The 56,332-nt window shown below is 73.2% G+C and carries 56 protein-coding genes and 2 tRNA genes (1 of these 58 only partly in view); 46 read left to right on the top strand and 12 right to left on the bottom strand.

Going from position 1 to position 56,332, the window contains the following annotated elements:
* A protein-coding gene (locus tag ACZ462_RS12950) for an aminotransferase class IV (protein WP_467803750.1) crosses the window boundary here: on the top strand, positions 1–500 show its 3' portion. The gene continues 322 nt to the left of window position 1, outside the view; only the last 500 of its 822 coding nucleotides appear in the window; its start codon lies beyond the left edge, outside the window; its stop codon occupies positions 498–500.
* A gap of 72 nt (positions 501–572) precedes the next feature.
* The gene (locus tag ACZ462_RS12945; protein ID WP_467803752.1) at positions 573–1,397 is read left to right on the top strand and encodes a GNAT family N-acetyltransferase; all 825 of its coding nucleotides are present in this window, start codon (positions 573–575) and stop codon (positions 1,395–1,397) included.
* A 16-nt stretch (positions 1,398–1,413) separates the two neighbouring features.
* Here ACZ462_RS12945 and ACZ462_RS12940 read toward each other — a convergent pair whose 3' ends face one another.
* A complete protein-coding gene (locus ACZ462_RS12940; protein WP_467803753.1) occupies positions 1,414–1,914 on the bottom strand; it encodes a DsbA family protein in 501 nt (166 codons plus the stop codon).
* Between the two features lie 248 nt (positions 1,915–2,162).
* On the opposite strand from ACZ462_RS12940, the gene ACZ462_RS12935 reads away from it, so the two are divergent.
* Positions 2,163–2,591, top strand: coding sequence for a hypothetical protein (locus ACZ462_RS12935; protein ID WP_467803754.1), 429 nt, complete (start codon positions 2,163–2,165; stop codon positions 2,589–2,591).
* 118 nt (positions 2,592–2,709) lie between these two features.
* Positions 2,710–2,889 carry a hypothetical protein gene (locus ACZ462_RS12930; RefSeq protein ID WP_467803755.1) on the top strand — a complete coding sequence of 60 codons (180 nt, stop codon included), beginning with the start codon at positions 2,710–2,712 and terminating at the stop codon, positions 2,887–2,889.
* Here ACZ462_RS12930 and ACZ462_RS12925 read toward each other — a convergent pair.
* Complete coding sequence (locus ACZ462_RS12925) at positions 2,830–3,459, bottom strand: CGNR zinc finger domain-containing protein (protein WP_467803757.1); 630 nt, start codon at positions 3,457–3,459, stop codon at positions 2,830–2,832. The genes ACZ462_RS12930 and ACZ462_RS12925 overlap by 60 nt on opposite strands.
* Before the next feature lie 261 nt (positions 3,460–3,720).
* A complete protein-coding gene (locus ACZ462_RS12920; protein ID WP_030011909.1) occupies positions 3,721–4,134 on the bottom strand; it encodes an SsgA family sporulation/cell division regulator in 414 nt (137 codons plus the stop codon).
* A gap of 176 nt (positions 4,135–4,310) precedes the next feature.
* Between ACZ462_RS12920 and ACZ462_RS12915 the strand changes: the two genes are divergently transcribed.
* Positions 4,311–4,793 (top strand): TIGR02611 family protein, encoded by a 483-nt coding sequence (locus ACZ462_RS12915; protein WP_467803759.1) that lies wholly within the window; start codon positions 4,311–4,313, stop codon positions 4,791–4,793.
* Between the two features lie 45 nt (positions 4,794–4,838).
* A tRNA-Val gene (locus ACZ462_RS12910) sits at positions 4,839–4,910 on the top strand.
* Between the two features lie 66 nt (positions 4,911–4,976).
* Here the strand turns inward: ACZ462_RS12910 and ACZ462_RS12905 are convergent.
* Entirely contained in the window at positions 4,977–7,460 is a 2,484-nt protein-coding gene (locus ACZ462_RS12905) for an SCO7613 C-terminal domain-containing membrane protein (RefSeq protein ID WP_467803760.1), read from the bottom strand.
* An 81-nt stretch (positions 7,461–7,541) separates the two neighbouring features.
* On the opposite strand from ACZ462_RS12905, the gene ACZ462_RS12900 reads away from it, so the two are divergent.
* Together ACZ462_RS12900 and ACZ462_RS12895 are read left to right on the top strand one after the other, a co-directional pair.
* On the top strand, positions 7,542–8,069 hold the full coding sequence (locus ACZ462_RS12900; protein WP_467803761.1) for an SRPBCC family protein: 528 nt from the start codon (positions 7,542–7,544) through the stop codon (positions 8,067–8,069).
* A 39-nt stretch (positions 8,070–8,108) separates the two neighbouring features.
* Positions 8,109–8,180 (top strand) — tRNA-Val (locus ACZ462_RS12895).
* A 78-nt stretch (positions 8,181–8,258) separates the two neighbouring features.
* Here ACZ462_RS12895 and ACZ462_RS12890 read toward each other — a convergent pair.
* Positions 8,259–8,984: an exonuclease domain-containing protein gene (locus ACZ462_RS12890; RefSeq protein ID WP_467803762.1), complete on the bottom strand. Its 726-nt coding sequence runs from the start codon at positions 8,982–8,984 to the stop codon at positions 8,259–8,261.
* Between the two features lie 208 nt (positions 8,985–9,192).
* Here ACZ462_RS12890 and ACZ462_RS12885 point away from each other — a divergent pair, with 208 nt between their 5' ends.
* Positions 9,193–9,783, top strand: coding sequence for a DUF4365 domain-containing protein (locus ACZ462_RS12885; RefSeq protein ID WP_467803764.1), 591 nt, complete (start codon positions 9,193–9,195; stop codon positions 9,781–9,783).
* Positions 9,783–11,054 carry a hypothetical protein gene (locus ACZ462_RS12880; RefSeq protein WP_467803765.1) on the top strand — a complete coding sequence of 424 codons (1,272 nt, stop codon included), beginning with the start codon at positions 9,783–9,785 and terminating at the stop codon, positions 11,052–11,054. The genes ACZ462_RS12885 and ACZ462_RS12880 overlap by 1 nt, the downstream gene beginning before the upstream one ends.
* A 30-nt stretch (positions 11,055–11,084) precedes the next feature.
* Here the strand turns inward: ACZ462_RS12880 and ACZ462_RS12875 are convergent, their stop codons facing one another.
* On the bottom strand, positions 11,085–11,567 hold the full coding sequence (locus ACZ462_RS12875; protein WP_467803767.1) for a GNAT family N-acetyltransferase: 483 nt from the start codon (positions 11,565–11,567) through the stop codon (positions 11,085–11,087).
* A 160-nt stretch (positions 11,568–11,727) separates the two neighbouring features.
* Here ACZ462_RS12875 and thrS point away from each other — a divergent pair, with 160 nt between their 5' ends.
* The gene (gene thrS, locus ACZ462_RS12870) at positions 11,728–13,704 is read left to right on the top strand and encodes a threonine--tRNA ligase (RefSeq protein ID WP_467803768.1); all 1,977 of its coding nucleotides are present in this window, start codon (positions 11,728–11,730) and stop codon (positions 13,702–13,704) included.
* Between the two features lie 103 nt (positions 13,705–13,807).
* Here the strand turns inward: thrS and ACZ462_RS12865 are convergent, their stop codons facing one another.
* On the bottom strand, positions 13,808–14,488 hold the full coding sequence (locus tag ACZ462_RS12865; RefSeq protein ID WP_467803770.1) for a potassium channel family protein: 681 nt from the start codon (positions 14,486–14,488) through the stop codon (positions 13,808–13,810).
* Between the two features lie 67 nt (positions 14,489–14,555).
* On the opposite strand from ACZ462_RS12865, the gene ACZ462_RS12860 reads away from it, so the two are divergent.
* On the top strand, positions 14,556–15,116 hold the full coding sequence (locus ACZ462_RS12860; RefSeq protein WP_467803772.1) for an HIT family protein: 561 nt from the start codon (positions 14,556–14,558) through the stop codon (positions 15,114–15,116).
* Positions 15,117–15,170: 54 nt separating this feature from the next.
* On the opposite strand, the gene ACZ462_RS12855 is transcribed toward ACZ462_RS12860, so the two are convergent.
* Both ACZ462_RS12855 and ACZ462_RS12850 read right to left on the bottom strand, forming a co-directional pair.
* Entirely contained in the window at positions 15,171–16,835 is a 1,665-nt protein-coding gene (locus tag ACZ462_RS12855; protein WP_467803773.1) for a hypothetical protein, read from the bottom strand.
* Positions 16,836–16,971: 136 nt separating this feature from the next.
* Positions 16,972–19,176 carry an elongation factor G-like protein EF-G2 gene (locus ACZ462_RS12850; RefSeq protein WP_467803774.1) on the bottom strand — a complete coding sequence of 735 codons (2,205 nt, stop codon included), beginning with the start codon at positions 19,174–19,176 and terminating at the stop codon, positions 16,972–16,974.
* 253 nt (positions 19,177–19,429) lie between these two features.
* Between ACZ462_RS12850 and pgsA the strand changes: the two genes are divergently transcribed.
* The 15 genes from pgsA (at position 19,430) to ACZ462_RS12775 (ending at position 34,491) form a co-directional block, all read left to right on the top strand.
* Positions 19,430–20,092 (top strand): phosphatidylinositol phosphate synthase, encoded by a 663-nt coding sequence (pgsA, locus tag ACZ462_RS12845; protein WP_467803775.1) that lies wholly within the window; start codon positions 19,430–19,432, stop codon positions 20,090–20,092.
* Positions 20,092–20,997 (top strand): phosphatidylinositol mannoside acyltransferase, encoded by a 906-nt coding sequence (locus tag ACZ462_RS12840; RefSeq protein ID WP_467803777.1) that lies wholly within the window; start codon positions 20,092–20,094, stop codon positions 20,995–20,997. The genes pgsA and ACZ462_RS12840 overlap by 1 nt, the downstream gene beginning before the upstream one ends.
* Complete coding sequence (locus ACZ462_RS12835; protein ID WP_467803779.1) at positions 20,994–22,163, top strand: glycosyltransferase family 4 protein; 1,170 nt, start codon at positions 20,994–20,996, stop codon at positions 22,161–22,163. Before ACZ462_RS12840 ends, ACZ462_RS12835 begins: the two co-directional genes overlap by 4 nt.
* A 79-nt stretch (positions 22,164–22,242) precedes the next feature.
* Positions 22,243–22,782, top strand: a complete 540-nt coding sequence (locus tag ACZ462_RS12830) for a LemA family protein (RefSeq protein ID WP_125540579.1) — start codon at positions 22,243–22,245, stop codon at positions 22,780–22,782.
* A gap of 149 nt (positions 22,783–22,931) precedes the next feature.
* A complete protein-coding gene (pdxS, locus tag ACZ462_RS12825) occupies positions 22,932–23,843 on the top strand; it encodes a pyridoxal 5'-phosphate synthase lyase subunit PdxS (RefSeq protein ID WP_467803780.1) in 912 nt (303 codons plus the stop codon).
* Between the two features lie 12 nt (positions 23,844–23,855).
* The gene (gene pdxT / locus ACZ462_RS12820; protein ID WP_467803782.1) at positions 23,856–24,449 is read left to right on the top strand and encodes a pyridoxal 5'-phosphate synthase glutaminase subunit PdxT; all 594 of its coding nucleotides are present in this window, start codon (positions 23,856–23,858) and stop codon (positions 24,447–24,449) included.
* A 57-nt stretch (positions 24,450–24,506) separates the two neighbouring features.
* Positions 24,507–25,259, top strand: a complete 753-nt coding sequence (locus tag ACZ462_RS12815; RefSeq protein WP_467803783.1) for a YebC/PmpR family DNA-binding transcriptional regulator — start codon at positions 24,507–24,509, stop codon at positions 25,257–25,259.
* Positions 25,260–25,379: 120 nt separating this feature from the next.
* Complete coding sequence (gene ruvC / locus ACZ462_RS12810) at positions 25,380–25,910, top strand: crossover junction endodeoxyribonuclease RuvC (protein WP_467803784.1); 531 nt, start codon at positions 25,380–25,382, stop codon at positions 25,908–25,910.
* Positions 25,907–26,539, top strand: coding sequence for a Holliday junction branch migration protein RuvA (gene ruvA, locus ACZ462_RS12805; protein WP_467803786.1), 633 nt, complete (start codon positions 25,907–25,909; stop codon positions 26,537–26,539). Before ruvC ends, ruvA begins: the two co-directional genes overlap by 4 nt.
* A gap of 43 nt (positions 26,540–26,582) precedes the next feature.
* On the top strand, positions 26,583–27,641 hold the full coding sequence (ruvB, locus tag ACZ462_RS12800; protein ID WP_467803787.1) for a Holliday junction branch migration DNA helicase RuvB: 1,059 nt from the start codon (positions 26,583–26,585) through the stop codon (positions 27,639–27,641).
* A 164-nt stretch (positions 27,642–27,805) separates the two neighbouring features.
* Complete coding sequence (yajC, locus tag ACZ462_RS12795; RefSeq protein ID WP_467803788.1) at positions 27,806–28,267, top strand: preprotein translocase subunit YajC; 462 nt, start codon at positions 27,806–27,808, stop codon at positions 28,265–28,267.
* 150 nt (positions 28,268–28,417) lie between these two features.
* On the top strand, positions 28,418–30,199 hold the full coding sequence (gene secD, locus ACZ462_RS12790) for a protein translocase subunit SecD (protein WP_467803789.1): 1,782 nt from the start codon (positions 28,418–28,420) through the stop codon (positions 30,197–30,199).
* A gap of 3 nt (positions 30,200–30,202) precedes the next feature.
* Positions 30,203–31,264, top strand: coding sequence for a protein translocase subunit SecF (secF, locus tag ACZ462_RS12785; RefSeq protein WP_467803791.1), 1,062 nt, complete (start codon positions 30,203–30,205; stop codon positions 31,262–31,264).
* A complete protein-coding gene (locus ACZ462_RS12780) occupies positions 31,261–31,812 on the top strand; it encodes an adenine phosphoribosyltransferase (protein ID WP_467803792.1) in 552 nt (183 codons plus the stop codon). Before secF ends, ACZ462_RS12780 begins: the two co-directional genes overlap by 4 nt.
* A gap of 222 nt (positions 31,813–32,034) precedes the next feature.
* Positions 32,035–34,491, top strand: coding sequence for a RelA/SpoT family protein (locus ACZ462_RS12775; RefSeq protein ID WP_467803793.1), 2,457 nt, complete (start codon positions 32,035–32,037; stop codon positions 34,489–34,491).
* A gap of 72 nt (positions 34,492–34,563) precedes the next feature.
* Here the strand turns inward: ACZ462_RS12775 and ACZ462_RS12770 are convergent, their stop codons facing one another.
* Positions 34,564–35,793 (bottom strand): DUF349 domain-containing protein, encoded by a 1,230-nt coding sequence (locus ACZ462_RS12770; protein WP_467803795.1) that lies wholly within the window; start codon positions 35,791–35,793, stop codon positions 34,564–34,566.
* Between the two features lie 189 nt (positions 35,794–35,982).
* The gene (locus ACZ462_RS12765) at positions 35,983–36,765 is read right to left on the bottom strand and encodes a peptidylprolyl isomerase (RefSeq protein ID WP_467803796.1); all 783 of its coding nucleotides are present in this window, start codon (positions 36,763–36,765) and stop codon (positions 35,983–35,985) included.
* Positions 36,766–36,930: 165 nt separating this feature from the next.
* Here ACZ462_RS12765 and ACZ462_RS12760 point away from each other — a divergent pair, with 165 nt between their 5' ends.
* The 4 genes from ACZ462_RS12760 to ACZ462_RS12745 all read left to right on the top strand — a co-directional run bounded on the left by ACZ462_RS12760 (position 36,931) and on the right by ACZ462_RS12745 (position 41,121).
* Positions 36,931–37,644, top strand: coding sequence for an MBL fold metallo-hydrolase (locus ACZ462_RS12760; RefSeq protein ID WP_189811575.1), 714 nt, complete (start codon positions 36,931–36,933; stop codon positions 37,642–37,644).
* Positions 37,645–37,654: 10 nt separating this feature from the next.
* Complete coding sequence (hisS, locus tag ACZ462_RS12755; protein WP_467803797.1) at positions 37,655–38,914, top strand: histidine--tRNA ligase; 1,260 nt, start codon at positions 37,655–37,657, stop codon at positions 38,912–38,914.
* A gap of 190 nt (positions 38,915–39,104) precedes the next feature.
* Positions 39,105–39,722: a vitamin K epoxide reductase family protein gene (locus ACZ462_RS12750; RefSeq protein ID WP_467803798.1), complete on the top strand. Its 618-nt coding sequence runs from the start codon at positions 39,105–39,107 to the stop codon at positions 39,720–39,722.
* A gap of 40 nt (positions 39,723–39,762) precedes the next feature.
* Entirely contained in the window at positions 39,763–41,121 is a 1,359-nt protein-coding gene (locus tag ACZ462_RS12745) for a replication-associated recombination protein A (RefSeq protein WP_467803800.1), read from the top strand.
* 15 nt (positions 41,122–41,136) lie between these two features.
* Here the strand turns inward: ACZ462_RS12745 and ACZ462_RS12740 are convergent, their stop codons facing one another.
* A complete protein-coding gene (locus ACZ462_RS12740; protein WP_467803801.1) occupies positions 41,137–42,021 on the bottom strand; it encodes a DUF2470 domain-containing protein in 885 nt (294 codons plus the stop codon).
* A gap of 55 nt (positions 42,022–42,076) precedes the next feature.
* Between ACZ462_RS12740 and rpsD the strand changes: the two genes are divergently transcribed.
* The 15 genes from rpsD to nusB all read left to right on the top strand — a co-directional run bounded on the left by rpsD (position 42,077) and on the right by nusB (position 56,123).
* Positions 42,077–42,688 (top strand): 30S ribosomal protein S4, encoded by a 612-nt coding sequence (gene rpsD, locus ACZ462_RS12735; protein WP_114056761.1) that lies wholly within the window; start codon positions 42,077–42,079, stop codon positions 42,686–42,688.
* Between the two features lie 205 nt (positions 42,689–42,893).
* The gene (locus ACZ462_RS12730) at positions 42,894–43,325 is read left to right on the top strand and encodes a DUF948 domain-containing protein (protein WP_467803802.1); all 432 of its coding nucleotides are present in this window, start codon (positions 42,894–42,896) and stop codon (positions 43,323–43,325) included.
* 8 nt (positions 43,326–43,333) lie between these two features.
* Positions 43,334–43,684 carry a DUF6167 family protein gene (locus tag ACZ462_RS12725; protein ID WP_467803804.1) on the top strand — a complete coding sequence of 117 codons (351 nt, stop codon included), beginning with the start codon at positions 43,334–43,336 and terminating at the stop codon, positions 43,682–43,684.
* Entirely contained in the window at positions 43,684–46,353 is a 2,670-nt protein-coding gene (alaS, locus tag ACZ462_RS12720) for an alanine--tRNA ligase (RefSeq protein ID WP_467803805.1), read from the top strand. Before ACZ462_RS12725 ends, alaS begins: the two co-directional genes overlap by 1 nt.
* Positions 46,354–46,355: 2 nt before the next feature.
* Complete coding sequence (gene ruvX, locus ACZ462_RS12715; RefSeq protein ID WP_189811583.1) at positions 46,356–46,826, top strand: Holliday junction resolvase RuvX; 471 nt, start codon at positions 46,356–46,358, stop codon at positions 46,824–46,826.
* A 126-nt stretch (positions 46,827–46,952) separates the two neighbouring features.
* The gene (gene mltG, locus ACZ462_RS12710; RefSeq protein ID WP_467803806.1) at positions 46,953–48,719 is read left to right on the top strand and encodes an endolytic transglycosylase MltG; all 1,767 of its coding nucleotides are present in this window, start codon (positions 46,953–46,955) and stop codon (positions 48,717–48,719) included.
* Between the two features lie 11 nt (positions 48,720–48,730).
* Positions 48,731–49,558 carry a shikimate dehydrogenase gene (locus ACZ462_RS12705; RefSeq protein ID WP_467803808.1) on the top strand — a complete coding sequence of 276 codons (828 nt, stop codon included), beginning with the start codon at positions 48,731–48,733 and terminating at the stop codon, positions 49,556–49,558.
* A gap of 210 nt (positions 49,559–49,768) precedes the next feature.
* On the top strand, positions 49,769–50,953 hold the full coding sequence (gene aroC, locus ACZ462_RS12700) for a chorismate synthase (RefSeq protein ID WP_114056754.1): 1,185 nt from the start codon (positions 49,769–49,771) through the stop codon (positions 50,951–50,953).
* A complete protein-coding gene (locus tag ACZ462_RS12695) occupies positions 50,950–51,468 on the top strand; it encodes a shikimate kinase (protein ID WP_467803810.1) in 519 nt (172 codons plus the stop codon). The genes aroC and ACZ462_RS12695 overlap by 4 nt, the downstream gene beginning before the upstream one ends.
* Positions 51,465–52,556: a 3-dehydroquinate synthase gene (aroB, locus tag ACZ462_RS12690; RefSeq protein WP_467803811.1), complete on the top strand. Its 1,092-nt coding sequence runs from the start codon at positions 51,465–51,467 to the stop codon at positions 52,554–52,556. The genes ACZ462_RS12695 and aroB overlap by 4 nt, the downstream gene beginning before the upstream one ends.
* On the top strand, positions 52,553–52,993 hold the full coding sequence (aroQ, locus tag ACZ462_RS12685; RefSeq protein WP_467803812.1) for a type II 3-dehydroquinate dehydratase: 441 nt from the start codon (positions 52,553–52,555) through the stop codon (positions 52,991–52,993). Before aroB ends, aroQ begins: the two co-directional genes overlap by 4 nt.
* Positions 52,994–53,077: 84 nt before the next feature.
* A complete protein-coding gene (locus tag ACZ462_RS12680) occupies positions 53,078–53,875 on the top strand; it encodes an AAA family ATPase (RefSeq protein ID WP_467803814.1) in 798 nt (265 codons plus the stop codon).
* 78 nt (positions 53,876–53,953) lie between these two features.
* Complete coding sequence (locus ACZ462_RS12675) at positions 53,954–55,063, top strand: aminopeptidase P family protein (protein ID WP_467803816.1); 1,110 nt, start codon at positions 53,954–53,956, stop codon at positions 55,061–55,063.
* 59 nt (positions 55,064–55,122) lie between these two features.
* Positions 55,123–55,689 carry an elongation factor P gene (gene efp, locus ACZ462_RS12670; protein WP_125540608.1) on the top strand — a complete coding sequence of 189 codons (567 nt, stop codon included), beginning with the start codon at positions 55,123–55,125 and terminating at the stop codon, positions 55,687–55,689.
* Between the two features lie 2 nt (positions 55,690–55,691).
* A complete protein-coding gene (gene nusB, locus ACZ462_RS12665; RefSeq protein ID WP_467803818.1) occupies positions 55,692–56,123 on the top strand; it encodes a transcription antitermination factor NusB in 432 nt (143 codons plus the stop codon).
* Positions 56,124–56,332: the final 209 nt, after the last annotated feature.

Below are 56,332 nucleotides of genomic sequence, written 5' to 3'. Positions count from 1 at the left end.
TCCTCGTCGCCCTCGGCGCCACCACCCGGCGGCCCGACACCACCGCCGTGATCACCGTCCCGTGGGTGCGCAACGAGCGCTCCGCCGTGGCCGGCCTCAAGACCACCTCGTACGCGGAGAACGTCGTCGCGCTCGCCGCCGCCGGGAAGGCCGGAGCCTCCGAGGCCCTCTTCGCCAACACCGTCGGACAGCTGTGCGAGGGTACCGGCTCCAACGTCTTCGTCGTCCTCGACGGCGAGCTGTACACCCCGCCCGTCTCCTCCGGCTGCCTCGCCGGCATCACCCGCGCACTCGTCGTCGAGTGGGTGGGCGCCAAGGAGGCCGACCTGCCCTTCGCCGCCCTGGAGCGGGCCGAGGAGGTCTTCCTCACCTCCACCCTCCGCGACGTCCAGGCCGTCCACCGCGTCGACGGCCGCCCCGCCCCCGCCGCCCCCGGACCCGTCACGGCCCGCGCCGCGCGGATCTTCGAGGAGCGCGCCGCGGACGACCTCGACCCGTAGACCGCCGCCCCGCCCGGGGCCGGCCCCGGAAATCGCTGTCGTACGGGGCCCCGCGGCGGGTACACATCCCTGATGACCACCACGCTGCGGCCGAGCGGGCCGCTCCAGGAGGGCGCCGCCGGCGCCCGCTCGCGCCCGTACGAGATCCGGGTCAACAGCCGGCGCGTCGGCGCCCTGCTCCTCGCCTGCGACAGCGCCTTCGGGCCGGCCGTCGGCGAGATCCGCGACCTCGCCGTCGACGAGCCCGACCGGCGGCGCGGCCGCGCCACCGTCGGCGCGCTCGCCGCCGAGGAGGTCCTGCGCGGCTGGGGCTGCCGGCGCGTCCAGGCGTCCGTCCCCGCCGACTCCCCGGGCGGCCTGCGCATGGCCGCCTCACTCGGCTACACCGAGTACAGCCGCGCCATGGCCAAGGAACTCCCCGCCGCCCCGCCCGCCCTGCCAGGCGGGACCGCGGGGCGGCCCATGGACGCGCAGGAGTACGCGCGGTGGCTGCCCGCCGCCGTCGACGGCTACGCCGAGGACATGGCGGGCCGCGGCATGCCCGCCGCGGCGGCACGGCGGAAGGCCGAGGACGACCACCACCGGCAGCTGCCGCAGGGCCCCGACACGCCCGGCAACGACCTCCTCGTCCTGGAAGCCGCCGGAGGAACCGTCGGGCACATCTGGATCGGGCCCTCCGCAGCCGGCGCGTACGTCTACGACGTCGCGGTCGCCGAGGCGCACCGCGGGCGCGGGCACGGCCGCTCCCTGATGCTCCTCGCCGAACGGGCCGCGCTCGCCCGCGGCCACCGCGCGCTCGGCCTCCAGGTCTTCGCCGGGAACACGCCCGCGCTGCGGCTCTACGAGTCGCTGGGCTACCGAACGGTCCGGTTCACCTACGGCAAGACCCTGCTCTGAGTCCCCGGCCCGACGGCTATGCGCCCTCGGCGAGCAGCCGGTCCGCGATCTCCTCGATGCGGGCGCGCAGCCCCTCCTGGCTCTTGCCGCCGTCGAGGCGCTCGCCGCCGATCACGTACGTCGGGGTGCCGGACACCCCGATCGCCTTGCCCTCGGCCTGGTCGGCGTCCACGATCAGGATGTGCCGGCCGTCGATCAGGGCGGTGTCGAACTCCTCGGCGTCGAGGCCGAGTTCCCGCGCCACGTCCAGCAGGACCGCCTCGCCGCGCTCGCCCAGCTCGGCGGCGCGGGCCAGCACGGCCTCGGCATACGGCCAGTCCTGCCCCTGCACGGCCGCCTCCTCGGCGGCCTGCGCGGCGGCGAAGGCGTGCTTGTGCTTCTCCAGGGGGAAGTGGCGCAGCCGGATGTCCAGCCGGCCGCCGTAGCGGGCGCGCAGGGCCCGTACGTCGTCCAGGGCGCTGTGGCAGTCCGGGCACTGGAGTTCGCACCAGACGTCGAGGATCACGGAATCGGTCATGCCGACAGTCTCCCAGCCGCCCGGCCGCTCCCGGGCCCGGGTCGCCTCTATCGGATCTTGCCGGACGACGCGGGTCAGGCAAGATCCGAAAGAGACGGCCTGACACCCCCTGCGGAGGAGGCCGACCCGGAGATGTCCCGGAGATCGGCGCCGGAGCCCCGGGGGGCGTGGCCGGGCCGGCGGCCGGCGGTGCAGGATGGAGGGAGCGGGGCACGAAGAGGGCCCCGACGGCCGCCCTGGAGGACCGCATGCTCGCCGAGACCGTATGTTCCGCGCTGGCCGCGGCGGGCCTGGGCATCGCCGCGGTGACCGCGTTCCGCAGGCGCTACCTCGCGGCCACCCGGATCGCCGCGTACGCCCTGGTGCCGGCGGGCCTGGTGCTGACGGGCGTCGTCGAATGGGCGGCCGGGATCGTCTTCCAGCCCGCCGTCTGGGTCGGCTTCGGCCTGCTGGGCCTGTCCTGGGTGCTGCTGGCGGCGACCAGGGCCGTGGAGCGGCGGGGCGCGGGCAGGGCCCGCAAGGCCGCCGAGGCCTCCGCCCCGCAGGCCGTCGCCCCCGCCGCGCCCGCACCCCCGCTCGGCCGCGGCACCCGCCCGCAGGCCGCACCAGGCCGCGCGGCCGCTCCCGAGGACGACTTCTCCGACATCGAGGCGATCCTGAAGAAGCACGGCATCTGAGCCGGCGCCGCGGGCCCGCGCCCGCCGTCGGCGCCTGTGACGAGAAGGAGTGAACGCGGCCGCGGTACGGGCGTGTTGAGGGCGGCCCCGCCCCGCGGTGGGCCATCATCGCCCCGACATGCCGGACACATCGCAGAGGGCGCCCGCGGCACCGGCCCGGACGCCCGCCCCCGCTCCCGCCGCCGAGGAGCAGCGCGGCTGCCTCTTCGCGCTCTCCCAGCCCCCGCTGATGATCTTCCTAGGGGTGGTCGGCACCCTGCTGATGCTGGCCGGCGTGCACGACCTGTTCCTGCTCTGAGTGGTCCGCGGGCCCCGCGTCGGCCTCCTTGCGCCGCGCCCGGTACGCCGCCACGTGCAGCCGGTTCCCGCAGGTCCGGCTGTCGCAGTAGCGCCGGGAGCGGTTGCGCGAGAGGTCCACGAAGGCCCGCCGGCAGTCCGGGGCCTCGCAGCGGCGCAGCCGCTCCTGCTCGCCGGCGACCACGATGAACGCGAGCGCCATGCCGCCGTCGGCGGCCAGGTGGTCGCCCAGGGAGGCGCCGGGGGCGAAGTAGTGCACGTGCCAGTCGTAGCCGTCGTGGTCGGTGAGCTGGGGCGTGGTCCCCGCCGTCGCCACCAGCTCGTTGATCAGGGAGACCGCGGCGCGGGCCGTCGTCGCCGCGAAGACCTGCGCGAACTTGCCGCGGACCGTCCGCACCCCCGCCAGGTCCCGCGCGCCGAGCTCGCCGACATCGCTGATGTCGTACTCCCGGACGAAGGCGCGCAGCGAGCCCAGGTCCGCGAGGCCGTCGGGCTGGTCCGCCTCGGCGGCCGTGTTCACCAGAGCGACGACGACGTCGAGCGCTCGACGGGTGTCGTGGGGGATCTGCACGGAACTCGCTCCCTGTGGCCGGGCCTGCGGCGACGGGCCGGTGCCGCCGCCGGGGGCCGACTCTAGCCGCCCGGCGCCCCCGCCGGGAGGTGTCTCTTGTGCGAACACGCACACCGGCGCCGCCCCCGCGGACGGCTTCCGCGGGAACAGCGCCGGCACTGCCGTATGTGGTTCTCCAGCCGGCCCGCACCGTCGCCCCGAGTCGGACGGTGCCGGGCGGCCTCCGGCGTCAGCCGGGAGGTTCTTCCCCGGGGGGCCGGCTCAGCTCTCGGCCAGGATGTGCGAGAGCTCCTTGTCGAGGTCGAAGTGCCGGTGCTCGGTCCCGGGCGGGACCGCGGCGTCAGTCCGCTTGAGGAATGACTCGAGTGCCCGGGCGGGCGCCTCGAGCAAAGCTTCTCCCTCCGGTGAGCTCAGGGCGATGCAGACGACGCCCTGACCGTGGCTGCGGGACGGCCACACACGGACGTCCCCGGTTCCGGTGGGCCGGTGCAGGCCCTCCGCGAGCAGGTCGCGGGCGAACACCCACTCGACCGTCTCCTCGGCGCCGGTGTGGAAGGTGGCGTGCACGGCGTAGGGGTCGGCCGTGTCATACCGCAGGCCCGCGGGAACAGGCAGTGAGGACTCGCTCGACACAACGAGGCGCAGGTGCAGCTCGCAGCTGACCGTGGTGTTCATAAGCGCCAGGGCCTTTCGCTCAGTGTGCGCTCGGGGATTCGCACGTCGGCGAAATCGACATGCCACCTACGGTGCCGTTGTAAACCCCTCTGACCGTTTTGCGGCTCTCTGGGTCCCTCGAACGGCGGATCCAAACCTCCATTCACGTGTGCTTCCGGCTCCGGTAGATTCGACCCATGAACACGGGGAGTGACCGCGAGGCCGGGGCGTCCAACGCCGAGGAGACCGCCGGGCACGCCGTCGGCGGTACCGACGGCGGCAGCACCGGAGAGACCGAACAGGAAGCGCTGCACGTTTCGAAGGCGCCGGAATTCATCAAGAGGCGCCGCACCCTGCACCTGAGCTGGCAGGTCGGCGTCTTCATCGTCGGCCTCGCCGTGATCGGCGCCGGCGCGGCGATGCTCGTCCTGCCCGGCCCGGGGTGGGTCGCGATCTTCGCCGGCCTGGCGATCTGGGCGACCGAGTTCGCCTGGGCGCACCTGGTCCTGCGCTGGACCAAGCGCAAGGTCACCGAGGCCGCCCAGAAGGCCCTCGACCCGAAGGTCCGCCGCCGCAACCTGATCCTCACCGGCACCGGCCTTGTGATCGCGGGCGCCCTGATCGGCTTCTACCTGTGGAAGTACGGGCTCACCCTGCCCTGGGACCTGAAGGACCAGTGATGGTCCGGAGCACCGCTGACATGCGGTAATGTTTGCGGTGTGCCCGGGCGATTAGCTCAGCGGGAGAGCACTTCGTTCACACCGAAGGGGTCACTGGTTCGAACCCAGTATCGCCCACCCGGACCGAGGGCCCGGAGACGGAAACCGTCTCCGGGCCCTCGGCGTTTCCGCCGGGGCCCGGCCTCAGCGCAGCCGGCCCAGCGCCTCCCGCAGGCGCCGCGCGTCGCGCAGCCGCTTCTCGTACGTCGCCCCGACCGCCAGGAGCAGCAGCCCCGCCAGCGCCGGGAGCACCCAGCGCGGCAGCAGCCCGGCCACCTGCACCGCGTACGGGGCCAGCTCGTGCACCGCGACGGCCGCCAGGCAGGCCCCGCCCAGCAGCAGCGGCGCCTGGAGCCGCCACCGCGCGCCCGCCAGGGTGACCGCCAGCGCCCCCGCGCCGAGCAGCAGCGGCCGCAGCCAGTGCGCGTCGCCCCACGCCGCGGCCAGGCTCGGCAGCAGCGTCGCGGCCAGGCCCGTGCCGTACGCCGTCCAGGAGGAGGCCAGCGGGTCCCGGCGGCGGCGCACGAAGCCCACCGCGAGCGCGGCCGCCGTCACCGGCAGCGTGTACGCCTCTACCGCCGACACCCCGGACTCCCACAGCCGCAGCCACGCCGCCGCCACCCCGAGCACCCCCGCCGCCCAGCCGAGCCGGCGCCGCTCGGGCCGCACCGCGGCCCCCGCGCACACCACCCCGGCCAGCGCGCACGCCGCCGACCACAGGCCGGGCCGGCCGGCCGGGAGCAGCACCGCGGCCACGCCGACCGCCGCAGCCGCCGCCTCGGCGGGCACCCGGACCCGGCCCAGCCGCGGGCCCGCGGCCGCCACCGCGGCCGGCACGGCGAGCAGCGGCAGCGCCCATCGGGGCGCCGACAGCCCCGCCAGCGCGGCGGCCGCCGCCACCAGCCCCGCGGCCGCCGCCACGGCGAGCACCGCCCCGCCCGCCCGCACGGCTTCCGGAGCGGTACGCCGGGCCGCCGCGGCCGCGCTGCCCGCGCCGACGGCGCCCAGGACCGCGAAGGTCGCCCCGCGCCCGTCCAGGGCCGCCAGGGACACCGCCACCGCTCCGGCCGCCGCGCACAGCGCCGCCGCCCGCACCGGGCCGTCCGCCGCGTCCGCCGCCGGGCGCACCGCGAGGAGCGCGGCCGCCGCCGTCACGGCCAGCTGGACGCCGAGCACCGCCGCGGCCGGCAGCCCGTGCCCCAAGGACGCCGAGAACAGCGCTGCCCAGCCGCACACCACCGCGGCCGCGCCCGCCGCGGCCGGCCCGGCGGCGCGGACCGCCGCCGGAGCGGCCGCCGGATCGACCGGCGGCGGGCCCGCGGGCGCGGCCGGCCGCTGCGGGCGCGGCGCCGGCCACCGCGATGGCACCCGGCCCGCCCACCACGCCGCCCCGCCCGCCAGCAGCAGGGCCGCCACGGCGCCGGCGCCGGGCCCGTACACATCGGCCGGCGGCGTCGCCTCCCACGCCTCGCGCACCACCGAGAGCCGCGCCACCACGGCAAGGCCGGCCGCCGCCAGCCCCCACAGGGCCGTCAGGGCGGCCACCCCCGCCCCCGCCGCGCCCAGGCCGCGCCGCACCGCACCCGGCACACCGCCGACCGCGGCCGCACCCAGCAGCGGCAGCGCCGCCGCCAGCACCGCGACCGCCGCCCAGCCCCCGGACGCCTCCGGCAGCACCGGCCCGGCGAGCGCCGCCACCGCGGCCAGGCCGCCCGCCGACGCCGCCGCCGCGGCCGGCGGGAACCGCCAGGCCACCGCCACACCCAGCACCGCGCAGCCCGCCGCCAGCAGCGCCGGACCCGCCGCGGCGCCCGCACTCCCGGCCGCGGCCAGCCGCACCGCCGCCGCGAGCAGGGCACCCGCCCCCAGCAGCCCCACCGGCACCCACACCGCCCGGGCCGACCACGCGGCCCGCGCCCGCAGCCACCCCGAGCACACCGGGACCGACGCCAGCGCGCCGTCGAGCGCCGCCGTCGCCAGCAGCGCCCACCCGAACGCCACCGGGCCCGCATCGGCCGCCAGCGCCGCCAACGGCAGCGGCAGCTGCACCGCGAGCACCGCGGCCGGAGCGGGCACCGCCAGCCGGGGCAGCGCCGCCCCGTACGCCGCCCACAGCGCGGCCAGCACCGCCGCGGCCCCCGCCGCGTATGCCGTGCCGTCCGCCCCCGGGAGGGCGACCGCGTACAGCGCGTACGCGTCCAGCACCGTCAGCAGCAGCCCCACCGCCGCCACCGACTCGGCCGTCGACCGCAGTCCGCGCCGCACCAGCAGCGCCGGCGCGGCCAGCGCTGCCGCCGTCACCGCGCCCAGCACGGCCGCCCGTCCGCCGATGCCCAGCGAGCCCCAGCTGACCAGCGTGAACGCCAGCGCCGCCACCGCGAGCAGCACCGCACCCAGCGCCAGCAGCACGTTCTGCGCGCTCGGCGCCGACGCCTCGGGGCCGCGCCCCGCCCCCGGCCCCGCAGCCGCCGCGGCCCCCCACCCGGCCGGAGCCCCCCGGCCCGCCGGAGCCGCCGACCGCAGCAGCCACTCGCGCCGGGCCAGCAAATAGCCGCGGCGCGCATCCAGTTGGGCCAGCTCGCGATCGATGAGCGCCAGCTCCTGGGCCGGCGGGGGAGGTCTGTCCATGCTCCGCAGTGTGGCGCCCGTCACCGGCCCGGAACATGGGGGCGGCTACTCAGATCCGCCCTGAGTACGGACACTGGTCGCATGGGTCCCCGCCGAACAGCCCGCGCAGACCGCACGCCCCATTCCCCGCGCAGGCCGTCGAGGCACCGGTTCTGCTTCCGCAGCGCCTGGGACCTCGACGCCCCGCCGGACCGCGTGTACGCCGTCCTCGTCCGCGCCGAGGACTACCCCCGCTGGTGGCCGCAGGTCCGCCGGGCCGAACGCACCGGCGGGCACACCGGCACCGCCCGCATCCGCTCCGTCCTGCCGTACACGCTCCGCGTCACCACCACCGAACTCCTGCGCGACCCCCGCGGCGGCATCCTCGAAGCCGCCCTCGGCGGCGACATGGAGGGCTGGGCCCGCTGGACCGTCCGCCCCCGCCCCGGCCCCCGCGGCACCACCGGTACCCGGGCCCTGTACGAGCAGGAGGTCGAGGTCCGCCGCCCCTTGCTGCGCCGGCTCTCCGGACCCGCCCGCCCCCTGCTGCGCCTCAACCACGCCCTGATGATGCGCGCCGGACGGCGCGGTCTCGCCCGCCTCCTGGCCGGCCCGCCGCAAGCGGTTTGAACCCGGGCCCGTGCCTCTTGTATTGTTCAGTGCGTTCCCGGGCGATTAGCTCAGCGGGAGAGCACTTCGTTCACACCGAAGGGGTCACTGGTTCGATCCCAGTATCGCCCACCGGGACAGGCCGGTCCGTCAGACGACGGACCGGCCTTCCGCATTCCCGGCCCCCGCGACCCCGCCGCGCACCGCACCTCACGCCGCCGTCGACACCTCCGGCCGCAGCGGCCAGTGCGGGTCCACCGCCTCCGGCGTCCCCTGCCGCGCGAACCACGCCTGCAGCCCGCGCGCCTGCGCCGCGTACCACACCGCCTGGAGGGTGTGCAGCTCCGCCGGACTCAGCCGCTCCAGCCGGGCCGCGAACCGCCGGCCCACTGCCCGCACCACCTCCAGCGACGCCAGCGCGTCCGCCGCCGCCTCGTGAGCCCCCTCCAGCTCAATCCCGTAGTGCTCACACAGGTCCGCCAGCGTCCGCCGCCCCTTGCGGTAGCGGTCCAGGTGCTTGTCCAGCACCCGCGGGTCCAGCACCGTCAGCGGCCGGTTGTCCAGGTACCGCGCCAGCGACGACGCCCGGTGCCGGCGCAACTCCCGGTCCAGCAGCGTCAGGTCGAACGGCGCGTTCATCACCACCACCGGCCGGCCCGCCACCTGCTGCTCCGCCAGCGCCCGGGCTATCTCCTCCATCACCGGCGCCGGCCAGCGCCCGTTGTGCTGGAGGTGCTCGTCCGTCAGGCCGTGCACCTCCGTCGCCTCCCGCGGCACCGGAATGCCGGGATTGACCAGCCAGCGGGTCTGGCGGACCCGGCCGCCCGCACACTCCTGCACGACGAGAGCGGCGGACACGATCCGGTCCCGCTCCACGTCCACCCCGGTCGTCTCCGTGTCGAATGCGGCCAGCGGCCCCTCGTACCAGCGCGTCATGGCGAACTCCTCGTTCCCGATCGGCGGATGGGGCGCACCGCGCCGCCGCCCCCCTCGCCCGATTCCGTGATACCCGGCCCGTTTGCGCCGTACGCCGTTTGCGGCCGGTCCGGTACGGAGACAACTTCCCCGGGGGGCCGCACACATGAACGGCCGTCACCCCGACCGCACCCACCCGGCATTGCCCGCGAGGCAGGGGGAGCCGGCCATGGCACTCACCCGACCCGAACAGGGCGGGGTGCTGCCGGGGCGGGCCGGCGCGCAGGACAGCGTGCGCCCGGACCCGCTGCGCGGCACGCTCGCCACCACCGCCTGCATGGAGACCCTCCAGGTGGGATACCTGCACGCCGTCGCGGCCGCCGCCGGCTGCTCGCTCTCCCAGCCGTTCCCCGACAACGGCATCGACTGGCAGGTCAACCACGGCGCGCCCGAGCACACCGTCGACGACGAGGTCACCATCAAGGTCCAGCTGAAGGCCACCTACCAGGTCGCGCCCGCCCCGCCCGGGCCCACCTTCGGCTTCACCCTCGACAACGAGCACCTCGTCAAGCTCGCCCGCACCCCCGTCGCCGTCCACAAGATCCTCGTCGTGATGCTCGTCCCGAGGGAGCGCGAGCAGTGGCTCGCCGCCGGGCACGACCGGCTCGACCTGCGCCACTGCTGCTACTGGACCAACCTCGCCGGGCACCCCGTGACCGGCCGCCGGCGCACCACCGTCCGGATCCCCACCACGCGGATCTTCGACGACCGGGCCCTGTGCGAGATCATGACCCGGGTCGGGTCGGGAGGGACACCCTGATGCACCGCAACCCGCCGGAACGCGACCGCCGCCGACCGGCGCCGCCCGCGTACGCCGCCCGCCCCGGCCTCCCCGCCTACGGGGACCCCGCGGACCCGGCCGCGCCCGACCCTGCCCGCGTCGACCCCGCCGTCCTCGGCGCTTTGCTGAGCCGGCACGGCTGGCAGCGCCGCGGCGGCGCCGCCGGACGCTTCGGCCGCTGGACGCCCCCCGCCGCCGGCCCGGGCCCCGCCCCGGCCAGCATCCTCGTCCCGGAGAGCCGCGCCTTCCCCGACAGCGCCGACCTCCTCGAAGAGGCCCTCGCCGCGCTCGCCCGCAGCGCCCTGCCCTCCGCCCGCGAGGTGCTGTACGGCCTCGGGGTGCCCAGCGACGAGGTCCGCTGGGAGCGCCGGGTCCCCCAGGGGCCCGCGGGCCCGTACGGGCTGCCCGGCGGGGCCGCCTGGAGCGTGCAGGAGCAGCTCCGCTCGGCCGCCCGCCAACTCCTCCTCGCCGGAGCCCTCGCCGACCGGGCCCGCGTCGGCTACCACGGGGCCCGGCACCGCGCCCGCGCCGAACGCGCCCTGGACGGGGTCCTCGTCGGCCCGGCCCCCGACGGGCGGGCGCTGACCGCGTACGTCCCGGTCGCCGGCGGCCGCGGCACGGTGGCCCGGCTGCACCACGCCCTGCACGCCGCCCGGGACGCCGTCGACTACCGGCGCGCCACCGGCGGCATGGAGGCCTTCGACGCCGCGGTCCCGGCCGGCGTCAGCCGGGAACTCGCCGACGCGCTCATCGCCCTCGTCCGCGGCTCCGAGGGAGCCCGCATCGCGCTGGCCTGGGCGCCGGCCGCCGGGCCGCCCGCCGGGTGCGCGGCCCGCCCGGAGCCCGTCGAGTTCTCCCCCGGGGACCTGCCCGCGCTCCGCGAGGCCGCGGCCCGCTACACCCGGGCCGAGCCGGCCGTCCCCGTGCGGATCTCCGGCACGGTCGTCCGGATGCGCAGATCTGCCCCCAGCGGCGGGGGCACCGTGCGGCTGCGGGTGCTGTCCGGCGCGGAGATCGCGTACGCCCGCGTCGCCCTGGACGAGGACGCCTACCGGGCCGCCGGCCGCGCCCACCTCGCCGGCGTCCCCATCCGGCTCACGGGCCGCCTCCAGCGGCGCGGCGGCTTCCGCCGGCTGACCGACGCAGAGGACGTGGCGCCCGTCCCCCTGGACGAGGTGCAGCGCGACCGCCTGATGAAGTCCCTGGACGACCCCTCGGGACCGGCGGAGTTCCTGCCCGGCGACGACTAGTGCCGTGACCCGGTGAACCTTTCCACAGCACTAGCCCGTGCGAGGGGCCAGCGCGAACGAGGCCATCACCAGGCCCGGCGCGGGGGAGAAGTCCGCACCGCGGACGAAGCCCAGCCGCTCGTACAGGGCGACCGCCGGCGCGTTCGCCGCGCCCGTCGTCACCGTGACGGGCACCCCCGCCGGGAGTTCCGCCAGAAGGTGGCGCAGCAGCAGCGAGGCGATGCCGAGGCGGAAGCGGGCCGGGTCCACGCACAGCCGGTCCACGCACACCGCGCCGTCCGCCTCGCGCTCCCAGGCGACGAACCCGCCGATCTCCCCGTCCGCGCCGACGGCACCCCGCCACTGAAGGGGCCTGGCGCGCAGCTCGGCGAGGCTCTCGTGCAGGGCGGGGATGCCGTCGAAGCCGATCAGCCCCGCCTCCACCGCGTACGCCGCCCGCCCGATCCGGTGGACGGCGGCGGCGACCTCCTCATCGGCCAGGTCCAGCGGCCGCACCGGCCATGTCGTCGTCATGGGCACACGCTATCGACGGTGCGGGCCGCCGGAGCAGCGGGCCCGGCAACCGCTTCGCGGGGGACCCGCTCCGCTCGGTACGATTCACACGCGCGGCGTCCACCGCCGCACGCCTCCCCGGGCCGACCGCCGGGAGGCGCCACCAGAGTCAGGAGAGACCGTGTCAGACGTCCGTGTGATCATCCAACGCGATTCCGAGCGGGACGAGCGCGTGGTGGCCACGGGCACTACGGCCGCCGACCTCTTCGCCGACGACCGCACCGTCATCGCCGCACGCGTCGCGGGCGAGCTGAAGGACCTCTCCTACGCCGTCCAGGACGGCGAGACCGTCGAGCCCGTGGAGATCTCCTCCCCGGACGGCCTCGACATCCTGCGCCACTCCACCGCCCACGTCATGGCCCAGGCCGTGCAGGAGCTCTTCCCCGAGGCGAAGCTGGGCATCGGCCCGCCGGTCCGGGACGGCTTCTACTACGACTTCGACGTCGCGAGGCCCTTCACCCCCGAGGACCTCAAGGCCATCGAGAAGCGGATGCAGGAAATCCAGAAGCGGGGGCAGAAGTTCTCCCGCCGCGTCGTCACCGACGAGGCCGCCCGCGAGGAACTCGCCGACGAGCCGTACAAGCTGGAACTCATCGGCATCAAGGGCTCGGCCTCCACCGACGACGGCGCGAACGTCGAGGTGGGCGCCGGCGAGCTGACCATCTACGACAACCTGGACGCCAAGACCGGCGAGCTGTGCTGGAAGGACCTCTGCCGAGGCCCCCACCTGCCGAGCACCCGCAACATCCCGGCGTTCAAGCTGATGCGGAACGCGGCCGCCTACTGGCGCGGCAGCGAGAAGAACCCGATGCTGCAGCGCATCTACGGCACCGCCTGGCCGTCGAAGGACGAGCTGAAGGCCCACCTCGACTTCCTCGCCGAGGCAGAGAAGCGCGACCACCGCCGCCTCGGCACCGAGCTGGACCTCTTCTCCATCCCCGACGAGATCGGCTCCGGCCTCGCCGTCTTCCACCCCAAGGGCGGCATCATCCGCCGGGTCATGGAGGACTACAGCCGCAAGCGGCACGAGGAGGAGGGCTACGAGTTCGTCTACTCGCCGCACGCCACCAAGGGAGCCCTCTTCGAGAAGAGCGGCCACCTGGACTGGTACGCGGAGGGCATGTACCCCCCCATGCAGCTCGACGGCGGTACCGACTACTACCTCAAGCCGATGAACTGCCCCATGCACAACCTGATCTTCGACGCCCGCGGGCGCTCGTACAGGGAACTGCCGCTGCGGCTCTTCGAGTTCGGCACCGTCTACCGGTACGAGAAGTCCGGCGTGGTCCACGGCCTGACCCGGGCCCGCGGCTTCACCCAGGACGACGCGCACATCTACTGCACCCGCGAGCAGATGGCGGAGGAGCTGGACCGCACCCTCACCTTCGTCCTGAACCTGCTCCGCGACTACGGTCTGACCGACTTCTACCTGGAGCTGTCCACCAAGGACGAGACCAAGTTCGTCGGCTCGGACGAGGTCTGGGAAGAGGCCACGGCCACCCTCCAGCAGGTCGCCGAGAATCAGGGCCTCCCTCTGGTCCCGGACCCGGGCGGCGCTGCCTTCTACGGCCCGAAGATCTCCGTCCAGTGCCGTGACGCGATCGGCCGCACCTGGCAGATGTCGACCGTCCAGCTCGACTTCAACCTGCCCGAGCGCTTCGACCTGGAGTACACCGCCGGGGACGGCTCCCGCCAGCGGCCGGTCATGATCCACCGTGCGCTGTTCGGCAGCATCGAGCGGTTCTTCGCCGTCCTGCTGGAGCACTACGCCGGCGCCATGCCGCCGTGGCTCGCCCCGGTCCAGGCCGTCGGCATCCCCATCGGCGACGCGCACGTGGACTACCTGAAGGACTTCGCCGCCGAGGCGAGGAAGAAGGGCCTGCGGGTCGAGGTGGACGCCTCCTCCGACCGCATGCAGAAGAAGATCCGGACCTGGCAGAAGCAGAAGGTCCCGTTCATGATCATCGTCGGTGACGAGGACATGGCCGCGGGCACGGTCTCCTTCCGCTACCGCGACGGCTCGCAGGAGAACGGTGTCAGCCGTGACGCGGCGCTGGCGAAGCTCGTTGATGTGGTGGAGCGCCGGGTTCAAGTGTGATCTGCTCCCCGTCGACACGGGGATGACCCCGACCCTGAGAATTTCGTCGGCTCTGACGGTGCATGCTCCCCGCCCTTGCGGGGATCGAGCCCCCGGGAAGTGATCACTTCCCGGGGGCCTCCCCGTTCCCGGGGGGCCGCCTCTCGTCCTGCTCGAAGACCTGGATGAGCCAGGAGGAGAACGAGCCCGTGACCGCGCCCAGCAGCGCCAGGCCGAAGGCCATCATGAAGGCGGCGATCGTCCGGCCCATCGTCGTCACGGGGACCACGTCCCCGTACCCGACGGTCGTCAGCGTCGCGCACACCCACCAGACCGCGTCCCCGAAGGAGACGATGCTCGCCCCGGGCGCGTCCCGCTCCTGCTGGAGCACCGCCAGCGCCCCGGCGAAGCCCAGCAGCAGGGCCGACGTCCCGGCGTACGCGACCACGCGGGCGTACAGGTCCATCCGGGGCCGCTTGCGCCGCCGCTGCAGGGCCATGTAGATCTGCACCAGGCGCAGCGGCCGCAGCAGCGGCAGCACGAGCACCAGCGTGTCCAGCCAGTGCCGGCGCAGGAACCGCAGGGGCCGCATCCCGCTCAGCGCCATCCGCAGCAGGTAGTCCGCGGCGAAGCACCCCCAGGTCGCGACGATCACGGCGAGGGCGGCGTCGTGCACCCACGCCTTGGCCGGCGGGACGAGGACGTAGACGGCATAGGCGGCGAGATAGAGCAGGGAGGCGATCAGCAGGGGGAACTCGGTCCGGTCCTCCCAGCGCTGCCTGCGCTCGGCCGATACATCGTGCATCCGGCCAGCATCCCCGCCCGCGGGGGGATCCCCGCCCCGGCGACACGCCGGGCGGCGGCAAGGTCATATGCTGCATGGCATGACGACTGAGCCGGAGCAGCAGAACGGCGTGGGTACGCAGGACGCCTTCCAGCGCCTGTGGACCCCGCACCGGATGGCGTACATCCAGGGCGAGAACAAGCCCACCGGCCCCGCTGCCGGGGACGGCTGTCCCTTCTGCGGGATCCCGGAGATGTCGGACGCGGACGGGCTGGTCGTGGCCCGCGGCAAGCACGTCTACGCGGTGCTGAACCTGTACCCGTACAACGGCGGCCACCTGATGGTGGTGCCGTACCGGCACGTCGCCGACTACACCGAGCTGGACGCCGACGAGACGGCCGAGCTGGCCGACCTGACCAAGCGGGCCATGGTGGCGCTGCGCAAGGCGTCCGGGGCGCACGGCTTCAACATCGGCATGAACCAGGGCGCGGCGGCCGGCGCGGGCATCGCCGCGCACCTGCACCAGCACATCGTGCCGCGATGGGGCGGGGACACCAACTTCATGCCGGTCGTCGGGCACACCAAGGTGCTGCCGCAGCTCCTGGCCGACACCCGGCAGATGCTCGCGGACGCCTGGCCGGCCGCGTAGGGGCGGACTGCGGGGCGGGAGGCGGTAGCCGCCTCCCGCCCCGTTCCCGTGCTGCTACGCGTCGTACGCGTCGGCCTTGCGCGGGGCGGCGTCCTGGACGAGGCCGCTGACGATGAGCGAGCGGTTGGTGAAGCGGTCAATGTCGACGCCGTTCTCGTCGAGGACGCGCATCGCGGCGGCGTGCACCGCCCGCAGGACGGGCGTCGCCGCGCGCAGGGCGTCGTCGGCCATGAAGCGGTGGCGCCAGGGCTGCCCCGCCCAGACGTGCCGGACGCCGAACGGCTCGGGCAGGACGAGCTTGCCGCCGAAGAACTCCAGCAGCGGCGGGTACCAGGTCAGCGGCGCCCGGACCGCGAGCCGCACCACCTCCGCCGCGTCGACCAGCGGCAGCGGGCGCTCGACGGTCTCCCAGAAGCGGACGGACTTGGGGACCTCGACCTTGGGCGCCGCGGACTTGGTCGTGAACAGGCCGTGGACGGGGCCGAGGGCGTGCCCGGTGACCTCGACGCGGAGGGTCTTGTACAGGACCGTCACCGTGACCAGCATCGTGATGACGAGCTGTCCGTCCCACAGCGGGTACTGGATGCCGAGGTAGTGCCGGCTGCCGCCGCTGAACTGCTGCTCGTTGCAGATGCGGGTCACCTCGTGCGGTTTGACGAGGAAGGTGTCGACGTCCGCGCCGGACGGCCGGGCCACCTCGGCGGCGCCCTCGCCGACGGGGGTGACGATCCAGTGCTGGATGCTCGCGGGCGGGAGGCCGCCGGTGTGCAGGGGGCCGCGCTCCAGCTTGCGCAGCTCGCTGTCGATCGCCCGTATGACGTCCCAGCTGCGGAAGGGGTGGATCTCGGCGGCGCCGGGCTTGGGGACGAGCTCCTCGGCGAGCTGCCAGCTGCCCCAGCGGGTGCCCATGCCGAGGATGCCCTTCGGGCCGGCGTAGAAGACGGAGTTGCTGCGGTTCTCGGCGGTCAGCTTGGCCAGGGAGTGCCGCAGGTCCTCGCGGGCCTTCTCGTCGGGGTTCCCGGGGACCGCCTCGGGGATCTTCGCGCCGACGCCGCCGCCCGAGAGGAGGCCGTCCCAGCGGGAGCGCAGGTCGGCGGCGGTGGACTCGCAGATCCGGCGGGCGAGGAACCAGCCGAGCGCGGGGGCGATGACCATGCCCCGCAGGTAGAGGCCGAGGAAGCCGTCGAACGGGAGCCGGAACATCATCACGGCGACGACGACGGCGACGCCGACGAGGAGGAGCGTGCTCATCCAGGAGGCGTACTTCTCGCTGCCGGTCAGGGCCCTGCGCAGCTGGAACAGGCAGAGCCACAGCAGGAGTCCGGGCAGGAAGAGCACCCCCGCGACCAGCATGATCAGGCGGAGCTTGCGGTCGCGCTGCTTGCGGATGTGGGAGGCGGCCAGGCAGTGCTCGACGACGGTCTGCGGGTCGGCGCCGAAGGACTGGATGATCGGTTTGCGGCCGGCGGGGATGGTCCGGGCCTCGACGGCGCGGCAGAAGGCCTCGCCCAGGTTGGGCTCGAAGAGGGAGATCTTCGGCGGCTTGACGGTCGACGAGTGGTACTCGTTGTTGGCGCCGAGTATGGAGGAGAGCTTGGTGTCCTTCCCGCCGTCGCGGTAGGCCGCCGAGGCCAGCGCGTTCGTCGCCGCGGTCTGCCCCCCGCCGCCCTGGAGGGGTACCTGCGCCCCGGGCCTGAAGTCGAATCCGTCGTCCGCCACCGCTGCCCCCAACCCCCATCGCTGTGCGTCGTGCTCACGTGCCGCGCGGAAGAGCCTATCGGCGTATCCGCTCCCGCGGTCGCGGGACGGGGAAAGCCGCCCGCGGCAACCGGGCTGTGCGGGCGGCTTCCTGGCGCTACGTCAGAGGACTTCCCTTCTCCAGGCGTTCGCGCACCTTCTCCGCGATGTTCGGGGGCATCGGCTCGTGGCGGGCGTAGGAGCGGGAGAAGCGGCCGGTGCCGTGGGAGACGGAGCGGAGCTCGACGGCGTACCGGCTGATCTCGATCTCGGGGATCTCCGCGCGGACCAGGGTGCGGCCCGATCCGGACTGCTCGGTGCCCACGACGCGGCCGCGGCGGCCCGCGAGGTCGCTCATGACGGGGCCGACGTAGTCGTCGGGGACGAGGACGGCGAGTTCGGCGACGGGCTCCAGCAGGTGGATGGCCGAGCCGGCGGCTGCCTCGCGCAGGGCCAGCGCGCCCGCGGTCTGGAAGGCGGCGTCGGAGGAGTCCACCGAGTGGGCCTTGCCGTCGAGGAGGGTGACGCGGACGTCGACGAGCGGGTAGCCGGCGGCGAGGCCGCGCGCTGCCTGGGCGCGCACGCCCTTCTCGACGGACGGGATGAACTGGCGCGGGACGGCGCCGCCGACGACCTTGTCGACGAACTCGATGCCGCTGCCCGGCGGGAGCGGCTCCACCTCGATCTCGCAGATCGCGAACTGGCCGTGGCCGCCGGACTGCTTGACGTGCCGGCCCCGGCCGGAGGCCCGGGCGCCGAACGTCTCGCGGAGGCTGACCTTGTGGGGGACCGGGTCGACCTGGACGCCGTACCGGGTGCGCAGGCGTTCGAGGGCGACGTCCTGGTGGGCCTCGCCGAGGCACCACAGGACCACCTGGTGGGTGTCGGGGTTCTGCTCCAGCCGCATGGTGGGGTCCTCGGCGGCGAGGCGCGCCAGGCCCTGGGAGAGCTTGTCCTCGTCTGCCTTGCTGTGGGCCTCGACGGCGAGGGGCAGCAGCGGGTCGGGCATCGGCCAGGACTCCATCAGGAGCGGCCGGTCCTTGGCGGAGAGGGTGTCGCCGGTCTCGGCGCGGGTCAGCTTGGCCACGCAGACGAGGTCGCCGGCGACGGCCCGGGTGACGGGGCGCTGCTGTTTGCCGAAGGGGCAGGAGAGCGCGCCGATGCGCTCGTCGACGTCGTGGTCCTCGTGGCCGCGGTCGGTCAGGCCGTGGCCGCTGACATGGACGGTCTGCTCGGGGAGCAGGGTGCCGGAGAAGACGCGGACGAGGGAGATGCGGCCGACGTAGGGGTCGGAGGAGGTCTTGACGACCTCGGCGACGAGGGGGCCGTCGGGGTCGCAGGAGACGGCCGGGCGGGCGGCGCCGTCGGGGGCGGTGACGGGTACGGGGTCCCGCTCGAGGGGGGTGGGGAAGCCGCGGGTGACCAGCTCCAGCAGTTCGACGGTGCCCAGGCCCTGGCGGGCGCCGTCGGCGGCGGGCGCCGCCATCAGGACGGGGTGGAAGGTGCCGCGGGCGACGGCCCGCTCCAGGTCGGCGACGAGCGATTTCAGGTCGATGTCCTCGCCGCCGAGGTAGCGGTCCATGAGGGTCTCGTCCTCGCTCTCGGCGATGACGGCCTCGATGAGGCGGGAGCGGGCCCCGGCGATCTGCGCGAGCTCGTCCGGCTCGGGGTCGCGCTCGGTGCGCCCGCCGGAGGAGTAGTCGTGGACACGCTGGGTGAGCAGGTCGAGGAGTCCGGTCACGGGGGCGTGGCCGTCCGGGCCGGCCGGTCCGTACAGCGGCAGGTGCAGGGGGACGACGGCGTCGGGGTCCTCGCCGCCGAAGGCGTCCGCGCACACGGCGGCCATCTGGGCGTGGTCGGCGCGGGCCGCCTCCAGGTGGGTGACGACGATCGCGCGGGGCATGCCGACGGCCTGGCACTCCTCCCACACCATGCGGGTGGAGCCGTCGATGCCGTCGGAGGAGGAGACGACGAAGAGGGCGGCGTCCGCGGCGCGCAGGCCGGCGCGCAGCTCCCCGACGAAGTCGGCGTAGCCGGGGGTGTCCAGGAGGTTGACCTTGGTCCCGGCCCATTCGACGGGGACGAGGGAGAGCTGGACGGACCGCTGCTGGCGGTGCTCGATCTCGTCGTGGTCGGAGACGGTGGAGCCGTCCTCGACGCGGCCCGCCCTGGTGACGGCGCCGGCGGTGAGGGCGAGGGCTTCGACCAGGGTGGTCTTCCCGGCTCCGGTGTGGCCGACCAGCACCACGTTCCGTACGGAGGAGGGGTGGTCGGCCGCCGGTGCCCTGCCGGCGGCTCCGGCTTGGTGTGATGTGGCTCCCATGGTGCTCGTGCCTCCCGGTGGGACGGTGACGAGGGTGGTCGGGGCTCCTCCGAGCTTTGCACCGGTGCCACACCGCGTCCATACGGAGTACCCCGCACGGGTCCGGGGGCGGCGCTGGCGCGGACGGCCGGTGCCCGGCCGATTGCCGGGGGCGAACCGCGGGTGCGCGGGCGTGCGGCCCCGGGGCGCTGGCTACGATGGGCCAGCCGGTGGCCGTAGGGGCCGTACGGCCCAGCGACCCTCCGGGAAGGCCATGCTGAACAAGTACGCGCGTGCGTTCTTCACGCGTGTTCTCACGCCATTCGCCGCTTTTCTGCTCCGGCGGGGGGTGAGCCCGGACGCGGTCACGCTGATCGGCACCGCCGGAGTCGTCGCCGGCGCACTGGTCTTCTTCCCCCGGGGCGAGTTCTTCTGGGGGACGATCACCATCACGCTGTTCGTGTTCTCCGACCTCGTCGACGGGAACATGGCCCGCCAGGCCGGGGTATCCAGCCGGTGGGGGGCCTTCCTGGACTCCACGCTGGACCGGGTGGCCGACGCGGCGATCTTCGGCGGACTCGCGCTCTGGTACGCCGGCTCGGGCAGCGACAACGTGCTGTGCGCGGTGGCGATCTTCTGCCTGGCCAGCGGCCAGGTCGTCTCGTACACCAAGGCCCGCGGCGAGTCGATCGGGCTGCCCGTCGCCGTCAACGGCCTCGTCGAGCGGGCCGAGCGCCTGGTGCTGTCCCTGGTGGCCGCCGGGCTGTCGGGGCTGCAGGTCTTCGGGGCGCCGTCGTGGCTGGGCGTCCTGCTGCCGGTCGCGCTGTGGGCGGTCGCCGCGGGCTCGCTGGTCACCCTGGTGCAGCGCGTCGTCACCGTGCGCCGCGAGGCGGCCGAGGCCGATGCGGCCGCCGCCTCCGAGCCGGGTGCCGCCTGATGGGGGGCTACCGGGAGCGGCTCGTCGACGGCCTCTACGGCCTCGGCTGGGCCGGCGTGAAGAAGCTGCCCGAGCCGGCCGCCGCCGCCCTCGGCCGGCGGATCGCGGACACGGTGTGGCGCCGCCGCGGCAAGAGCGTGCTGCGCCTGGAGTCGAACCTGGCCCGTGTGGTGCCCGATGCCGGGCCGGAGCGGCTGCGCGAGCTGTCACGGGCCGGGATGCGCTCGTACATGCGGTACTGGATGGAGTCGTTCCGGCTGCCGGCGATGGACCCGCGGCGCTTCGGCACCGACGTGACGGTCAAGGACGAGCACATCCTGCGCGAGGCGCTGGCCTCCGGCCGCGGGGTCGTCGTCGCCCTGCCGCACCTGGCCAACTGGGACCTGGCCGGCGCCTGGGTCACCGGACACGTGGGCGTGCCCTTCACCACGGTCGCCGAGCGGCTGCGGCCCGAGTCGCTCTACGACCGGTTCGTCGCCTACCGGGAGGGGCTCGGCATGGAGGTCCTGCCGCACAGCGGAGGGGCCGCGTTCGGGGTGCTGGCGCGCCGGCTGCGCTCCGGCGGCCTGGTCTGCCTCGTCGCCGACCGCGACCTGTCCGCGTCCGGCGTCGAGGTGCAGTTCTTCGGTGCGGCGGCGCGGATGCCGGCCGGGCCGGCCCTGCTGGCCCAGCAGACGGGGGCCGCGCTGCTGCCCGCGACCCTGCACTACGGCGAGAGCCCGCAGATGCACATCCGGATCCACCCCGAGGTCGAGGTGCCCGCCTCCGGCGACCGCGCGCGGAAGACGGCGGCCATGACGCAGGCGGTGGCCGACGCCTTCGCGGAGGGCATCGCCGACCACCCGGAGGACTGGCACATGCTCCAGCGGCTGTGGCTGGACGACCTGGAGGAGCGCTCCGCGTGAAGATCGGCATCGTCTGCCCGTACTCCTGGGACGTGCCCGGCGGCGTCCAGTTCCACATCCGGGACCTCGCCGAGCACCTGATCCGCCTCGGCCACGAGGTGTCCGTCCTGGCGCCGGCGGACGACGAGACGCCGCTGCCGCCGTACGTCGTCTCGGCCGGGCGGGCGGTGCCGGTGCCCTACAACGGGTCGGTGGCCCGCCTGAACTTCGGGTTCCTGTCGGCCGCCCGGGTGCGCCGCTGGCTGCACGAGGGCGTCTTCGACGTCATCCACATCCACGAGCCGGCCTCGCCCTCCCTGGGCCTGCTGGCCTGCTGGGCGGCCCAGGGGCCGATCGTGGCCACCTTCCACACCTCCAACCCCAGGTCCCGGGCGATGATCGCCGCCTACCCGATCCTCCAGCCCGCGCTGGAGAAGATCAGCGCGCGGATCGCGGTCAGCGAGTACGCCCGGCGCACGCTGGTGGAGCACCTCGGCGGCGACGCGGTGGTGATCCCGAACGGCGTGGACGTCGACTTCTTCGCCTCCGCCGAGCCGAAGGCCGAGTGGGGCGGGCAGACCCTCGGGTTCATCGGCCGCATCGACGAGCCCCGCAAGGGGCTGCCCGTCCTGATGGCGGCCTTCCCCCGGATCGCCCGCGAATGCCCCGACGTGCGGCTGCTCGTGGCCGGCCGCGGCGACGAGGAGGAGGCCGTCGCCTCACTGCCGCCGGAGCTCCGCTCCCGCGTCGAGTTCCTCGGCATGGTCTCGGACGAGGACAAGGCCCGCCTGCTGCGCAGCGTCGACGTGTACGTCGCCCCCAACACCGGCGGCGAGAGCTTCGGCATCATCCTCGTCGAGGCCCTCTCGGCGGGCGCCGCCGTCCTCGCCTCCGACCTGGACGCCTTCGCCCAGGTCCTCGACCAGGGCGCGGCCGGCGAGCTTTTCGCGAACGAGGACGCCGACGCGCTCGCCGCGGCCGCCGTGGCCCTGCTGCGCGACCCGCGGCGCCGGGCCGAACTCAGCGCGCGCGGCTCCGCCCACGTGCGGCGCTTCGACTGGTCGACGGTCGGCGCGGACATCCTCGCCGTGTACGAGACGGTCACGGACGGCGCGTCCGCGGTGGCCGCCGACGAGCGGGCCCCGCTGCGCACCCGCCTCGGGCTGACCCGGGACACCTCCGCCTGACGCCCGGGGGCCACCCGGGCCGCGGCCCGGGCCGCCCGGCCCCCGGCGGGGCCCGCCGCGGGCGGTAGAGTCGCGGGCCGTGATCGAAACCCTTGTCTGGACCGCCCTGGCCCTCGCCGTCATCGGGGTCTACCTGAGCTGGACCGCCGGACGCCTGGACCGGCTCCACTCGCGGATGGACGCCGCCCGCGCCGCCCTGGACGCCCAGCTGCTGAGGCGCTCCTCCGTCGTCATCGAGGTGGCGGCCTCCGGCGCTCTCGACCCGGCCTCATCGATCGTGCTGTACGAGGCGGCGCACGCCGCCCGCCAGGCCGACGAGGAGCACCGCGAGGTCGCCGAGAGCGAGCTCAGCCAGGCGCTGCGCGCGGTGTTCGCCGACGCCGCCCAGGTCGAGGCGGTGCGGGAGGCGCCCGGCGGGGAGGCCGCCGCGGAGGAGCTGGCGGCGGCGGTGCGCCGGGTCCCGATGGCCCGGCGGTTCCACAACGACGCCGTACGGGCGGCCCGGGCGCTGCGCCGGCACCGCAAGGTCCGCTGGTTCCGGCTGGCCGGGCACGCACCGTTCCCGCTGGCGTTCGAGATGGACGACGAACCCCCGGTGGATCTTGCCGACCGTCCGTAGCACCGCTGCGACCGGGACACTTGTACCCAATGGCCAAGTCGAAAGGGGCCACCGGCTCCTCATTGGCCCTTGCGGTGGACTGGCCGGGGACGGTTTGCTCGGCTGAGCACCAGCGCAGTACCCGTCTTCCCCTTCCAGTGAGGTCATCCGTGAGCACGCTTCCCTCCACCCCGCAGACCCCCGAGACCGGCACCGCCCGCGTCAAGCGCGGCATGGCCGAGCAGCTCAAGGGCGGCGTGATCATGGACGTGGTCAACGCCGAGCAGGCGAAGATCGCCGAGGACGCCGGCGCCGTCGCGGTCATGGCCCTGGAGCGGGTCCCGGCCGACATCCGCAAGGACGGCGGCGTCGCCCGCATGTCGGACCCGAACATGATCGAGGAGATCATCGGCGCGGTCTCGATCCCGGTCATGGCCAAGTCCCGCATCGGCCACTTCGTCGAGGCCCAGGTCCTCCAGTCCCTCGGCGTCGACTACATCGACGAGTCCGAGGTCCTCACCCCGGCCGACGAGGTCAACCACTCCGACAAGTGGGCCTTCACCACCCCCTTCGTCTGCGGCGCCACCAACCTGGGCGAGGCCCTCCGCCGCATCGCCGAGGGCGCGGCCATGATCCGCTCCAAGGGCGAGGCCGGCACCGGCAACGTCGTCGAGGCCGTCCGCCACCTGCGCCAGATCAAGAACGAGATCGCCAAGCTGCGCGGCTTCGACAACAACGAGCTGTACGCCGCCGCCAAGGAGCTGCGCGCCCCGTACGAGCTCGTCAAGGAGGTCGCCGAGCTCGGCAAGCTGCCCGTGGTGCTGTTCAGCGCCGGCGGCGTCGCCACCCCGGCCGACGCGGCCCTGATGCGCCAGCTCGGTGCCGAGGGCGTCTTCGTCGGCTCCGGCATCTTCAAGTCGGGCGACCCGGCCAAGCGCGCCGCCGCCATCGTGAAGGCCACCACCTTCTTCGACGACCCGAAGGTCATCGCGGACGCCTCCCGCAACCTGGGCGAGGCCATGGTCGGCATCAACTGCGACACCCTGCCCGAGGCCGAGCGCTACGCCAACCGCGGCTGGTAAGGCACCACGACCATGGACAACCCCCCCGTCATCGGTGTCCTGGCCCTCCAGGGCGACGTACGGGAGCACCTGATCGCCCTGGCCGCGGCGGACGCCGTGGCCAGGCCGGTCCGGCGCCCCGAGGAGCTCGCCGAGGTCGACGCCCTGGTGATCCCCGGCGGCGAGTCGACGACCATGTCGAAGCTCGCCGTGCTCTTCGGCATGCTGGAGCCGCTGCGCGAGCGCGTCCGCGGCGGCATGCCCGTGTACGGCACCTGCGCCGGCATGATCATGCTCGCCGACAAGCTGCTCGACGGCCGCGAGGACCAGGAGACGCTCGGCGGCATCGACATGATCGTCCGCCGCAACGCCTTCGGCCGGCAGAACGAGTCCTTCGAGGCCTCGATCGACTTCGACGGCATCGGCGGCGGACCCGTCGAGGGCGTCTTCATCCGCGCCCCCTGGGTGGAGTCCGTCGGCGCCGAGGTACAGGTCCTGGCCACCTACGACGGCCACACGGTCGCCGTGCGCCAGGGCAACGTGCTGGCCACGTCGTTCCACCCGGAACTCACCGGAGACGACCGCGTGCACGCCTACTTCGTCGACATGGTGCGCGCCGGGCGGTGAGCGGCTCCCGGTAGGATCAGGAGCGAACACCATTGGTTACGCGAAGGAGACAGGCGGATGTCCGGCCACTCTAAATGGGCTACGACGAAGCACAAGAAGGCCGTGATCGATGCCAAGCGCGGCAAGCTCTTCGCGAAGCTGATCAAGAACATCGAGGTCGCGGCCCGCATGGGCGGCCCCGACATCGACGGCAACCCGACGCTCTTCGACGCCGTGCAGAAGGCCAAGAAGCAGTCGGTCCCGAACAAGAACATCGACTCCGCGGTCAAGCGCGGCGGCGGCCTGGAGGCCGGCGGCGCCGACTACGAGACGATCATGTACGAGGGCTACGGTCCCAACGGTGTCGCGGTGCTCATCGAGTGCCTCACCGACAACCGCAACCGCGCCGCCTCCGACGTCCGCGTCGCCATGACCCGCAACGGCGGCTCCATGGCGGACCCGGGCTCGGTCTCGTACCTGTTCAACCGCAAGGGCGTCATCATCCTGCCCAAGGGCGAGCTGAGCGAGGACGACGTCCTCGGCGCGGTCCTCGACGCCGGCGCCGAAGAGGTCAACGACAACGGCGACACCTTCGAGATCATCAGCGAGGCCACCGACCTGGTCGCGGTCCGCACCGCGCTCCAGGAGGCGGGCATCGACTACGACTCCGCCGACTCCAGCTTCGTCCCGACCATGCAGGTCGAGCTCGACGAAGAGGGCGCACGCAAGATCTTCAAGCTGATCGACGCGCTGGAGGACAGCGACGACGTCCAGAACGTCTTCGCCAACTTCGACGTCTCGGACGAGGTCATGGAGAAGGTCGACGCCTGACCGGCGTCCGCCGCCACCGCAGGTGAGACGGGCCGACGGGGACACACCCCGTCGGCCCGCCGCGTTGTCGGCACCACCCGATAGCCTGCACCGACAGGTGGATCCGAGGAGGGGGGTGCGGTGCGCGTACTCGGTGTGGACCCGGGGCTGACCCGCTGCGGCGTCGGCGTGGTGGAAGGGGTCGCCGGCCGGGCCCTGACCATGCTCGGCGTGGGCGTCGTCCGCACCCCGGCCGACGCGGAGCTAGGCGACCGGCTCGTCGCCGTCGAGCGCGGCATCGAGCAGTGGCTCGACGAGCACCGGCCCGAGGTCGTCGCCGTGGAGCGGGTCTTCAGCCAGCACAACGTCAGCACGGTCATGGGCACCGCCCAGGCCAGCGCCGTCGCCATGCTGTGTGCGGCCCGCCGCGGCATACCGGTCGCCCTGCACACCCCCAGCGAGGTGAAGGCCGCCGTCACCGGCTCCGGCCGGGCCGACAAGGCCCAGGTCGGCGCGATGGTCACCCGGCTGCTGCGGCTCGCCGCCCCGCCCAGGCCGGCCGACGCGGCGGACGCCCTCGCGCTCGCCATCTGCCACATCTGGCGGGCCCCTGCCCAGAACCGCCTCCAGCAGGCGGTCGCCCTGCACACCCCGAAAGGCCGAACCCGATGATCGCCTTCGTCAGCGGCCCGGTCGCCGCCCTCACCCCCGCCCTCGCCGTCATCGAGGTCGGGGGAGTGGGCATGGCCGTGCAGTGCACCCCGGGCACCATCGCCGGCCTGCGCATCGGGGAGCCCGCCCGCCTCGCCACCTCCCTGGTGGTCCGCGAGGACTCCCTCACCCTGTACGGCTTCGCCGACGACGACGAGCGGCAGGTCTTCGAACTCCTCCAGACCGCCAGCGGCGTCGGGCCGCGCCTCGCCCAGGCCATGCTCGGTGTACACAGCCCCGACGCGCTGCGCCGCGCGGTCGAGTCGGGCGACGAGAAGGCCCTCACCGCCGTCCCCGGCATCGGCAAGAAGGGCGCGCAGAAGCTCCTCCTCGAACTCAAGGGCAAGCTCGGCGCCCCCGCCGGAACCGGAGCCCTCGTCGGCGCCCAGCGCACGGCCGCAGCCGGCCCCGCCCCCTGGACCGAGCAGCTCTCCGCCGCGCTCATGGGACTCGGCTACGCCTCGCGCGAGGCGGACGAGGCGGTCGCCGCCGTCACCCCGCAGGCCGAGGCCGCCATCGCCGAGAACGGCTCCGCGCCCGTCCCGCAGCTGCTGCGCGCCGCGCTGCAGTCCCTCAACCGCGCCCGCTGACCGGCCGCAGCCCCCGTACGAACCGAGAAGGCAGACTGACACCGTGAACTGGGACGACGACACCGACCGCATTGTCGCGCCGGCGGCGGACGGCGAGGACACCGCCGTCGAGGCGGCCCTGCGGCCGAAGGACCTCGGCGAGTTCGTCGGCCAGGAGAAGGTCCGCCAGCAGCTGGACCTCGTCCTGAAGGCGGCAAGGCAGCGCGGCGCCACCGCCGACCACGTCCTGCTCTCGGGCGCCCCCGGCCTCGGCAAGACCACCCTCTCGATGATCATCGCGGCGGAGATGGGCGCCCCGATCCGCATCACCTCCGGCCCGGCCATCCAGCACGCCGGCGACCTCGCCGCGATCCTCTCCTCCCTCCAGGAGGGCGAGGTCCTCTTCCTCGACGAGATCCACCGCATGTCCCGGCCCGCCGAGGAGATGCTCTACATGGCCATGGAGGACTTCCGCGTCGACGTGATCGTCGGCAAGGGCCCCGGCGCCACGGCGATTCCCCTGGAACTGCCCCCCTTCACCCTCGTCGGGGCGACCACCCGGGCCGGCCTGCTCCCGCCGCCGCTGCGCGACCGCTTCGGCTTCACCGGGCACATGGAGTTCTACGCCCCCGGGGAACTCGAACGGGTCATCCGCCGCTCCGCCGGCCTCCTCGACGTCGAGATCGACCCGGCCGGCGCCGCCGAGATCGCGGGCCGCTCCCGCGGCACCCCCCGCATCGCGAACCGCCTCCTGCGCCGCGTCCGCGACTACGCACAGGTCAGGGCGGACGGGGTGATCACCCGCGAGGTGGCCGCGACCGCCCTGCAGGTGTACGAGGTCGACGGGCGGGGCCTGGACCGGCTGGACCGGGCGGTGCTGGAGGCCCTGCTGAAGCTGTTCGGCGGCGGGCCCGTCGGCCTGTCCACCCTCGCCGTCGCCGTCGGCGAGGAGCGCGAGACCGTCGAGGAGGTGGCGGAGCCGTTCCTCGTCCGCGAGGGCCTGCTCGCCCGCACCCCCCGCGGCCGGGTCGCGACCCCCGCCGCATGGGCTCACCTGGGACTTGTCCCGCCGCAGCACGGCGGGACCGGATCGGGCGGGCAGCAGGGCCTGTTCGGAGTGTGACGGCGCGGAGGTTGGCCCGGCCGGGAACCGCGGTGCCATGCTGGGCGTTGTTCCATCGGTGCGGACTCGCCTAGACTCCGCCGATGCCGACCCTTCGGGTCGGCGTGCCCACCCCCGTAGAAATAGGCCGTCTCCCGAGCGGTCGTGCGAAGGATCTCCGTCCCGTGAATCTCGTGACCCTCCTCCCGTTCATTGTGCTCATCGGGGCGATGTTCCTGATGACGCGCTCCGCGAAGAAGAAGCAGCAGCAGGCCGCGCAGATGCGCGACACCATGACGCCCGGCACCGGCATCCGCACCATCGGCGGCATGTACGCCACGGTCAAGGAGCTCGGCGACGACACCGTCACCCTGGAGGTGGCCCCCGGCGTCCACGCGATCTACGCGAAGATGGCCATCGCGGCGGTTCTGGAGGACGACGAGTACAACCGCATCGTCCACGGCACCGCGGCCCCGGCCGACGCGGACTCGCCCGTCGTCCCCGACGACATCTCGTCCCTGACCCGGGACGGGGCCGAGGCACCCGAGACCGGCCAGGCCGACAAGGACGCTGCCGACAAGCCCAAGCTCGACCTGGGCAAGAAGGACGCCGACGGCAAGGCCGACGGCGAGGGCGGCGCGAAGTAACGCGCGGCCGGGACCGCGGGACCGCCCGACCGGCGGCCGCGCGGTCCCGCTTGTGACACTTCTGCGGGGGGCAGGGGTCCCCACCACACATTTCGTGGCCGTCCGCGCGCTGACCCGGCGCGGGACGGTTGGACAGGGAGATACGACAAGGTGGCAGCACCGAAGAAGGGCCGGCGGCCCACGGGGGCGCAGGGGAGGCCGGGGCGCGCCCTGGCGGTCATCCTGATCGCGATGGTGGCGCTCACCGCGGGGATGTTCCTCACGAAGCAGACGACGCCCCGGCTCGGCATCGACCTCGCGGGCGGCACGAGCATCACGCTCAAGGCCAAGAGCGAGCCGGGCAAGCCGGACGCGATCAACGAGACCAACATGAACACGGCGGTCGGCATCATCGAGCGCCGCGTCAACGGTCTCGGCGTCTCGGAGGCCGAGGTCCAGACCCAGGGCCGCGACCACATCATCGTGAACATCCCCAAGGGGACGAACGAGAAGCAGGCCCGCGAGCAGGTCGGCACCACCGCCCAGCTGTACTTCCGACCGGTCCTGGCGTTCGCCGACGGCGCCCCGGCGGCGCCCGAGACCGCGCCGAGCCCCTCCGCCAACCCCTCCGGCGCCCCCAAGGCCGAGGGCAGCGCCAAGCCCGGCGCGTCGGCCACCCCGTCGTCCAGCGCCACTTCCCAGGGCCGTGCGCTCAGCGAGGCCCTCAAGGCCCCCGCAGCCACGGCCTCTCCCTCGCCCTCGGCGAGCGAGTCGAAGAAGGCAGACGACAACAAGGCCGCCCCGTCCCCCGCCCCGACCCCGTCGGGCGCGGACGCGGCCGTGGCGGACCTCCAGGCCAAGTTCGCCGCACTGGACTGCACCGACGAGGCGCAGCGCGCCACCGCCGGCAAGGAAGCCAAGCCCGAGGAGCCGACGGTGGCCTGCGGCCAGCGCGGCGACGCCTGGGGCAAGTGGATCCTCGGTCCGGCCGGTGTCGCCGGTACGGACGTCAAGGACGCCAAGGGCGTCGTCGACCCGCAGCGCGGCATGTGGATCGTCACCATGGAGTTCACCGACAAGGGCGCCGACAAGTTCGCCAAGATCACCGGTGAGCTCGCCACCAAGCAGCCCCCGCAGAACCAGTTCGCGATCGTGCTCGACGGCCAGGTCATCTCCGACCCGTCCGTCAGCCAGGCGCTGACCGGCGGCAGCGCCGAGATCTCCGGCGGCTTCACCCAGCAGTCCGCGCAGGACCTGGGCAACATGCTCTCCTACGGCGCCCTGCCGCTGTCCTTCCAGGAGGACAGCGTCACCACCGTCACCGCCGCGCTCGGCGGCGAGCAGCTGAAGGCCGGCCTCATCGCCGGCGCCATCGGCCTGTTCCTCGTGGTCGTCTACCTGCTCGTGTACTACCGGGGCCTGTCCCTGATCGCCATCGTCAGCCTGCTGGTCTCCGCGATCCTCACGTACACGCTCATGGCGCTGCTGGGCAAGGCCATCGGCTTCGCGCTGAACCTGCCCGCCGTCTGCGGTGCCATCGTCGCGATCGGCATCACCGCGGACTCGTTCATCGTGTACTTCGAGCGCATCCGCGACGAGATCCGCGAGGGCCGCACCCTGCGCCCCGCCGTGGAGCGGGCCTGGCCGCGCGCCCGGCGCACCATCCTGGTGTCCGACTTCGTGTCGTTCCTGGCCGCCGCGGTGCTGTTCGTCGTCACCGTCGGCAAGGTGCAGGGCTTCGCCTTCACGCTCGGCCTGACCACCCTGCTCGACGTGGTCGTGGTGTTCCTCTTCACCAAGCCGATCATGACGCTGCTGGCCCGTACGAAGTTCTTCTCCAGCGGTCACCCCTGGTCCGGCCTCGACCCGAAGCGGCTCGGCGCCAAGCCGCCGCTGCGCCGGTCCCGCCGCACCGGCCCCGTCACCGCTCCCGTCGACGCAAAGGAGGCGTGAGAGATGTCGAAGCTGGGAGATCTCGGCGCCAAGCTGTACCGCGGCGAGGTCGGGTACGACTTCGTCGGCAAGCGCTTCGTCTGGTACGGCGTTTCCATCCTGATCACCATCACGGCGATCGTGGCCCTGGCCGTCCAGGGCCTCAACATGGGCATCGAGTTCAAGGGCGGTGCCGTCTTCACGACCGGCAAGACCTCCGTCTCCGACACCAAGGCCCGTGAACTGGCCAAGGAGGCCTCCGGCCACGAGGCGATCGTCCAGAAGCTCGGCAACGGCACGCTGCGCATCCAGATCGCGACCCTGGACACCGAATCCGCCGCCGACGTCAAGAAGGAGCTGGCGGCCGGCCTGAAGATGCCGGAGCAGGACATCAACGCGGACCTGGTCGGCCCGAGCTGGGGCGAGCAGATCGCGAACAAGGCCTGGACCGGCCTCGGCGTCTTCATGATCCTCGTGGTGATCTACCTCGCCATCGCCTTCGAGTGGCGGATGGCGGTCGCCGCGCTGATCGCCCTGATCCACGACCTCACCATCACCGTCGGCATCTACGCGCTCGTCGGCTTCGAGGTCACCCCGGGCACCGTGATCGGCCTGCTGACCATCCTCGGCTACTCCCTCTACGACACCGTCGTCGTCTTCGACGGCCTGAAGGAGAGCTCGAAGGACATCACCAAGCAGACCCGCTACACCTACGGCGAGGTCGCCAACCGCAGCATCAACGGCACCCTGGTGCGCTCCATCAACACCACGGTCGTCGCGCTGCTGCCGGTCGCCGGCCTGCTGTTCATCGGCGGCGGCTTCCTGGGCGCCGGCATGCTGAACGACATCTCGCTGTCGCTGTTCGTCGGCCTCGCGGCCGGCGCGTACTCCTCGATCTTCATCGCGACCCCGCTGGTCGTCGACCTCAAGGAGCGCGAGCCCGCGATCAAGGCGCTGCGCAAGCGGGTCCTCGCCAAGCGCGCCGCGTCCTCCGCCAAGGGCGGCTCCGGCGAGGACGAGGACTCGTACGGCCCCGGTGAAGCCCCGCAGATCGTGGCGCAGGGCCGGGCGGAGCGGCGCCGGTGAGCCCGGCGGCCCCCGAGGTCCGCGAGCTGCTGCTCGCCCGGATCAAGGACATCCCGGACTACCCGAAGCCGGGCGTGGTGTTCAAGGACATCACGCCGCTGCTGGCCGACCCGCAGGCGTTCGCCGCGCTGACGGACACCCTCGCGGGCCTGGCCGCCCGCTATGGCGCCACGAAGATCGTCGGACTGGAGGCGCGCGGCTTCATCCTCGCGGCCCCCGTCGCCGTGCAGGCGGGCGTCGGCTTCGTACCGGTCCGCAAGGCCGGCAAGCTGCCCGGCGCGACGCTGGCGCAGGCGTACGAGCTGGAGTACGGCACCGCGGAGATCGAGGTGCACGCCGAGGACCTGAAGCCGGGCGACCGGGTCATGGTCATCGACGACGTCCTGGCCACCGGCGGCACGGCCGAGGCCTCGCTGTCGCTGATCCGCCGCGCCGGCGCCGACGTCGCCGGTGTGGCCGTGCTGATGGAGCTGTCCTTCCTGACCGGCCGCGCGCGGCTGGTGGAGGGGCTGGCCGGCGCACCGCTGGACGCGCTGATCACCCTCTGACGGCAGGCAGGCACTCCCGTCCGCCGAGCGGCGGGTTCCCCGGGCCCTTCCCGGGGAGCCCGCCGCTCCGCCGTTTCCGGGCCGTGCCGCCCCGGCGGCCGTCCGCCGCACGGGCCGGGGAACGGGCCGGCGGAACCCTCGCTACCATTGGTTATCCGGACCTGACCGGGGCACCGGATCCTCCCCCGGACTCCGCCCGGGGGAACCGCCAGAGGAGCGCTCTTGCCAGACGAGGTCCAGCCACTCTCCGCCGCGCAGCCCGACCCGCAGGCCGACCGTGCCGCGGCGCCCCCCGCGACGCCCCCGCCGGCGCCGCCCGCGAAGCCCGCAAAGCCCGCGAAGCCGGCGCACAGCAGGCCGGCGCCGGCGAAGTCCGCAGGGTCGTCGAACCGCGTCCGGGCCCGGCTCGCCCGCCTCGGCGTCCAGCGTTCCAACCCGTACAACCCGGTGCTGGAACCCCTCCTGCGGATCGTCCGCAGCAACGACCCGAAGATCGAGACGGCCACGCTGCGCCAGATCGAGCAGGCGTACCAGGTCGCCGAGCGCTGGCACCGCGGCCAGAAGCGCAAGAGCGGCGACCCGTACATCACCCACCCGCTCGCGGTCACCACGATCCTCGCCGAGCTCGGCATGGACCCGGCCACCCTGATGGCGGGCCTGCTCCACGACACGGTGGAGGACACCGAGTACGGGCTGGAGGACCTGCGGCGCGACTTCGGCGACGCCGTCGCCCTCCTCGTCGACGGCGTCACCAAGCTGGACCGGGTCAAGTTCGGCGAGGCCGCACAGGCCGAGACCGTCCGCAAGATGGTCGTCGCCATGGCGAAGGACCCGCGCGTCCTCGTCATCAAGCTCGCCGACCGCCTGCACAACATGCGCACCATGCGCTACCTCAAGCGGGAGAAGCAGGAGAAGAAGGCCCGCGAGACCCTGGAGATCTACGCCCCGCTCGCCCACCGGCTGGGCATGAACACGATCAAGTGGGAGCTGGAGGACCTCTCCTTCGCGATCCTCTACCCCAAGATGTACGACGAGATCGTCCGGCTGGTCGCCGAGCGCGCACCCAAGCGGGACGAGTACCTCGCCGTCGTCATCGACGAGGTCCAGACCGACCTCAGAGCGGCGCGCATCAAGGCCACCGTCACCGGCCGCCCCAAGCACTACTACAGCGTCTACCAGAAGATGATCGTCCGCGGACGCGACTTCGCGGAGATCTACGACCTGGTCGGCATCCGCGTCCTCGTCGACACCGTCCGCGACTGCTACGCGGCACTGGGCACCGTCCACGCCCGCTGGAACCCGGTTCCGGGGCGGTTCAAGGACTACATCGCGATGCCCAAGTTCAACATGTACCAGTCGCTCCACACGACGGTCATCGGCCCGGGCGGCAAGCCCGTCGAACTGCAGATCCGCACCTTCGACATGCACCGCCGCGCCGAGTACGGCATCGCCGCGCACTGGAAGTACAAGCAGCAGACCGTCGCAGGCGCCTCCAAGATCCGCACGGACGTCCCGCAGGCGGCCAAGGGCAGCGCCGGACACGACACCGTCAACGACATGGCCTGGCTGCGCCAGCTCCTCGACTGGCAGAAGGAGACCGAGGACCCCGGCGAGTTCCTCGACTCGCTGCGCTTCGACCTCTCCCGCAACGAGGTCTTCGTCTTCACCCCGAAGGGCGACGTCATCGCCCTGCCGGCCGGCGCCACCCCCGTCGACTTCGCGTACGCCGTCCACACCGAGGTCGGCCACCGCACCATAGGCGCCCGCGTCAACGGCCGCCTCGTCCCCCTGGAGTCCACCCTCGACAACGGCGACCTCGTCGAGGTCTTCACCTCCAAGGCCGAAGGCGCCGGCCCGTCCCGCGACTGGCTCGGCTTCGTCAAATCGCCGCGCGCCCGCAACAAGATCCGCGCCTGGTTCTCCAAGGAGCGCCGCGACGAGGCCATCGAGCACGGCAAGGACGCCATCGCGCGGGCCATGCGCAAGCAGAACCTGCCCATCCAGCGCATCCTGACCGGCGACTCCCTCGTCACCCTCGCGCACGAGATGCGCTACCCCGACATCTCGTCCCTCTACGCCGCGATCGGCGAGGGCCACGTGGCCGCGCAGGGCGTCGTCCAGAAGCTGGTCCAGGCCCTCGGCGGCGAGGAAGCGGCCAACGAGGACATCGAGGAGAGCGTCCCGCCGTCCCGCGCCCGCACCAAGCGGCGCGGCAGCGCCGACCCGGGCGTGGTCGTCAAGGGCGTCGACGACGTGTGGGTCAAGCTTGCCCGCTGCTGCACCCCCGTCCCCGGCGACCCGATCATCGGGTTCGTCACCCGCGGCAGTGGCGTATCGGTTCACCGCGCGGACTGCGTCAACGTCGACTCGCTCTCCCAGCAGCCCGAGCGGATCCTCGAAGTCGAGTGGGCGCCCACCCAGTCCTCGGTCTTCCTGGTCGCCATCCAGGTCGAGGCGCTGGACCGCTCCCGCCTGCTCTCGGACGTCACGCGGGTCCTGTCGGACCAGCACGTGAACATCCTCTCCGCGGCCGTCCAGACCTCCCGCGACCGGGTGGCCACCTCCCGGTTCACCTTCGAGATGGGCGACCCGAAGCACCTGGGACACGTCCTGAAGGCCGTACGCGGCGTCGAGGGCGTCTACGACGTCTACCGCGTCACCTCGGCCCGCAGGCCGTAGCCCCGCCGGACACGGGCCGGCCCCGGTACGCGGTGCGTACCGGGGCCCGCCGCTGTTCCGGGGCTTCGTGCCTCAGCCGCCGAACTCCTCCAGGCCCTTCAGCGCCTGGTCCAGCAGCGCCTGGCGGCCCTCCAGCTCACGCGCCAGCTTGTCGGCCTTCGCGTTGTTGCCCGCCGCACGGGCCGCGTCGATCTCCGCGCGCAGCTTGTCGACCGCCGCCTGGAGCTGGCCCGTCAGGCCGGCCGCACGGGCCCGCGCCTCCGGGTTCGTCCGGCGCCACTCGCCCTCCTCGGCCTCCTGGATCGCCCGCTCGACGGCGTGCATGCGGCCCTCGACCTTGGCGCGGGCGTCCCGCGGCACGTGGCCGACGGCCTCCCAGCGCTCGTTGATCGACCGGAACGCGGCCCGGGCCGCCTTCAGGTCCGTCACCGGGACGAGCTTCTCGGCCTCCTCGGCCAGCTCCTCCTTCAGCTTGAGGTTCTCCACCTGCTCGGCGTCGCGCTCCGCGAACACCTCGCTGCGCGCCGCGAAGAAGACGTCCTGCGCACCGCGGAAACGGTTCCACAGGTCGTCCTCGGCCTCGCGCTGCGCCCGGCCCGCCGCCTTCCAGTCGGCCATCAGCTCCCGGTACCGCGCGGCCGTCGGACCCCAGTCCGTCGACCCCGACAGCGCCTCCGCCTCGGCGACCAGCTTCTCCTTCACCTTGCGGGCGTCCTCGCGCTGCGCGTCCAGCGCGGCGAAGTGCGCCTTGCGGCGCTTGGAGAAGGCGGAGCGGGCGTGCGAGAAGCGGTGCCACAGCTCGTCGTCCGACTTGCGGTCCAGCCGCGGCAGGCCCTTCCAGGTGTCCACCAGGGCGCGCAGCCGCTCGCCCGCCGAGCGCCACTGGTCGCTCTGCGCCAGCTCCTCGGCCTCTGCGACCAGTGCCTCCTTGGCCGTGCGGGCCTCGTCCGCCTGCCGGGCCTTCTGCGCCCGGCGCTCCTCGCGCCGCGCCTCGACCGTCGCGACCAGCTTGTCCAGCCGGACGCGCAGCGCGTCCAGGTCGCCGACCGCGTGGTGCTCCTCCACCTGCGTGCGCAGGTGGTCGATCGCCGTCTGGGCGTCCTTGGCGGACAGATCGGTGGTCCGCACCCGCCGCTCGAGGAGGCCGATCTCGACCACCAGGCCCTCGTACTTGCGCTCGAAGTAGGCCAGGGCCTCCTCAGGGGTGCCCGCCTGCCACGAGCCGACGACCTTCTCCCCCTCGGCAGTACGCACGTACACGGTGCCCGTCTCGTCGACGCGGCCCCACGGGTCGCTGCTCACAGCGCCTCCTCCACCTGATGCCTGCTAGGGGGGCCACCCCCCGGGCATCGTCCACAGTTTCCTCGGGCGGGCAGCACCCGCCCTGCACAACGCCAACATAGGCGACCGCCGGGCCGGCTGTCCGCATCCCGCACGACGAATATCGCCGCACGGGAGCGGGGCCGGCCGGACGCGGCCCCACCGCCCCCGTCAGTTCTGGGTCACGGTGCCCTTCTCGATGGTCACGGGGGTCTTCGGGGCCCCGTCCTGGCCGCCGTCGGCGGTGCCCGCCTTGGCGACCTCCTCCAGCGCCTTCATGCCCCCGGCGTCGATCCTGCCGAACGGGGTGTACGACGGCGCCAGCGGGCTGTCCTTGTAGACCAGGAAGAACTGGCTGCCGCCACTGTGCGGCCGCCCGGTGTTCGCCATCGCCACCGTGCCCGCCGGGTAGACCACCTGGCCCTGCTCGTTCGGCTTGCCCAGGGCGTCGAGGTTCTCGTCCGCGATCGTGTAGCCCGGGCCGCCCGTGCCGGTGCCCTCCGGGTCGCCGCACTGGAGCACGTAGATCCCGGAGGTGGTCAGGCGGTGGCACTTCGTGTTGTCGAAGAAGCCCTTGTCCGCCAGCGCCTTGAACGAGTTGACGGTCTCCGGAGTCTTGGCCGCGTCCATCTCGACCTTGACCTCACCCGCGCTCGTCTTCAGCGCGAAGGTGTACTTCGCCTTCTGGTCGATCGCCATCGCGGGCGCGGGGGAGGCCTTCGGGCTCGCCGACGCGGTCGGGTCCGCCGCCGGGTCGGCGGCATTGTCCTTCTTGCCGGAGTCGAACACCCCGCCCACCGCCAGGCCGACCAGCGTCGCGGCCACCACGGCCGCCGCCGCGCCCGTGATGACCGCCCGCTGCCGCGCCTTGCGCCGGGCCTCGGCGCGCCGCTTCTGCTGACGCTCGAACTTCTCCCTGGCGAGCTGTCGCCGCCGCTGATCGCTCGTGACCACCGGGTCGTCTCCTTGTGCGTGTCTGGTACCGCTGTCCGGGCACGGTATGGCCGTACCGTATATGGGTTCGCTGTGGAACGAGCCGCGCCGGTAGGCTCTGAGCAGCGGCATTGGCGGACAACCACCGCAGCCGCAGCTCCCGCCGGACGAAGAATGAGGACGAACGTGCTGATTGCCGGGTTCCCCGCCGGGGCCTGGGGGACCAACTGCTACGTGGTCGCCCCCGCCGCAGGCGAGGAGTGCGTGATCATCGACCCGGGCCACCAGGCCGCCCAGGGCGTCGAGGAGACCCTCCGCAAGCACCGGCTCAAGCCCGTGGCCGTCGTCCTCACCCACGGCCACATCGACCACGTCGCCTCCGTCGTCCCGGTGTGCGGAGCGCACGACGTGCCGGCCTGGATCCACCCCGAGGACCGCTACATGATGAGCGACCCGGAGAAGGCCCTCGGCCGCTCCATCGGGATGCCGCTCATGGGCGAGCTGACCATCGGCGAGCCGGACGACGTCCGCGAGCTCACCGACGGCGCCGGGCTGAAACTGGCCGGACTCGACTTCACGGTGGCGCACGCGCCCGGCCATACCAAGGGGTCGGTGACCTTCCGGATGCCCGAGCAGGCGGACATCCCGCCGGTGTTCTTCTCGGGCGACCTCCTCTTCGCCGGCTCCATCGGACGCACCGACCTGCCCGGCGGCTCCCACGCCGAGATGCTCGAGTCGCTGGCCCGCGTGTGCCTGCCGCTCGACGACTCGACCGTGGTGCTGTCCGGCCACGGCCCCCAGACCACCATCGGCCGCGAGCGCGCGACCAACCCGTACCTGCGGGAGGTCGCCGCCGGCCTGGCAGCGGACCCCACGGCCGCTCCACGACGAGGAATGTGACGAGACTTTCGTGAGCACCTTCAAGGCCCCCAAGGGCACGTACGACCTGATCCCGCCCCGCTCGGGCAAGTTCCTGGCGGTCCGCGAGGCCATCGCCGCGCCCCTGCGCAACTCCGGCTACGGATACGTGGAGACCCCGGGCTTCGAGAACGTCGAGCTGTTCTCCCGCGGCGTCGGCGAGTCCACCGACATCGTGTCCAAGGAGATGTACACCCTCACGACCCGCGGGGGCGACAAGCTCGCCCTGCGCCCCGAGGGCACCGCGTCCGTGCTGCGCGCGGCCCTGGAGGCCAACCTGCACAAGCAGGGGAACCTGCCGGTCAAGCTCTACTACTCCGGCTCGTACTACCGCTACGAGCGCGCCCAGGCCGGCCGCTACCGCCACTTCTCGCAGGTCGGCGCCGAGGCGATCGGAGCCGAGGACCCCGCCCTGGACGCCGAGCTGATCATCCTGGCCGACCAGGCCTACCGCTCGCTGGGGCTGAAGAACTTCCGGATCCTGCTGAACTCCCTGGGCGACAAGGAGTGCCGCCCCGCGTACCGCGAGACCCTCCAGGCCTTCCTGCGCGGGCTCGACCTGGACGAGGAGACCCTCCGCCGGGCCGAGATCAACCCGCTGCGGGTCCTGGACGACAAGCGGCCCGAGGTCCAGAAGCAGCTCGCCGACGCCCCGCTGCTGCGCGACTACCTCTGCGACGCCTGCAAGGCCTACCACGAGGAGGTGCGCGCGCTGGTCACCGCGGCGGGCGTCGTCTTCGAGGACGACCCGAAGCTGGTCCGCGGCCTGGACTACTACACCCGCACCACCTTCGAGTTCGTCCACGGCGGCCTCGGCTCGCAGTCCGCGGTCGGCGGCGGCGGCCGCTACGACGGCCTGTCCGAGATGATCGGCGGCCCCGCGCTGCCGTCGGTGGGGTGGGCGCTCGGCGTCGACCGCACCGTCCTGGCCCTGGAGGCCGAGGGCGTCGAACTGGACCTCCCCCGGACCACCGACGTCTTCGCCGTCGCGCTGGGCGACGCCAAGCCGACCGTGTTCGGCCTGGTCACCGCGCTGCGCCGGGCCGGCGTGTCCGCGGACATGTCGTACGGCGGCAAGGGCCTCAAGGGCGCCATGAAGGACGCCAACCGCTCGGGCGCCCGCCTCGCCGTCGTCGCGGGGGACCGCGACCTCGCCGAGGGCGTCGTCCAGCTCAAGGACATGGAGTCCGGCGAGCAGTCGGCCGTCCCGCTGGACGCCCTCGTCGAGAGCGTCCGCGCGAAGCTCGCGTGACGTGTGGAGGCCGGACGGCGGGTGCCGTCCGGCCTCGAACCCCGCGAGTGCGGGGAGCAGGCGCCGCCGTTCGTTTCGAAGGCGTACATCTCCGGGTCATCCCCGCACCGTCGGGGAGCAGCTGACCGGACAACGACCGGTGGCCGCACACGGTCACTGCCCGGAAGGCCGCACAGGACCGTGCGGCAGAATGCAGCGCATGACGACGACTACAGGCGACAAGACCGTGCGGACCGTCGGCGCGAGCAGGGCCCTGGCCTGGCTGCTGGTGATCACCGGCGCGGCCGGGCTGCTGGCGGCCTGGGTGATCACGATCGACAAGTTCAAGCTGCTGGAGGACCCGAACTTCACGCCCGGGTGCAGCCTGAACCCCATCGTCTCCTGCGGCAACATCATGAAGAGCGAGCAGGCGTCGGTGTTCGGCTTCCCGAACCCGATGCTCGGCCTCGTCGCCTACGGCATCGTCATCTGCGTCGGGATGAGCATCCTGGCCGGCGGCCGCTTCCGCCGCTGGTACTGGCTGGCCTTCAACGCCGGCACCCTGTTCGGCGTCGTCTTCTGCGCCTGGCTGACGTACCAGTCGCTGTACACCATCAGCGCCCTCTGCCTGTGGTGCTGCCTGGCCTGGGTCGCCACCATCCTGATGTTCTGGTACGTCACCGCGCACAACGTCCGCGAGGGGCTGCTGCCCGCGCCGTCCTGGCTGCGGAACTTCCTCGACGAGTTCACCTGGGTGCTGCCGGTGCTGCACATCGGGATCATCGGCATGCTGATCCTGACCCGCTGGTGGGAGTTCTGGACCTCCTGAGCCCGCCCGGCCTGTCGGCGGGAGCGCTTAGGCTTCCCGTGTGGAACCAGACCTGTTCACCGCCGCAGCCGAAGACCGCGCGGAGAAGGACCCGGCGAGCTCCCCGCTCGCCGTCCGGATGCGCCCGCGCACCCTGGACGAGGTCGTCGGGCAGCAGCACCTGCTGAAGCCCGGCTCGCCGCTGCGGCGGCTGGTCGGCGAGGGTGCGGGCGGCCCGGCCGGGTCCTCGTCGGTGATCCTGTGGGGCCCGCCCGGCACCGGCAAGACGACGCTGGCGTACGTGGTGAGCCAGGCGACGCAGAAGCGTTTCGTGGAGCTGTCCGCGATCACCGCCGGGGTCAAGGAGGTCCGGGCCGTCATCGAGGGCGCCCGGCGCGCCGCCGGCGGCTACGGCAAGGAGACCGTCCTCTTCCTCGACGAGATCCACCGCTTCAGCAAGGCGCAGCAGGACTCCCTGCTCCCGGCCGTCGAGAACCGCTGGGTGACCCTGATCGCGGCGACGACCGAGAACCCGTACTTCTCGGTGATCTCCCCGCTGCTGTCGCGCTCCCTGCTGCTGACGCTGGAGCCGCTGTCCGACGGGGACCTGAGCGGGCTGCTGCACCGCGCCCTCGCCGAGGAGCGGGGGCTCGGCGGTGCGGTGTCCCTGCCGGAGGACGCCGAGGCGCACCTGCTGCGGATCGCGGGCGGGGACGCCCGGCGGGCGCTGACGGCGCTGGAGGCGGCCGCGGGCGCGGCCCTCGCCAAGGGCGAGGACGAGATCACGCTGGGGACGGTGGAGGAGACCGTCGACCGGGCGGCGGTGAAGTACGACCGGGACGGCGACCAGCACTACGACGTGGCGAGCGCCCTGATCAAGTCGATCCGCGGCTCCGACGTGGACGCGGCCCTGCACTACCTGGCGCGGATGATCGAGGCGGGGGAGGACCCGCGGTTCATCGCGCGGCGCCTGATGATCTCGGCGAGCGAGGACATCGGGCTGGCGGATCCGCAGGCGCTGCCGCTGGCCGTGGCCGCGGCGCAGGCGGTGGCGATGATCGGCTTCCCGGAGGCGGCGCTGACCCTGTCGCACGCGACGATCGCGCTGGCGCTCGCGCCGAAGTCGAACACGGCGACGACGGCGATCGGCGCGGCCCTCGCGGACGTGCGGGCGGGCCTGGCCGGGGCGGTGCCGTCCCACCTGCGGGACGGGCACTACAAGGGCGCGGCGAAGCTGGGGCACGCGGTGGGGTACGTGTACCCGCACGACGTGCCGGGGGCGATCGCGGCGCAGCAGTACGCGCCGGACGCGGTGCACGGCAAGCGGTACTACGAGCCGACGCGGTACGGCGCCGAGGCGCGCTACGCGGACGTGGTGGAGAAGGTCCGCGAGCGGCTCCGCGGCGCGGGCGGCGCCTGACCGGCCACGGGATCCCTAGCGGCCGGCCGCGGCGAAGAGGTGGTGCATCGCCCGGCGCAGGCCGCACACGTCGCGCACCGGGGCGGGGAAGTCGAAGCGGGCGTCGAAGGTGGAGGACGCCGCGGCGCCGGGACGGCTGAAGCGGACGCGCAGGCCGAGGCGGTCCAGGGCCAGGGGGACCGCGGTGATGGCGTCGTCCCGGCGGTCGCCCAGCAGGGAGGCGAGGTCGGCGACCCGGTCGCGGTGGGCGGCGGCGAGGTGCTGGAGGAGTTCGGTCTCGTGGTCCAGGAGCGGGTCGGGCTCGGCGGCGGCCAGGTCGTCGGGGTCGACGTGCTCGGCGCCCCACAGGTCGTCGACGGAGACCTCGCCGACCTCCAGGCGCAGCAGCACCCATCCCGGGCGGGAGTCCAGGCCGAGGAGCCCGCCGACGGGGCGGCGCTCGGCGAGGAGGGCGGCGCAGGCGGCGCGCTCGGCCGGGGGGACCCGCGTCAGCCACCCGGCGAGCCAGGCGCGGCCTCGGATACGATGGGGCACGGACACCGGCGCCACATCCGTGATCTCGATCACGGCGGTGAGGTCGTCGTCCTGGGCGTGAGCGGCTGCCCTGGCAGCCGCGGACTCCCCTGGTACCAGGAGGAGCACGTCCCCGTCCGGGGTGGCGGTCCGCGCGGCCGGTACCCCTGTCCACCACTCTCCCTGGTCAAGAGCACCCGGCAGCGTGAGGGATACTGAGGCGTTGGACTCTACGAGGGTTCGTACGCGTTCGGCTCCGGTGAGCTGCCGAACGCCTTCCCTGGGACGCGGCTGACCTTGTTCATCGTCGTCGAAAGCGGATTCCGGTTCATGGGAATCCGAACTCCGATGCGCTCTGGGCAGGGGGATCCCATGCGGTCGAGACATTACGTCCTCCTCGATAAGGTAAGCCTCACCTAACTTACATGGAGGTAGGTTCCCCGTGAACCAGAAGCGACCCAAGGTCAAGAAGTCGCGCGCTCTCGGCATCGCCCTGACGCCGAAGGCCGTCAAGTACTTCGAGGCCCGCCCCTACCCGCCGGGCGAGCACGGCCGTGGCCGCAAGCAGAACTCGGACTACAAGGTCCGTCTGCTCGAGAAGCAGCGTCTGCGCGCCCAGTACGACATCTCCGAGCGCCAGATGGCCCGCGCCTACGACCGCGCCAAGAAGGCCGAGGGCAAGACGGGCGAGGCGCTGGTCGTCGAGCTCGAGCGTCGCCTCGACGCCCTGGTCCTGCGTTCGGGCATCGCCCGCACCATCTACCAGGCCCGCCAGATGGTCGTCCACGGCCACATCGAGGTCAACGGCGCCAAGGTCGACAAGCCGTCGTTCCGCGTCCGCCCGGACGACGTCATCACGGTGCGCGAGCGCAGCCGCGAGAAGGTCCCGTTCCAGATCGCCCGCGAGGGCGGCTACGCAGGCGAGGGCGAGACCCCGCGCTACCTGCAGGTCAACCTGAAGGCCCTGGCCTTCCGCCTGGACCGCGACCCGAACCGCAAGGAGATCCCGGTCATCTGCGACGAGCAGCTCGTCGTCGAGTACTACGCCCGCTGATCCAGCGGACGGAAGGCTCACAGCCGGCCAGCCCGCCGGCTCCCCCTCGGGGGAGCCGGCGGGCTTCCTGCTTGACGGCCCCTGCCTCCGCCCCCGGGCGCGGCCCCGCCCACCCGGTATTCCGGTACGGCGGCGGATCTCCGGCGCGATAGGGTCGGAGGACGACTTTTCTACGTAGCGATCAACATGCAGAGAGCGGTGCAACGTGTCCGGTGGAGAGGTGGCCGGAATCCTCGTGGCCGTCTTCTGGGCCATCCTCGTCTCCTTCCTCGCCGTGGCGCTGGCGAGACTGGCGCAGGTGCTCAGGGCGACCACCAAGCTGGTGGCCGAGGTGACCGAGCAGGCCGTCCCCCTGCTCGCCGACGCCTCCACCACCGTCCGCTCCGCGCGCACCCAGCTCGACAGGGTCGACGCCATCGCGAGCGACGTCCAGGAGGTCACGGCCAACGCCTCCGCCCTGTCCTCGACCGTGGCCTCCACCTTCGGCGGCCCGCTCGTGAAGGTGGCCGCCTTCGGGTACGGGGTCCGCAAGGCCCTGGGCAGGACCGGGGACGGGGCGCCGCGCACCGCCGAACGGCGTACCGTGATCGTTGGCCGCACGGTGCCGGCCGCGCGGCGCCGTAAGCAGAAGGGCTGAGAGAGCCGATGTTCCGCCGAGCCTTCTGGTTCACCGCAGGCGCAGCCGCCGGCGTGTGGGCCACCACCAAGGTCAACCGCCGGCTGAAGCAGCTGACGCCGGAGAGCCTCGCCGCACAGGCCGCCGACAAGGCCGTCGAGGCCGGCCACCGGCTCAAGAACTTCGCCCTCGACGTCAAAGCGGGAATGTCGCAGCGCGAGGACGAGCTGAACGACGCACTGGGGTTGCACCAGGATCCCGACCGGCCCGACAACGTCACCGCCCTCCCCGGGCCGCGGCGGCTGAAGGCCATCGACAACCCTCAACGCACCACCCACCGACCGAACTTCTCCCACATCAACCGGAATGAGGACCACTGATGGAGTCGGCTGAAATCCGCCGCCGCTGGCTGAGCTTCTTCGAGGAGCGCGGTCATGCCGTTGTCCCTTCGGCGTCGCTCATCGCGGACGACCCGACTCTGCTGCTGGTCAACGCGGGCATGGTCCCGTTCAAGCCGTACTTCCTCGGTGAGACCAAGCCCCCGGCCCCGCGGGCCACCAGCGTGCAGAAGTGCGTCCGCACCCCGGACATCGAAGAGGTCGGCAAGACGACCCGCCACGGCACGTTCTTCCAGATGTGCGGCAACTTCTCCTTCGGCGACTACTTCAAGGAAGGCGCCATCAAGCTCGCCTGGGAGCTGCTGACCACCCCGGTGGCGGACGGCGGCTACGGGCTGGAGCCGGAGAAGCTCTGGATCACCGTCTACCAGGACGACGACGAGGCCGAGCAGATCTGGCGCGACGTGATCGGCGTCCCCGCCGAGCGCATCCAGCGCCTGGGCAAGAAGGACAACTTCTGGTCCATGGGCGTTCCCGGCCCCTGCGGCCCCTGCTCCGAGATCAACTACGACCGCGGCCCCGAGTTCGGCGCCGAGGGCGGCCCCGCCGTCAACGACGAGCGGTACGTGGAGATCTGGAACCTGGTCTTCATGCAGTACGAGCGGGGCGCCGGCGACGGCAAGGAGGACTTCCCGATCCTCGGCGACCTCCCGTCGAAGAACATCGACACCGGTCTCGGCCTCGAACGCCTGGCGATGATCCTCCAGGGCGTGCGGAACATGTACGAGACCGACACCCTGCGCGTCGTCATGGACAAGGCCACGGAGCTGACCGGGGTCCGCTACGGCGCCTCCCAGGAGACCGACGTCTCGATGCGCGTGGTCGCCGACCACATGCGCACCTCCGTCATGCTCATCGGCGACGGCGTCACCCCCGGCAACGAGGGCCGCGGCTACGTGCTGCGCCGCATCATGCGCCGCGCCATCCGCAACATGCGCCTGATGGGCGCGACGGGCCCGGTCGTCAAGGAACTGCTGGACACCGTCATCGACACGATGGGCCGGCAGTACCCGGAGCTGATCACCGACCGGCAGCGCATCGAGACCGTCGCGCTCGCCGAGGAGGCCCGCTTCCTGAAGACCCTCAACGCGGGCACCAACGTCCTCGAGGGCGCCATCACCGAGACCAAGGCCGGCGGCGGCACGGTCCTGGCCGGCGACAAGGCGTTCCTGCTGCACGACACCTGGGGCTTCCCGATCGACCTGACCCTGGAGATCGCCGCCGAGCAGGGCCTGAGCGTCGACGAGCCGGGCTTCCGCCGCCTGATGCAGGAGCAGAAGGACAAGGCCAAGGCGGACGCGAAGGCCAAGAAGACCGGCCACGCGGACGTCGCCGCCTACCGCGAGGTCGCCGACGCGGCGGGCGGGACGGAGTTCACCGGCTACGCCACCAACCAGGGCGAGGCCACCATCGTGGGCCTGCTCGTCAACGGCGTGTCCTCCCCGGCGGCCTCCGAGGGCGACGAGGTCGAGGTCGTCCTCGACCGCACCCCGTTCTACGCCGAGGGCGGCGGCCAGCTCGCCGACCAGGGCCGGATCAAGCTCGACTCGGGCGCCGTCATCGAGGTCCGCGACGTCCAGCAGCCGGTTCCCGGCGTCTCCGTGCACAAGGGCTCCGTCCAGGTCGGCGAGGTGACGGTCGGCGCCTCCGCGTACGCGGCGATCGACGTCCGGCGCCGCCGGGCCATCGCCCGCGCCCACTCGGCGACCCACCTGACTCACCAGGCGCTGCGCGACGCCCTGGGCCCGACGGCCGCCCAGGCCGGCTCGGAGAACAGCCCGGGCCGCTTCCGCTTCGACTTCGGCTCCCCGAACGCCGTCCCCGGCTCGGTCCTCACCGACGTCGAGCAGAAGATCAACGACGTGCTCTCGCGCGAGCTGGACGTCACGGCCGAGATCATGAGCATCGACGAGGCGAAGAAGCAGGGCGCCATCGCCGAGTTCGGCGAGAAGTACGGCGAGCGGGTCCGCGTCGTGACCATCGGCGACTTCTCCAAGGAGCTGTGCGGCGGCACGCACGTCGGCAACACCGCCCAGCTGGGCCTGGTGAAGCTGCTCGGGGAGTCCTCCATCGGCTCCGGCGTGCGCCGCGTCGAAGCGCTCGTGGGCGTGGACGCCTACAACTTCCTCGCCAAGGAGCACACGGTCGTCGCCCAGCTCCAGGAGCTGGTCAAGGGCCGCCCGGAGGAGCTGCCGGAGAAGATCGCCTCCATGCTCGGCAAGCTGAAGGACGCCGAGAAGGAGATCGAGAAGTTCCGCGCGGAGAAGGTCCTCCAGGCCGCCGCCGGCCTCGCGGAGAACGCCCAGGACATCCGAGGCGTCGCGCTCGTGGTGGGGCAGGTCCAGGACGGCACCGGCGCCGACGACCTGCGCAAGCTGGTCCTCGACGTCCGCGGCCGCATCCAGGGCGACCGCCCGGCCGTCGTGGCGCTCTTCACCGTCGCGGGCGGCCGCCCGCTGACCGTGGTCGCCACCAACGAGGCCGCCCGCGAGCGCGGCCTCAAGGCAGGCGACCTGGTCCGCACGGCCGCCAAGACCCTCGGCGGCGGCGGTGGCGGCAAGCCCGACGTCGCCCAGGGCGGCGGCCAGAACTCGGACGCCGTGCCGGAGGCCATCGCCGCGGTCGAGCGCCTCGTCGTCGAGACGGTCTGACGATGGCGCTGCGCCGCGGACGCCGTCTCGCCGTCGACGTCGGGGACGCCCGGATCGGGGTCGCGACCTGCGACCCCGACGGGGTGCTGGCCACACCGGTGGAAACCGTGCCCGGCCGGGACATCCCCTTCGCCCACCGGCGGCTGCGGCAGCTCGTGGAGGAGTACGAACCCCTGGAGGTCGTGGTCGGCCTGCCCCGCTCGCTCAGCGGGCGGGAGGGGCCGGCCGCGGCCAAGGTGCGCGCCTTCGCCGCCGAACTGGCCAAGGGCGTCAAGCCCGTTCCCGTCCGCCTCGTGGACGAGCGGATGACCACGGTCACCGCCGCCCAGGGGCTGCGGGCCTCCGGGCGGAACGCCAAGAAGGGGAGGTCGGTGATCGACCAGGCAGCCGCCGTGGTGATCCTTCAGAACGCTCTTGAGACCGAACGGGTATCGGGTAATCCGCCTGGCGAGTGCGTCGAAGTGGTTGTCTGATCGCGGTACGGTAACGTTCCGCGAGACGCGGCGGCATTCGAACAGCCGTCGCCCACCACTTCAGAGGCGGAACCGGGTGCCTGGCGGCCGTTGCCGGGCACTCCGTCTCGCGGCTCTAGGGGATCCATGACTGAATATGGCCGGGGCTCCGGCCCCGAACCGTGGCACCCGGAGGATCCCCTGTACGGGGACTCCGGGTGGAGCGGGCACGAGGCCCAGCAGGGCCGGATGCCGTTCGGCGGGGGCCCGCAGCAGCAGTACCCACAGGAGCCGCAGCACCAGCAGTACGTCCAGCAGGAGCAGTACCCGGGGCAGATGCAGGGCTACCCGCAGCAGGCCCACCAGCAGATGCCGGTGCAGCAGCCCGCCTACGACGGCGGCGGGCAGCCCTGGGACACGGCCCACGGCGGCTACACCGGGGCCCCGCAGGCCGCACAGGGCTACCCGGACACCGGGCAGTACCCGGGGGCGGCCGAGGGATACCCCGGGGGCGACGCCTACCCGGCGGCCGACCCGTACCCGGCGCCCGATCCCTACGCGGGCGCGGACCCGTACGCCCAGCAGCCGGTCGGCGGCTACCCGGGGGAGGCCCCGGACCTCTACGGCACCCCGGAGGCCTACCCGCCCCCGAAGCCCCCCGGCCGCCGCGATCCGGAACCGGATGGGGAACCGGAGGCCGACGAGCCGGACGAGGCCGACTCGGCCCTGGCCGACAGCGGCCGCGACGGCGACGACGAGGAACGCGACCCCGCCTCCGGCGGCGGACGCCGCGCCGGCCGCTCCAAGGGGAAGGGCAAGGGGAAGCCGAAGCGGAGCGGCACCGCCTGCCTCGTCGCGGCCATCGTCATCGCCGGCGTCCTCGGCGGCGGCGGGTACTACGGCTACAGCTACCTCAAGGCCCGCTTCGGCAGCGCCGAGGACTATGCCGGGTCCGGCAGCGGCGAGACCGTCGAGGTCGAGATCCCGAACGGCGCGACCGTCGCCCAGATGGGAGCCATCCTCAAGCAGGCGGGCGTCGTCGCCAGCACGCAGGCCTTCATCGACGCCGCCACCGCCGACAAGCGGAGCATGGGCATCCAGCCGGGCACGTACACGCTGCAGAAGAAGATGTCGAGCGCGTCCGCCATCGCAGTCCTCGTCGACCCCTCCAAGCTCAACGTCCTCACCATCCCCGAGGGCAAGCGCGCGGTCGAGGTCTACAAGATGATCGACAAGAAGCTCGGCAAGCCCGAGGGCACCACCGCCCAGGTCGCGCAGCAGCAGGCGAAGAACCTCGGCCTGCCCGCCTGGGCCGTGAGCACCAAGAAGGTCCGCGACCCGCTCGAAGGCTTCCTGTACCCGACGCGCTACGACCTGTCGAAGGAGACCACGCCCGAGTCCCTGCTCAAGCAGATGGTCAGGAACGCGAACGACAAGTACGCGGCCCTCGGCCTGGAGGGCAAGGCCAAGGAGCTCGGCCTGGCGAACCCGTACGAGCTCGTCATCGTCGCGAGCCTGGTGCAGGTCGAAGGCAACAAGCACGACGACTTCCGCAAGATGTCCGAGGTCATCTACAACCGCCTGAAGCCGTCGAACACCGCCACGAACCAGAAGATCGAGTTCGACTCGACGATCAACTACATCAAGGGCACCAGCAACATCAACGTCAGCCGCGAGGAGACGCGGAGGATCGACGACCCGTACAACACCTACCGCTACGCCGGACTCCCGCCCGGCCCCATCAGCAACCCGGGCGACGAGGCCGTCAACGCCGCGCTCGACCCGGACAAGGGCGGCTGGATGTTCTTCGTGTCCATCGACGGCGACACCACGACCTTCACCAAGACGTTCGCGGAACACGACAAGCTGGTGACGGAGTTCAACGAACGTCAGAAGAAGAAGTCGGGCGGGTAGGTAGGTAGCAGATGTCACGCATACGGGCCGCGGTGCTGGGTTCCCCCATCGAGCACTCCCTCTCACCGGTGCTGCACCGCGCCGCCTACCGGGAGCTCGGCCTCGCCGACTGGTCGTACGACCGCTTCGACCTCGGCGAGGCCGCGCTCGCGGACTTCATGGCCGGCCTCGGCCCCGAATGGGCCGGGCTGTCGCTGACCATGCCGCTCAAGCGCGCGGTCATCCCGCTGCTCGACGGGATCAGCGACACCGCGGCCTCCGTCGAGGCCGTCAACACCGTCGTCCTCACCCCGGACGGCCGCCGCCTCGGCGACAACACCGACATCCCCGGGATCATCGCCGCCCTCCACGAGCGCGGCGTCGACAAGGTCGACAGCGCCGCCGTCCTGGGCGCCGGCGCCACCGCCTCCTCCGCGCTGGCCGCACTCGGGCGGATATGCACCGGCGAGGTCACCGCGTACGTCCGCTCCCGCGCCCGCGCCGAGGAGATGAGCCGCTGGGGCGAGCGGCTCGGCGTCGCCGTCCGCACGGCCGACTGGGCGGACGCCTCCCGCGCCCTCACCGAACCCCTGGTGATCGCCACCACCCCCGCCGGCGCCACCGACCGGCTCGCCGCCGACGTCCCCGACGCGCCCGGCACCCTGTTCGACGTCCTGTACGACCCCTGGCCGACCGCCCTCGCGGCCGCCTGGTCGGCCCGCGGCGGACGCCTCCTGGGCGGCCTCGACCTCCTCGTCCACCAGGCCGTCCTCCAGGTGGAGCAGATGACCGGCCGCACCCCCGGCCCGCTCGCCGCCATGCGAGCCGCCGGCGAGGCCGCCCTGAGGGCCCGCCCCTGACGGCACCCCGCCCTACCTGATGCACTGTGCCGCCCGGTGTTGCTCCGGCCGGGCACTGCGGCCAGGGTGGGCCGGGTGGACCGCCCGTCCCGCCAGCTGGACCGGGGGGCGGTGCACCGGCCCGGACGTGGGAGGATCGGGTAAAGGCGGGTCCGGGCCGCGCACCCGGCCGCGCCGCCGCTGTACCAGGCGCGAGCATGAGGAGCATCGTTGAGCAGGTTGCGTTGGCTGACCGCCGGGGAATCGCACGGTCCGGCGCTGGTGGCGACGCTGGAGGGGCTTCCCGCCGGCGTCCCGGTGACCACGGAGCTGGTCGCCGACCACCTGGCGCGGCGCCGGCTCGGGTACGGGCGCGGCGCGCGGATGAAGTTCGAGCAGGACGAGGTCACCTTCCTCGGCGGCGTGCGCCACGGCCTGTCGCTGGGCTCCCCGGTCGCCGTCATGGTCGGCAACACCGAGTGGCCCAAGTGGGAGAAGGTCATGTCGGCCGACCCCGTCGACCCCTCGGAGCTGAAGGAGACCGGCCGCAACGCGCCGCTCACCCGGCCCCGCCCGGGCCACGCCGACCTGGCCGGCATGCAGAAGTACGGCTTCGACGAGGCCCGGCCGATCCTGGAGCGCGCCAGCGCCCGCGAGACCGCCGCCCGCGTCGCCCTCGGCGCCGTCGCCCGCTCCTTCCTGAAGGAGGCCGCCGGCATCGAAATCGTCAGCCACGTCGTCGAACTGGCCGCCGCCAAGGCCCCGTACGGCGTCTACCCCACCCCGGCCGACGTCGAGAAGCTGGACGCCGACCCGGTGCGCTGCCTCGACGCGGACGCCTCGAAGGCGATGGTCGCCGAGATCGACCAGGCCCACAAGGACGGCGACACCCTCGGCGGCGTCGTCGAGGTCCTCGCCTACGGCGTCCCCGTCGGCCTCGGCTCGCACGTCCACTGGGACCGCCGCCTCGACGCCCGCCTCGCGGCCGCGCTGATGGGCATCCAGGCCATCAAGGGCGTCGAGGTCGGCGACGGCTTCGACCTGGCCCGCGTCCCCGGCTCCAAGGCCCATGACGAGATCGTCGCCACCCCCGAGGGCATCAAGCGCACCTCCGGCCGCTCCGGCGGCACCGAGGGCGGCCTCACCACCGGCGAGCTGCTCCGCGTCCGCGCCGCGATGAAGCCGATCGCGACCGTCCCGCGGGCCCTGGCCACCATCGACGTCGCCACCGGCGAGGCGGCCGCCGCGCACCACCAGCGCTCCGACGTGTGCGCCGTCCCCGCGGCCGGCATTGTCGCCGAGGCCATGGTCGCCCTGGTCCTCGCCGACGCCGTCGTGGAGAAGTTCGGCGGCGACTCGGTCGCCGAGACCCGCCGCAACGTGCAGTCCTACCTCGACAACCTGCACATCCGGTGACCGGCGGACCCCTGGTCGTCCTCGTCGGCCCCATGGGCTCCGGCAAGTCCACCGTCGGACAGCTCCTCGCCGACCGGCTCGGCGTCCCCTACCGGGACACCGACGCCGACATCGTCGCCGCCGAGGGCCGGGCGATCGCGGACATCTTCGTCGACGAGGGCGAGCCGCACTTCCGCGAGCTGGAACGGCAGGCGGTCGCCGCGGCCGTCGCCGAGCACACCGGAGTCCTCGCCCTCGGCGGCGGCGCCGTCCTCGACGCGGGCACGCGCACCCTGCTGGCCGGGCTGCCCGTCGCCTACCTGTCGATGGACGTCGAGGAGGCCGTCCGGCGCGTCGGCCTCGGCGCCGCCCGCCCGCTGCTCGCCGTCAACCCGCGCCGGCAGTGGCGCGAGCTGATGGAGGCGCGCCGCCCCCTGTACACCGAAGTCGCGCGTGTCGAGGTCGCCACCGACGCGCGCACCCCCGAAGAGGTCGCCCAGGCGGTCCTCGACGCACTGGAGTTGAAGGACGTATGACAGACCAGGTGACGCGGATCCACGTCGGCGGCAGCGCCGGCCACGACCCGTACGACGTGCTGGTCGGCCGGCAGCTGCTCGGCGAGCTGGGCGGGCTGATCGGCACGAAGGCCCAGCGGGTCGCCGTGATCCACCCCGAGGCGCTCGCCTCCACCGGCGAGGCGCTGCGCGACGACCTGGCCGAGCAGGGCTACGAGGCCGTCGCCATCCAGGTGCCGAACGCCGAGGAGGCGAAGACCGCCGAGGTGGCCGCCTACTGCTGGAAGGCGCTCGGCCAGTCCGGCTTCACCCGCACCGACGCCATCGTCGGCGTCGGCGGCGGCGCCACCACCGACCTGGCGGGCTTCGTCGCGGCCACCTGGCTGCGCGGGGTGCGCTGGATCGCCGTGCCGACGACCGTCCTCGCGATGGTCGACGCGGCCGTCGGCGGCAAGACCGGCATCAACACGGCCGAGGGCAAGAACCTCGTCGGCGCCTTCCACCCGCCCGCCGGCGTCCTGTGCGACCTGGCCGCCCTCGACTCGCTGCCGGTCCACGACTACGTCAGCGGCCTCGCCGAGATCATCAAGGCCGGTTTCATCGCCGACCCGGCGATCCTCGACCTGATCGAGGCCGACCCGGCCGCCGCCCGCACCCCGGACGGCCCGCACACCGCGGAGCTCATCGTCCGCTCCATCCAGGTGAAGGCGGACGTCGTCTCCAGCGACCTCAAGGAGTCGGGCCTGCGGGAGATCCTCAACTACGGCCACACCCTGGCCCACGCCATCGAGAAGAACGAGCGCTACAAGTGGCGGCACGGCGCCGCCGTCTCCGTCGGCATGGTGTTCGCCGCCGAGCTCGGCCGGCTCGCGGGCCGCCTCGACGACGCCACCGCCGACCGGCACAAGGAGATCCTCGCCTCCGTCGGCCTGCCGCTCACCTACCGCGGCGACCAGTGGCCCAAGCTGCTCCAGACCATGCAGGTCGACAAGAAGTCCCGCGGCAGCCTGCTGCGGTTCATCGTCCTCGACGGGCTGGCCAAGCCGACCGTCCTGGAGGGCCCCGACCCGGCCCACCTGATCGCCGCCTACGGCGAGGTGTCGGCATGAGCCGCCGAGTGCTGGTGCTCAACGGCCCCAACCTCGGCCGGCTCGGCTCCCGCGAGCCCGACGTGTACGGGGCCACCTCGTACGCCGGGCTCGTCGAGACCTGCCGGGAGCTCGGCGGGGAGCTCGGCTTCGACGTCGAGGTCCGCGAAACGAACGACGAGGGGGAGCTGATCCGCTGGCTCCACGAGGCCGCCGACGGGAAGATCCCCGTGGTCATCAACCCCGGCGCGTTCACGCACTACTCGTACGGCATGCGGGACGCGGCCGCGCAGCGCACCGCCCCGCTGATCGAGGTGCACATCTCGAACCCGTACGCCCGCGAGGAGTTCCGGCACACCTCGGTGATCGCCGCGGTCGCCACCGGGACCGTGGCGGGCTTCGGCATCGGCTCCTACCGGCTCGCCCTGCGCGCCCTCGCGGACGAAGTCGCCCGCTGAGGAGGGCGCCGGTGGGCGGCGCCGCGCCAGCAGTCATATAACGTTCTCGCATCAGTCGGTGGAACGAGACGGAGTGGCAGCGGAATGCACCAGGGAGTCGGGGGCGGCAGCGGCGGCTGGGGTCCGCAGGGACACCGGCCGGCGGTGCCGCCGCAGCCGCCGATAGCGCCCGCCCAGGGCTGGCCGGGCTCCCCGCCGCCCCCGCACATGCCGCCGGGTCCGCAGCCCGGCCCGCCCGCCGGGCCCGACGCCACCGGGCACATCCCGCTGCCGCCCGCCGCCGCCGCACCGGCGGCCGCCGGCGGCACGGGGAGCGGCACCGGCACCGGCACGGCGACGATCGCCGTGCTCCTCATCGGCCCGGCCGGAGCCGGCAAGACCACCGTGGCCCGGCACTGGGCGGGCAGCCGCCCCGTGCCCACCGCGCACATCAGCCTCGACGACGTCCGCGAATGGGTCTGCTCCGGCTTCGCCGACCCCCAGGCCGGCTGGAACGACCACTCCGAGGCCCAGTACCGGCTGGCCCGCCGCACCTGCGGCTTCGCCGCCCGCAACTTCCTCGCCAACGGGATTTCGTGCATCCTCGACGACGCCGTCTTCCCCGACCGGCCCGTCGTCGGCCTCGGCGGCTGGAAGCGCCACGTCGGCCCCCACCTGCTGCCCGTGGTGCTGCTGCCGGGCCTGGAGATCGTCCTGGAGCGCAACGCCCAGCGCTCCGGCAACCGCAGGCTCTCCGACGAGGAGGTCGCCCGCATCCACGGCCGGATGGCCGGCTGGTACGGTTCCGGGCTGCCGATCATCGACAACTCCGACCTCGACGTCGAAGCCACCGCCCGCGCCCTGGACGAGGCCCTGGCCCGCTCACTCTCCACCGCCTCCTGAAGCCCTCCCGGCCCGGGCCCGCACCGGACGGGGGCGCTCGCCGGGCCGGATGCGCCGGGCGCTCGTAGGCTCGAAGACATGTCAGACGTGTACGCGGCCCGCCGGGGCCTGCTTCGCGACCGCTGTGCCGCCGCCGGGAACGACGCCGCACTGATCACGCGTCCGGCGAACGTCCGCTACCTGGCCGGGGGAGCCCCGCGCGGAGCCGTCCTGCTCCTCGGACCGGACGGCGAGGACAGCCTGTTCACGGTGGGCCCGCCCAGCGGCGAGCTCGACGAGGGCCGCCTCGACGAGCGGCTTCGGCTCTCCGTCCTGGCCGGGCCCGGCGCGGACGCGGCCGTCGCCGCCGCCGACCTGGCCGGCTCCGCCCGTGCCGACTGCCTCGCCGTCGAGGAGCACCACCTCACCGTGGCCCGCCACCGGGCCCTGCACTCCGTCGCGCCGCGGCTGCGGCTGACCGACCTCGGCACCGCCGTCGAGCAGCAGCGCCTGGTCAAGGACGAGGAGGAGATCGCCTGCCTGCGGATCGCCGCCGAGATCGCCGACCAGGCCCTCGGCGAACTGCTGGAGTCGATCCTCGTCGGGCGCACCGAGCGCCACCTCGCCCTGGAGCTGGAGCGCCGCCTCGTCGACCACGGGGCGGACGGCCCGGCCTTCCCCACCTCCGTCGGCACCGGCCCGCACTCGGGCCGCGCCCGGCACCGGCCCTCCGACCGGAGGGTGGAGGAGGGCGACTTCCTGACCGTCTGCCTGGGCGCCAACTACCGGGGCTACCGGTGCGAGATCGGCCGGACCTTCGTCATCGGCACCAGCCCCGCCGACTGGCAGATCCGGCTGTACGACCTCGTCTTCGCCGCCCAGAGGGCCGGCCGCGAGGCGCTCCTGCCGGGGGCCGCGTACCGGGACGTGGACCGCGCGGCACGCTCCGTACTGGACTCGGCGGGCCACTCGGAAGCCGTCGCCCCGTCGACCGGACACGGTGTCGGCCTCGAAATCGACGAGGACCCGCAGCTTGCACCTACGGCAATGGGTAAACTGGACGCTTGCGTGCCGGTCACCGTCGAACCGGGGGTCCACCTCCCGGGCCGGGGCGGAGTCCGGATCGATGACACGCTCGTCGTACGCCCCGAGGCGGACGGCGGTCCCGAGCTACTCACCATTACGACCAAGGAGCTGCTCGCACTGTAGGTCCGTCCGGCGGGCCGTGTGCGCACCCGTGGTCTTCCAGTGCAGGAGATTCCGCAACCGTGGCTTCCACGAACGACCTCAAGAACGGCATGGTGCTCAAGCTCGACGGTGACCAGCTCTGGTCCGTCGTCGAGTTCCAGCACGTCAAGCCCGGCAAGGGCCCGGCCTTCGTGCGCACCAAGCTCAAGAACGTGCTGTCCGGCAAGGTCGTCGACAAGACCTTCAACGCGGGCGTGAAGGTCGAGACGGCCACCATCGACCGCCGCGACATGCAGTTCTCGTACATGGACGGCGACTACTTCGTCTTCATGGACATGCAGACGTACGACCAGCTGCACGTCGACCGCAAGGCCGTCGGCGACGCCGCCAACTTCCTCATCGAGGGCTTCACCGCCTCCGTCGCCCAGCACGAGGGCGAGGTGCTCTACGTCGAGCTGCCGGCCGCCGTCGAGCTGGTCATCGAGCACACGGACCCGGGCGTCCAGGGCGACCGCTCCACCGGCGGCACCAAGCCTGCCCGCCTGGAGACCGGCCACGAGATCCAGGTCCCGCTGTTCGTCACCACGGGCGAGAAGGTCAAGGTCGACACCCGCACCAGCGACTACCTCGGCCGGGTGAACGGCTAACCGTGGCTGCCCGCAGCAACGCGCGCAAGCGCGCCTTCCAGATCCTGTTCGAGGCCGACCAGCGCGGGGTCCCCGTGCGCGAGGTCCTCGCGGACTGGGTCCGCCACGCGCGGTCGGACGACCGGCAGCCTCCGGTCAGCGCCTTCACGATGGACCTCGTCGAGGGCTACGCCGACAAGGTGAAGCGCATCGACGACCTGATCGTCACCTACGCCGTGGACTGGGAACTCGACCGCATGCCGGTCGTCGACCGGAACATCGTGCGGCTCGGGGCGTACGAGCTGATCTGGGTGGACGACACCCCGGACGCCGTGGCCATCGACGAGGCCGTCCAGCTGGCCAAGGAGTTCTCGACGGACGACTCGCCGTCCTTCGTCAACGGGCTCCTCGCCCGCTTCAAGGACCTGAAGCCGAGCCTGCGCCGGGGCGAGTAGCCCCCGGCAGCCGCCCGGCACGCCTGAAGGGGCCCGCAGCGCGACCGCGCCGCGGGCCCCTTCCGGCTCTCCGGATCCCGCCGGCGCATGCGAAACCGGTGCGGGGGGGGGGGGGGGGGGGGGGGGGGGGGGGGGGGGGTTTGTTGGGGTTTTGGGGGTAGGGGGTTCCCCTGCCCTCTTTTTCACGGCAGGGGTGGGGGGGCCCTTCT

Source organism: Streptomyces sp. NPDC031121 (genome assembly GCF_055570615.1).
The sequence above is the reverse complement of the archived record's forward strand: the minus strand, read 5'-3'. Positions and strand labels throughout refer to the sequence as shown.

Coding starts and splice junctions, on each gene's coding strand:
- ruvX (WP_189811583.1), top strand. CDS start 46,356: ATGGCGCTGCGCCGCGGACGCCGTCTCGCCGTCGACGTCGGGGACGCC.
- ACZ462_RS12705 (WP_467803808.1), top strand. CDS start 48,731: ATGTCACGCATACGGGCCGCGGTGCTGGGTTCCCCCATCGAGCACTCC.
- ACZ462_RS12920 (WP_030011909.1), bottom strand. CDS start 4,134: ATGAACACCACGGTCAGCTGCGAGCTGCACCTGCGCCTCGTTGTGTCG.
- ACZ462_RS12860 (WP_467803772.1), top strand. CDS start 14,556: ATGCTGCATGGCATGACGACTGAGCCGGAGCAGCAGAACGGCGTGGGT.
- secF (WP_467803791.1), top strand. CDS start 30,203: ATGTCGAAGCTGGGAGATCTCGGCGCCAAGCTGTACCGCGGCGAGGTC.
- ACZ462_RS12945 (WP_467803752.1), top strand. CDS start 573: ATGACCACCACGCTGCGGCCGAGCGGGCCGCTCCAGGAGGGCGCCGCC.
- alaS (WP_467803805.1), top strand. CDS start 43,684: ATGGAGTCGGCTGAAATCCGCCGCCGCTGGCTGAGCTTCTTCGAGGAG.
- ACZ462_RS12725 (WP_467803804.1), top strand. CDS start 43,334: ATGTTCCGCCGAGCCTTCTGGTTCACCGCAGGCGCAGCCGCCGGCGTG.
- pgsA (WP_467803775.1), top strand. CDS start 19,430: ATGCTGAACAAGTACGCGCGTGCGTTCTTCACGCGTGTTCTCACGCCA.
- mltG (WP_467803806.1), top strand. CDS start 46,953: ATGACTGAATATGGCCGGGGCTCCGGCCCCGAACCGTGGCACCCGGAG.
- ACZ462_RS12875 (WP_467803767.1), bottom strand. CDS start 11,567: ATGACGACGACATGGCCGGTGCGGCCGCTGGACCTGGCCGATGAGGAG.
- ACZ462_RS12880 (WP_467803765.1), top strand. CDS start 9,783: ATGCACCGCAACCCGCCGGAACGCGACCGCCGCCGACCGGCGCCGCCC.
- aroB (WP_467803811.1), top strand. CDS start 51,465: ATGACAGACCAGGTGACGCGGATCCACGTCGGCGGCAGCGCCGGCCAC.
- ACZ462_RS12900 (WP_467803761.1), top strand. CDS start 7,542: ATGGGTCCCCGCCGAACAGCCCGCGCAGACCGCACGCCCCATTCCCCG.
- ACZ462_RS12930 (WP_467803755.1), top strand. CDS start 2,710: ATGCCGGACACATCGCAGAGGGCGCCCGCGGCACCGGCCCGGACGCCC.
- ACZ462_RS12935 (WP_467803754.1), top strand. CDS start 2,163: ATGCTCGCCGAGACCGTATGTTCCGCGCTGGCCGCGGCGGGCCTGGGC.
- ACZ462_RS12840 (WP_467803777.1), top strand. CDS start 20,092: ATGGGGGGCTACCGGGAGCGGCTCGTCGACGGCCTCTACGGCCTCGGC.
- ACZ462_RS12850 (WP_467803774.1), bottom strand. CDS start 19,176: ATGGGAGCCACATCACACCAAGCCGGAGCCGCCGGCAGGGCACCGGCG.
- ACZ462_RS12865 (WP_467803770.1), bottom strand. CDS start 14,488: ATGCACGATGTATCGGCCGAGCGCAGGCAGCGCTGGGAGGACCGGACC.
- ACZ462_RS12675 (WP_467803816.1), top strand. CDS start 53,954: ATGTCAGACGTGTACGCGGCCCGCCGGGGCCTGCTTCGCGACCGCTGT.
- ACZ462_RS12905 (WP_467803760.1), bottom strand. CDS start 7,460: ATGGACAGACCTCCCCCGCCGGCCCAGGAGCTGGCGCTCATCGATCGC.
- ACZ462_RS12890 (WP_467803762.1), bottom strand. CDS start 8,984: ATGACGCGCTGGTACGAGGGGCCGCTGGCCGCATTCGACACGGAGACG.
- ACZ462_RS12940 (WP_467803753.1), bottom strand. CDS start 1,914: ATGACCGATTCCGTGATCCTCGACGTCTGGTGCGAACTCCAGTGCCCG.
- ACZ462_RS12750 (WP_467803798.1), top strand. CDS start 39,105: ATGCAGCGCATGACGACGACTACAGGCGACAAGACCGTGCGGACCGTC.
- ruvA (WP_467803786.1), top strand. CDS start 25,907: ATGATCGCCTTCGTCAGCGGCCCGGTCGCCGCCCTCACCCCCGCCCTC.
- ACZ462_RS12740 (WP_467803801.1), bottom strand. CDS start 42,021: ATGTCTCGACCGCATGGGATCCCCCTGCCCAGAGCGCATCGGAGTTCG.
- pdxT (WP_467803782.1), top strand. CDS start 23,856: ATGGACAACCCCCCCGTCATCGGTGTCCTGGCCCTCCAGGGCGACGTA.
- ACZ462_RS12915 (WP_467803759.1), top strand. CDS start 4,311: ATGAACACGGGGAGTGACCGCGAGGCCGGGGCGTCCAACGCCGAGGAG.
- ACZ462_RS12680 (WP_467803814.1), top strand. CDS start 53,078: ATGCACCAGGGAGTCGGGGGCGGCAGCGGCGGCTGGGGTCCGCAGGGA.
- aroQ (WP_467803812.1), top strand. CDS start 52,553: ATGAGCCGCCGAGTGCTGGTGCTCAACGGCCCCAACCTCGGCCGGCTC.
- ACZ462_RS12815 (WP_467803783.1), top strand. CDS start 24,507: ATGTCCGGCCACTCTAAATGGGCTACGACGAAGCACAAGAAGGCCGTG.
- ACZ462_RS12885 (WP_467803764.1), top strand. CDS start 9,193: ATGGCACTCACCCGACCCGAACAGGGCGGGGTGCTGCCGGGGCGGGCC.